Here is a 57,671-nt window from a genome sequence, read left to right as displayed (position 1 = left end):
CGAAGCCAAAGTGGCTGTTGTCCATGGGGAAGCCTTCGGTCTGTCACCCGCTTTCAGAATCAGCTATGCGACCTCAACAGAATTACTGAAAAAAGCGCTTGAACGCATTAGCGATGCTGTCGCCCGCTTAAAATAAAAGCGTCGATTCCATCCACAATAAAAAGCCCGATTGATAAAATCGGGCTTTTTTATTGGTGCTATTTCGGAGTTGCAGCAGAACCAGCCAATAACCCGCCATCAATATTGAATTCAGCCCCAGTCATGTAAGTAGCCTCATCCGAAGCAAGCATAACCGCAACAGCCGCCACCTCTTCTGGCAGTCCAAATCGTTTTAGAGGCGTATCGGCGACTAGAGCTTGCATTCTCTTTTCGCGGTCGTCCCCATCCCCCAGCATAGGCTCCCATATCGAAGTCAAAATAGCGGCCGGATTAATCGCATTACAGCGAATTTTCCAGCCTTGCTGGGCGCAATAAAGGGCGACGCTTTTACTGTGGTTACGAATAGCGGCTTTTGATGAAGCATAAGCGGCGGCTAGGGGAATTCCGACTAACCCCGAACGGGAAGAAATATTGATAATTGATCCCGTTCCCTTGTTCTTCATCGCCGCAATCGCATAACGGCAACCCAGAAAACATCCATCCAGATTAACCCGATGGACAGCTCTCCAATCTTCTAAAGTGGCATGTTCTGGATCATGGGCAACAGCTCCATTCTCAAAACCTGTTATTCCGGCGTTGTTGACCACGACATCGACAACAGGCACTATCTCTGCCAAATTTTGCCAGTCTTTTTCTTCGCGGACATCCAGCTTTTGAAATTGCCCGCCGATTTCAGCCGCTGTCTTTTTACCTGTGACTTCATCTATATCAGTCACAATAACTTTGGCACCCTCATGCTGAAAAGCAGCAGCAATAGCCCACCCGATACCACGCGCAGCACCCGTCACGACACATATTTTATTCTTCAAACGTGGCATGACATCTCTCCAGGCTCTTAGATTTTTCTGATCTCAATCTAACCCAAAATAAGACTGCATCAATTAAGAACAGCTCCCAAATATAGGCTATTTTCTAATTCTGAAAAAATTTGAGCAAGCTTAATCCCTTTATAAAAAAGGCAGCCAGATAAATGGCTGCCTCTTTCTTTTAGACATTCATCAAAATCAATGGGTCGTTGTGACCGGCTCAATCCCAGATTGTTTCAGCTGGTCATTCAGCTGGCTGACCAAACGATCCAAAGCCGCCTGATCGCGTCCTTCAGCACGAGCGACCAGAACATCTTGGGTATTGGAAGCCCGCAACAGCCACCAACCATCATCATTAGTAACGCGGACACCATCAATTGTGTTGATCTTGGCATCGGCAGCGGTCAAACGCCCCAGCACTTCGCCAATTACTTGGAATTTGCGGGTTTCAGAAGCCTGAAAGCGTAATTCCGGTGTATTGACCATTTTCGGCATATCTTTACGGATTTGAGTCAAAGAACCACCCATCTGATGGACAGCCCCGATCATCCGCACCGCGGCATAGATACCGTCATCAAAACCGAACCACTGATCGGCAAAGAAAATATGGCCGCTCATTTCACCAGCCAAAGGTGAATGGGTTTCTTTCATCAAAGTTTTAATCAAAGAATGACCCGTGCGTCCCATCAAGGGTTTACCACCCAATTCAGCTACCCGATCAAACAAAGCCTGACTGGCTTTCACATCGGCAATGATGGTGCCGCCGGGATGACGCTTCAGAACGGGCGCAGAAAGGATAGCCAAAATCTGGTCACCCCAGATCACATGTCCTTCACTATCGACGGCTCCGATGCGATCAGCATCGCCGTCAAAGGCAAAACCAAAATCAAGTTTTTCTTTTTTGACCAAGGCTTTCAGGTCAGCAAGGTTGGATTCAACCGTTGGGTCGGGATGATGGTTCGGGAAACGACCATCAACATCCGTATAAATAACGTGATGCTCACCCGGTAATTTTTTAATCAGCTTCTCAAGAACAGGGCCGCCGACACCATTACCGGCATCCCAACCAATGCGATATTCGCCGCCTTCATAGCCCTGTGCCAAACGGTCAACATAGGCATCCATAATATCGGCGGTTTCGACACTGCCCTTGCCTTCTTCCCAGTCACTTTTAGCGGCCAGCTCACCAATATCGCGGATATCTTTTCCAAAGAAAGAATTATGCTTCAAGACCATTTTGAAGCCATTATATTCTGCCGGATTATGGCTACCCGTAATCTGGATACCACCATCAACATCCAAGGTTGCTTCGGCAAAATACAGCATAGGGGTCGAAGCCAAACCGATATTGACGACATCAACACCCGCTTCGGTCAACCCTTTAATCAAGGCATCTTTTAAAGCCGGAGAAGAGGTGCGGCCATCATATCCCACCGCAATCCGACGACCACCAGCCCGCCGCAAACGGGTCGCGAATCCTCGACCAATGGCATAAGCATCATCAGGGGAAAGCGTTTCTCCGACAATACCGCGAATATCATATTCACGCAGTACGGTAGGATCAAATTTATGGGACATTAAAAGCTCCTATCAGGAAAATCCTATTGTATGATGGCTATAACGCAGCAAGAAAAGAAAAGCTGCCCGAAAAAGCCCAATAAATCAAAGGCATCCTTTTTTTATCAAAGAATTTCTTGTTTTTTTTAAAATGAATATCGTTAACCTGCATTGAATTTTAACAGGATATCGCGGGCAATATTGACATGCCGCGCCCATTCTTCGCTTCCTCCGGCATCGGGGTGAACCAAAGCAATCAACTGATGATAGGATTTTTTAATAGAAATTTTGTCAGCTTGTTCGTTCAAGCCCAATAATTTCAAAGCATCACTTCTATTTTGTGGGATACCGATTTTCTGAATACGATTGATGATATCGGCGCGTTTGTCCGCTTTAGAAGGTGGAGCCACTGTTGCCTTTTGTGCCGAAGGATAAGGCTTTCCCCTGCTGGTAGAATAAGCCGCTCCGCTTTTTGGGGAGGCGGTGTTCTGAAAACGGCTTGCGGTATCATTCTCCGGCTTTTTAGAAGGACTATAAGGCTTAAAGCTCTCTTTCTTCCGACGTGTGCTATAAGCAGATGCAAAAGAATCCCGAAAATTCTGATATTTTTTGGCGCGATCTTTTGCCACAGAAGCATGATTCTGCCGTTTTAAAAACCAGATCGAAGCGCCAAGGATGGCGATAACCGCAGGGATCACCTCCCCCTTTACCAGCAATGAAAAGCCCCCAAGACCAGCGATTAAGGCCGCTAAATCACCAATACGAAGAGCGGCTGCCACCGGACGGCACCAACTCCACAAGGCCAAGGCCAAAGCTAATAGCGTTAAAATCTGCATGAAATTAAAGCCATGCTCCCATCTGGCCAAAAAATATCTTTGTTATTCTTGATTACCATCCGATATCTTAAAATTATCTTTACCAACCCACACCCATCAGGCTTTTTTCGGATCTGGGATTGATAATTTCAAGCCTGCAATCAAGTCTCTTAATTCCTGTCTGGCTGCCACATGCCCCAATCCGGCACGACCCAAAGCCTTAACATCTAACAGCGTTAAACCTTTTAAGAACAGCTCACGATAAATAACTCGCTCGCTCAATCCTGAAATAATACGGAAACCAACGCGCTTCGATAATTCAGTCATAGCAGAAGCGACATGGCGCATATTCCGCGCTTCCAAATGCTGAAGCCGATTTCTTAACACAATCCAGTCAACCGTTTTGCCGTCGCGTTTTCCGCGAGCTTTCCGCGCTTCCCAAACCAATTCTGCATAAAAGCTGGGACGTTTGATATGATAACTTTCAGGATCAACCTGACCAATCAGATCAAGGTCGACAAAGCTATCATTGATAGGCGTTACCAAACTATCCGCTCTTTCAAGTGCCGAGCGGATATCGGAAGAATGACGTCCTGGCGTATCAACAATAACAAAATCATAATTCTGGGAAAGCTCATCCAGCAAAAGATTCAGGTCGTCCCCGCTGTCGGGATCAAAAACTTTCGTCTCAGGGGTCGGCAAATCCATGCCAATCCGCTTTACGCTTTCGACACGATTTTCCATATAACGGGCAAAAGTCCGCTGACGTGTATCAAGATCAACAGCCGCCACTTTCAGGCCTTTAGCGCTCAACGCCACCGCGACATGAACCGCTGTCGTTGACTTTCCCGAGCCCCCCTTCTCATTCGCAAAAACGATGAAATAAGCGTTTTTAGCTGACATTATATTTCGGCCTTTCCTCTTGCGCTTTTCCGGTTCGTGCTTTTCCTATCAGGACAGATAGCCCCCTCAAAACATATTCATTATTACGGCGAAACAGAAAATACCGATAATCAAAAGGGACAGGGTATAAAGTATTGTCCAGATAATAAAATTTCAAAAGTATTTAAACACTATCATCACGGTTATAATGCTCTTGTTTATAAGGCCTTATGACAAGGATTATAATCATTCCCGTAAATAGCTATGTCAGGCGGTATCGCAACCGCTAATTTGCAACAAAAGATAGAAGGTCGATAGCGAAATAATGCTTTAAATACTGCGCAACCGGTGATTATTTTGCTAAAAGCTATCATCAAGCAAGGCCGATATATGGCACAAAGGAAGCATAATGGCAGAAAATGAAATTTTGACCGATAATGATGAAGCACTGGATGCCTTCACTAATAATTATCAACGGCCATCTGAGAATCCCTGCGGCCTCTATCTTATTTCTCCGCCGGAAATAGATGAGCATTTCGTTGAAAGATTAAAAAAAGCCTTTGACGGAGGCGATGTTTCGGCCTTTCAACTCCGATTAAAAGGTCTAAATGAACATGCCATCGCCCGACTGGCTGAACCTCTACAAAAGGTATGTGCCGATAGAGATGTTGCCTTTATCGTCAATGATAGCGTTTCTCTCGCCAAAAGGCTGGGTGCCGACGGGGTTCATCTGGGGCAAGGTGACGGTGATGCCGCTGAAGCTCGTGTCATTCTGGGACCTTCGGCACAAATCGGGGTTACCTGTCACAATAGCCGTCATCTCGCGATGATTGCCGGTGAAAAAGGGGCAGATTATGTCGCTTTTGGGGCATTTTACCCGACGACCAGCAAAGATGTCCGCTACTATGCGCGTCCTGAAATTCTGTCATGGTGGGCAACTCTTTTTGAACTGCCTTCTGTCGCTATTGGAGGCATCACAACCGAGAATGTAGCGCCTATCGTCAAAGCTGGTGCTGATTTTGTCGCCGTCTGCGCCGGTATTTGGAAAGCGAAAGAAGGCGAAGACAAAGCGGTTGCCCATTTCAATACAGTGCTCGATCAGGCGGTCAAAGGCGAAATCGCTTAAAATGAAAAACAAAAAAAGCCTGAGTTTTTACACTCAGGCTTTATTATAGGCTATATTTCAGGAATTAGCCCATCCAACTCCGAACAGGTCCCGTATCAACATGGATAAAACCATCTTCGGGATAATAGCCGACACCCCCTTGCTGATCGAATTCGGCGGCCATACGCAGATGGTTCAAAGAAACCCCCGGCATAGCAATATCGGTCGCTTTACCCAATAAATGCTGACTATGGACAGCAACGCCGCTATGGCGTCCACGACGCTCATGCAAACGACGATTTGTGATGGGAGAACGATAACCGCAAATAAGATCAAAAGGCTGGTTAGCAGAGATGTCTAGACGGTCGCGAATTTTAACCAACAAATTTAAAAGATCGGTATCGACTTCGGTAATATCACCGGTTCGCCAATCTCTTAAAGCGTGATTGATTTCGGCCAGTCCTTCATCATCATAACCATGTTTACCAAAGAAACGGGCATCAATGCGTTCATTTGTATGAACATTCCGAAAAGCTAACCGCTTTTCTTTGACATTACCCCAATGAAGAAAATCAGATCCCGGCTGATGTAAAGAAGCCTGCGCCTTACCAGCTGTAATCGCCATACCGCCAAGGGCAACAAAGCCAGTTAATAACTGGCGACGACCAAGCTTTCTTTTCATTTCGCCACCTCAATCCTTACAATAACGCCAGTCCGGTTTCTCCTCCTGAAATTAGGCGGGAATAAACCGATACATTTTCCAAATTTGTCACAAAAATATTGACAAAGTGTTACGAAAATATGGGGAAAAACTTTTACCCGAAAAGCTCGAAAAAGATTTTCAGATGATAACTGGCATCATAAGATGATTTTAGTGATTTCGGGAATAACAAAAAAATGTCTTTTATCGTGTCGTCAGCACGTTTTATCTTTTGGACAGGAACCCGACTTCATAAATTTTGTTTTTCAGCAAGAAATGCCAAGGCTCAAGCAATGATAAAAAGCCAAAAACAAAGGCAACAGACGACTCGGCTTTATTTCTTAAAATAGATAAAAAAATAAAAAAACGGCAGCAAAGAACCTTCCCTGCTACCGTCTTTTCTCAAGATAAAGAGAATCCTTTACCTTTAGATATTTTTTAAAGCCGTTGCGACCAAACGATGCAGTTTAGAATGCAAACCGCTATTGGCTGCCAAAAATTCGCGCCGTTCAATTGGCTTATCACCGCCACGGAAATCGGTTACAAAACCGCCCGCTTCGCGAACCAACAACATACCAGCAGCGACATCCCAAGGATAAATCTCTGATTCCCAATAGGCGTCGAAACGACCGGCCGCGACCCATGCCAAATCAAGGGCGGCAGCACCAAAACGACGGGTGCCTGCGACTTCTGGTGAAATCTGGCGGAAAATAGCTTCCCACTGATCGAAATTACCATGACCGGCAAAGGGAATACCCGTTGCGATCAAAGCTTCATTCAAATTACGACGGGAAGAAACGCGAATACGGCTGTCATGCAACCATGCCCCACGGCCTTTTTCAGCCCAAAAACTTTCGTCGGTAATTGGCTGATAAACCAAGGCTTGGGTGATTTCACCCGTGCCATCGGGACGCGGTTCTTCAACCGCAATCGAAACAGCAAAATGCGGAATCGCATGAAGAAAGTTAGAGGTGCCATCCAAGGGATCAACAATCCAACGCGGTTTGGTCGGATCACCTGGGATAGCGCCGGTTTCTTCACCCAAGAAACCCCAATCGGGGCGGGCATGTTTCAGGATTTCATAAATGGTGTTCTCCGACCGCTTATCAGCGATCGAAACGAAATCAGCGGGGCCTTTACGGCTGACCTGCAAATGCTGAACTTCACCGAAATCACGTCTCAGAAGCGGCGCTGCCTTACGTGCAGCGCGCTCCATAATAGAAATAAGACCAGGTGCTGCCATTAGTCTGCCCGCTTCACATATTCTTGGGTGTTCACATCAACGATAATCCGCGTTCCAGCCGTGATATGAGGCGGAACCATCACGCGAACGCCGTTATCCAAAATGGCAGGCTTATAGGAAGAAGAAGCCGTCTGACCTTTAACCACCGCATCGGCTTCAACAATTTCGGCTTCTACCTGTTCAGGCAGCTGAACCGAAATCGGTTTTTCTTCATATAATTCCATGACGACATCCATGCCGTCCTGCAAGAAAGCGACGGCATCACCCAACAAATCTTTCGGCAAAGAAATCTGTTCATAGGTTTCTTTGTCCATAAAGGTCAGCATGTCACCATCGGCGAACAGATATTGAAAATCTTTGGTATCCAGACGTACCCGCTCTACGGTTTCAGCCGAACGGAAACGGACATTGGTTTTCCGTCCGTCAATCAGGTTTTTCATTTCAACCTGCATATAGGCCCCGCCCTTACCGGGCTGGGTGTGCTGGATTTTCGCAGCCCGCCACAGGCCACCTTCATATTCAAGAATATTGCCGGGCCGAATATCGACGCCACTGATTTTCATGTCGGTCTCGCGATTACTAAAAAGGAAAAAATTAAACCTAAAACAGGCTTTATTGCTTTTCTCTCTAACGATCCTGTCAGAGGTTGGAAAGCCTGTTTCCGGCTTGTTTTTAAAGAATAACAAGCCGGAAACTATATTTTAAGGGGAATTTTGGGCTAAAAGCCGGATTGATCTCTCGAAGCCTTAAAGCGTTTCAATCCAAAAGCCAGATCTTCAATCAGGTCATCGGGATCTTCCAAACCGATATGTAAACGGACAACAGGGCCAGCCGCCTGCCAACTGGCCGCCGTCCGTATTGGCTGCGGATCAACCGGCAAAGCTAAACTTTCATAGCCGCCCCATGAAAAACCGATACCAAAATGTTCAAGGCTATCAATCAAAGCCGTGCGGTCGCGGTCATCGCCCCCTTCAAGGACAAAGCTAAACAAACCGGATGAACCTTTAAAATCCCGATGCCAGAATTCATGCCCCGGACAAGAAGACAAGGCTGGGTGTAATACCCAAGCTACTTCCGGCTGTTCGCTCAACCATTTGGCGACTTTAAGGGCATTTTTCTCATGCGCTTTCAGCCTGACTTCCAAAGTCCTCAACCCCTTAAGGGCAGAATTGGCGTCATCTGGGCTGACATATTGCCCGAATAGATTGCTAATCCGCTTTAATTTATCAATATGACTAGGAATAGCTGTCACTGATCCCATCATCGTATCAGAATGACCCGTAATATATTTGGTGCAGGCCATCACTGATAGATCAATGCCCCGCTCAATCGCAGGAAAGAATAAAGGCGTAGCCCAAGTATTATCAAGAATGGTCGTAATAGAATAGCGATGGGCAACTTCGCAAATACCGGGGATGTCTTGCACTTCAAAGGTCAGACTTCCTGGGCTTTCCATAAAAATAGCCCGTGTCTGCGGGGTAAACAGCTGTTCAATGTCTTGCCCAATTAACGGATCATAATAAGTGACATTGATTCCCTGCGCTTTCAAAACGGTATCACAAAAAACGCGGGTTGGTTCATAACAACTATCAACCATCAATAACTCATCGCCGGCTTCCAAAGCACTTAATAAAGCCATGGATAAAGCGGCCACACCTGATGGATACAGCATCGTCGCTTCTGCGCCGGGATGCAATTCTGTCAAAGCCTCACTCAATGCCCATTGGGTCGGGGTGCCACGACGACCATAATAAAGCTGGTCATCAGGATGGCTTGAGGCTTCTCTTAAATCTTCAACAGAATCGAACAGAATAGTCGAAGCGCGCCAGACAGGTGGGTTAACAACTGACCCACCTTTCCCGCGCACCCATTCACGACGGCGACCCGCTGTTATCAGACGGGTCGATTCACGGAAGGCAGGCCCCGTTTCTTTGGGTGTATCAGGATCGCTGCCCCATTCTTCCCATGACCCATCATAAAGGGATACATCTCTTTTTCCTAAAAGACGGGCAGCAAATAACAAGGCTGGAGCCGTTCGCCCTGCACCACAGGTGAATAATAAAGGCTGCTCAAGATTTATCCGATTGCTGACAAAAGCCTTCTCGATTTTCGTCGGCGTTTTCCAGCAACCATTGGCATCCAGCATTTCTTCATAAGGCAAATTAAGACTATGCGGGATATGACCGGGGGCAAGTGCCGGATTGGCAACAGCTTCGCCACTAAAGACTTTGGGCGCACGGGCATCGACAACCACTTCATGCCCGGAAGCGATATTATGCATTACCTGATTACGGGTGCGAATGAGCGCTTCATTGCGAGAAAGCTGCAATATAATCGGAGAAGGCGCGATCGCCGCGCCGCTTTCAACGGGCAAACGCTCAGCTTTCCAACGGGCGAAGCCGCCATCCAAAATCATCACATGACGATATTCATGCAACATAAACAGCCACCATGCTCTGGCAGCCGAAGGTAAAGATAAATTATCGTAAATAACGATCATATCGTCGGGATCTAATCCCAACCGCCCGAATTCATATTCAACTTTTTCGAGGCTTGGCACCATGCGCGGTAAGGGTGCATTTTGATCTTTTAAAAGATGGTTATCAAGAAAAAGCGCCCCCGGAATATGCGCCTTACAATATTCATCATAAGCCTTGGTATCGACGTCTGGCGGATAGCTCCCTGCATCAATAACATGTAACCTTGGGTTAGCGAGGTTCCGATATAGCCACTCTGGCGTTACCAAAAGCTTCATAAGGCAATTCATCCTGACAGCAGTCTTTAAGCGAAATTTAACATTAAAAAATACCTGACCATATTCAACAATGTTTAATTTCACTCCTTGAAAGAAAAAAATAGCGACAATTTTCTAAAAAACTATCGGCAATACTGGATATCCTATTTTAATCTGGTGTTTTTATATCATACAAAACAGGGTAATATAAATAGATGCAAACCACTCATTTAGGTAAAAACAGCCCCATCCCCCAATCACCGGAAGAGGCTTCCCTCGATTATGTGCCCAATCCTCGGCAAGGTAAAAACTATCTTATTCGCTTTGCGATTCCAGAATTTACTTCGCTTTGCCCTGTCACGGGACAGCCGGATTTCGCGCATCTGGTTATCGACTATGTGCCGGACAAACTGATTGTCGAATCCAAATCACTTAAATTATTTTTGGGATCTTTCCGCAATCATCGAGCTTTTCACGAAGATTGCACCGTCGGCATTGGTGAAAAACTATTTACAGAAATGAAGGCACAATGGCTGCGTATTGGGGGATATTGGTATCCTCGCGGTGGCATCCCGATTGATGTTTTCTGGCAAAGTGGCGCCGCCCCGCAGGATGTTTGGTTGCCAGAACAAGGCGTGCCACCTTATCGGGGGCGTTAATCCCCCGATCTGAATTTTATTGCGGCATATTTTTATAGGTTACCGGTGGGACAGAAGGCGCTTCCTGTCCTCCGGCCTTCACCACGGCCAAATCATCCTGCTTGGCGGGCGATGCAACAAGATCACTTGTCAAACCACCTTTATTAACCGTCTCGGTCTGAGGATCGCCTACCGAACTCCGAATACCGGGTTGGGCGCGCTTGGCCGAGGCTTTTTCCAATAATCCTCTTTCTGCCGCGGCTTTAACCGCAGGCTGGCCAAACATCGCGGCCAAAGCCTGCGTTGAACTGTCGGTATCTTGAGGACGTGGCGCACCAGGTTTCGGCGGAGCCAAAGTAAATTCAGGCGGAATAACCAAAGGCTGCTGGCGGGTGGCTTCCATTTCTTTGGCATTCGGGTTGGCGAAAACCCCGGGTTTGGATTTATGTGTGGTGCAACCAGCCGTAATCGCTGCCGCCAATCCCATCATGATGATAGCTGATTTTTTCAACAAGGGGGCAACAGGATTATTCTTGGTCGTTTTTATCATCACATTAAAAGCTCCAGCAGATTCGGAAAGAAGGCTATGTCTCAATCCCGAAATTTCATAGATAGAAAGAAGCTCACCTCAAAATCAGGCAGCCTTGTTATCATCCTCGTTTTTCGACCATAATGACCGCAGGATAAGAAAGACAACCCCACAGCTTATGGCGGCATCTGCAACATTAAAAACCAAAAAAGGATGCCAGTTACCAAAATGTAAATCGAGAAAATCGACAACAGCCCCTGACCGTATCCGATCAGTGATATTACCGATAGCGCCCCCTAATACAAGCCCAAGCGCCATAGCCGAAGAAAAATGCTTTTCCCGTAGGATCAAAATAACAACAGCCAAAGCAATAGCCGCCGTCAAGGCCACCAAAAGCCACCGTCCTACATCACTTCCAGCGGTCAGAAAGCCCATAGAAATACCGTAATTCAAAACCCATTTTAACTGGAAAATAGGCAATATCTGAATTTCTATCCGTTCTGGCAGATGCAACGGATGAGCAACATAGTATTTACTAAACTGGTCACAAAATAAGGCGATAAGGGCAGCCAGAAAACCGGCCACCCTGATTTTATTTCTGGAATCAGACGCTATCGCTTTTTCTGTCACGCCTTATTCACCAACAACCGACTTACAACGATCACATAAAGCGCCATCTTCTTCCACTTCGGGAAGATGCTGCCAGCAACGACCACATTTATGATTTTGGGTGCGATCAACCGTTATTGCAGCATCCGAGGCATCAACCAGATTGATTTTAGCCGTGATACAGATTTCGGAAAAATCAACTGAAGAGAGAATCTTCGCAGTAGCCGCATCAACTGGCAAGGTGACTTCAGCTTCAAGGCTGGAACCCACGATTTTTTCACGCCGTAACGGTTCGATTTTTTCCGTTACGATCTGGCGTTGTTCGCGGATAACCGCCCATTTTTCACCCAGAACCGCATTTTTCCACTGGCCATCAACTTCTGGCCAGACGGAAAGATGAACTGATCCCGCGTCAGGGAAGCGATGCAACCAGACTTCTTCTGCCGTAAAGCATAAGATAGGCGCCGCATAGCGTACCAAAGCATGGAACAGAATATCCAAAACCGTGCGATAAGCGCGCCGCTCTTCGGTGCCTTGCGGTGCAGCTTCACCGACATCGCAATAAAGGCGGTCTTTTCTAATATCGAAGAAGAAAGCCGAAAGATCATTATTCACAAAATCAGACAGCAAGCGGAGATAACGGTTAAAGGCAAAGCCATTGACCGATTCATGCAATGCCTGATCCAGCTCGGCCAGAAGATGCAGGATGTATTTTTCCAATTCCGGCAAGTCAGCTAAATCGACTTTTTCTTCTTCTGAAAAGCCTTCCAAAGCCCCCAGCAAGTAACGGAAGCTATTCCGCAATTTGCGATAGCCATCCGATGTGCCGGACAAGACTTCCTTACTGATACGGACATCTTCATTATAATCTGTCGAAGCCACCCACATACGCAGAATATCGGCGCCGCTTTCATTGATAACCTTCAAAGGATCAATGACATTACCGACCGATTTCGACATTTTCCGGCCAGTGCCATCCAAGGTAAAGCCGTGGGTCAACACCGCTTCATAAGGAGCATGTCCCCGCGAACCACAGCTTTCCAGCAAGGATGACTGGAACCAACCGCGATGCTGATCCGATCCTTCTAAATAAAGCTGGGCGCGAGTGCCCTCACCATAACGCGCTTCAACGACAAAAGCATGGGTCGAACCGGAATCGAACCATACATCCAAAATATCATTAACGGGTTCATAATCCTCAAGGCGATATTTATCGCCAAGGAAAAGCTGATGATTGGCTTTAAACCAAGCATCGGCACCCTCTTTGCGGAAAGCCGCCAGAATACGGGCATTGACCTCTGGATCGCGCAAATAATCGCCGCTTTCGCGATTGACATAAAGGGTGATCGGAACGCCCCATGCCCGCTGACGGGAAATAACCCAATCAGGCCGGCCTTCAACCATGGTCTGAATCCGGTTCTTCCCTTTGGCAGGGAACCAACTCACTTCATCAATGGCTTTCAAAGCGGTTTCGCGCAGGGTTTTTCCGGCGATCGCTCCCTTTTCTACTGGACGATCAAGAGCGATAAACCATTGCGGGGTGCAACGATAAATCAGCTTGGCTTTTGAACGCCAGCTATGGGGGTAGCTATGGTGCAGAACCGAGGTCGCCAATAATGCCCCGACTTCTCTTAAATCAGAACAGATCGGGCCATCAGCCGCATTGATTTTCGGCGAGATAACCAGACCTTCACCGCCCATCCACAGCCAATCTTTCCGGTAACGACCATCATCTTCAACCGCAAAAACCGGATCAATGTTATGCGCCTTACAAAGAAGGAAATCGTCTTCACCATAATCAGGTGCCATATGGACGATACCGGTTCCGGCTTCGGTCGTAACATGGCTGCCACCCAAAAACGGACGAGGCTCTGCAAAAAAGCCGCCTTTTTCAAACATCGGATGCTGAGCAATGCTGCCATCTAATTCGGCACCCTTACCCCGCCATAAAACAGGCGCATCCCCTTCATGGCCAATCCGTTTCAGACTGTCTTCGAGCAAGACCTCTGCGAAAAGATAATGCTTGCCGTTCAAATCGACTAAAACATAATCAATGTCGGGGCCATAAGCCAAAGCACGGTTGGCTGGAATCGTCCAAGGCGTGGTCGTCCAGATAACGGCATAGCCACCGACTAATTCGGGGATTTTGCTGTCCGTGATTTTAAAGGCCAAATCAATCGTGGTAGAATCGACATCGGCATAATCAACTTCAGCTTCAGCCAAAGCGGTCTTTTCAACGACTGACCACAGAACCGGCTTGGCACCACGATAAATCTGACCGGTTTCAGAAAAGCGCATCAACTCACCGGCAATAATAGCCTCGGCTTCAAAATTCATGGTCAGATAGGGGTTATCCCATTCCCCTAAAACACCCAATCTTTTGAATTCCTGCCGCTGGGTATCGACCCAGTGAACGGCATATTTCCGACATTCCTGACGGAATTCGACCGCGTTAACGTCTTTATCGACATTCAGTTTCTTTTTACGAAACTGCTCTTCGACTTTCCACTCGATAGGCAGACCATGACAATCCCAACCGGGGATATAAGGCACATCCTTCCCCAACAGGGTTTGGCTGCGCATAATAATGTCTTTTAAAATCTTGTTCAGAGCATGACCGATATGAATGTCGCCATTGGCATAAGGCGGGCCATCATGCAGGATAAAGCGTTCCGCGCCTTTACGCTGTTCGCGCAACTGCTGATAAAGGTCTTCTTTTTGCCAACGCGCCAGAATTTCTGGTTCTTTTTTTGCCAATCCAGCCTTCATTGGGAAGGAAGTTTTTGGCAAAAAGACAGTCGGACGCCAGTCGCGCGCCTGGGTAGCATCGGCAGATTTTTGATCGGACATAATGAAGCTCTGATACGAAACGGGATAAGAAAGGAAAGATACCTTTAATGTAAAGCCTCCTTGGAAGAAACAGGATTGTTTACAGTAAAGCGATATCTATCCGATTATTGTTGTCTATTTTAGATAGGATCAATGACATATTCGCTTAAACAGGCGCGGGCAACCTTACAATCCTCGCCTATTTGCTGAATCAAGGCATCCATACCCTTAAATTTTTGCTCTGGCCGTAAAAAAGCAATCAAGGAAACGGCAATCGTCTGATCGTAGATATCGCCTTCCCAGTCAAAAAAACAAGGCTCCAGCCATTCTGTTGGCGGAGAAAAACTGGGACGTATCCCTAAATTAGCGGCGCCATCAAGATAACGTCCATCGGGCAACCGCCCCTTCACCGCATAGATACCATAAGCAGGTCGAACATAATCGCCCATCAATAGATTGGCCGTTGGGAATCCCAGTTGACGACCCACCTGATTTCCATGACGGACAACGCCTTCAACCGTAAAAGGCCGACTAAGAAGACGGGCTGCCGTTTCGGGATCGCCCTGCTTCAAAGCCTCTCGAATACGGGTAGAGGAAATAGCGCCCTGCTGATCACAAACAGGCATAATAGTATCGACAGAAATATTTAAACTCTGTCCCATCGCCTGCAACAAATCAACGCCGCCTTTTCGCCCTTTACCAAAGGTAAAATCACGTCCGGTGACAACGCCTGCCGCTTTCAAATGGTCGATAATTTGCTGTTGAATAAATTCTTCGGGGCTTAAATTCGCCATGGCCTCCGAAAAACGAATGACGAAAGTCGCATCAGCGCCCGCTTTTTCAAACAAACGCGCGCGTTGCGGGATAGTCGTCAAAGCAAAGGGCGGCAAATCGGGACAGAAAAAACGCACAGGATGCGGATCAAAAGTCGCGACAATAACGGGGCGACCTTCGGCATGGGCACGGGCTACCGCTGCCGCTACCACAGCCTGATGGCCTAAATGGAAGCCGTCAAAATTACCAAGCGCAACAATAGCGCCATATAAATGATCGGGTATCGGGGCGTCACTAAAAAGACAGGTCATAGTCTCGATTTACATAAGAACACAGGCGCTACCCATGAAAGACTGCTAAAAAAGGCAATCTTTAGGTGAAAAAGGCATAAGCAAAGTGACAAAAAAAGAAAAGCCCTGAAAATATCCTTTTTCTAAAATAGCGTATAAATTTCCACAATAAGAAAACGATTCAAGCGATTTTCAAAAAAAGAATAGGCCGATCAATATTACCTATAACCAGTGTTTTCCCCAGATAGCCTTTAATGATGACAAAAAATTATCTGTATATTTCTCGAATATATCAGAATTATATCACATTAAGGCAATGATTCACTAAAAGAATAAAACAACCTTCTTCTTTTGTAGTCTTATTTCCTTAGAAATGATTTGAAACTAAAAGCAGGGCATTCACCTTCTGCTTTAAAATCCTCTTGTCCTACCAAAGAAAAATGATTCATATCCGGCAAATCGACAAAGGTATCACCGGAATAATCGCGATAAATTTCGGTCAGTTCGATCCGATCCGCTTTATCCCAAAATTGTTGAAAAATATTGGCTCCACCAATCACCGCGATCTGGCTACTATATTTCCGAGCAGCTTTTATGGCCTCTTCCAAATCACAAACGGCTTCGGCACCCTCCGCCTGCCAATGATGATTATGGGTCAAAACAATATGTGGCCTTTTCGGCAGCAAGCCGGGCAAACTCTCAAAAGTCCGCCGCCCCATAATCATCGGATGACCAAGCGTTAAGGCCTTAAAATGTTTCAAATCAGCAGAAATATGCCAAGGCATGGTGTTATCCTTGCCAATTACGCCATTTTGAGCGCGGGCAAAAATAAGCATTATTTCAGATAAAGAAGGCATAAATTGATAGAGATCCAAACAGCAAAGACAAAAACCAACCAGAAAAAATTCCAAGAGGAACCGCCGATCAAGCCGAGGATATAGCCGATATCGACTTCTCAGCCAGCCCCAGTCTGGCCATATCCATAAAAATTTACAAAAGGCTGTTAAGAAAACACCATTTTTAAAACACAGTCTTTAAAAGATAGAAATTTTAACAAAAACGCGCTCTGGCCTATTTCCAACCCTAAAAAATCAAAATTTTCCTGTTTTTTGTATAATTCTGCTTGCCAGACGATCATGCAAGTTATATGAGAGCCGTCATCAGGCAATGATAGGCTTTTCAAGCTTATCTTTAAATCGTCGGGGAATAGCTCAGCCTGGTAGAGCACTGCCTTCGGGAGGCAGGGGCCGGAGGTTCGAATCCTCTTTCCCCGACCATTATTTCTTATCGCGAATTTCGCTTTATCCTTTATATAAATCCTTAAAAACAAACAGATTTATGTCTTGAGACTAGAAATCTGAAGCCTCGTTCTCTGCGTAAAAAGAATTTTATTCTTTTCCTATAATTGTAAAATTACTTTTATTTTATTATTTTAAAACGATCGTCTAATAGACATCAAAGGCTATGGCTGATGATCGTTCATCTTGAGCATATTGATCCCGCTAAAAATATGTATCGCTATTATCAGCTTTACTTGTCGCCTAGCTTGTTCAACGACTGGATCATCAAGAAAGATTGGGGACGCATCGGCCAAAAATGCCGCCATAATTTTCGAGAGGCCCTCTCTTTTTCTTCTCTTTCCGAAGCCCAAAGCGCCCTAGAAAAATATATCCAAGCCAAAACACAGCACGGCTACAAAATAATCTAAACAATCGCTTAAAAAATGGCGAAGCCTTGTTCCCAAAGCCTCGCCATTTTCAGACTTACCAAGAAAATAGGGAGAGCGCGGTTATCATCCCAAATGCGGCTGACCATCTGAAGCCGTTGCTCCACCATCAACCGGCAAATTTACACCCGTGATAAAGCGGGCATCATCGCTGGCAAGGAAAGCCATAACCGACGCAATTTCTTCAGCTTCAGGAATACGCCCCAAAGAAACGCGATTTTTAAATTGGGCTTGGGCAGATTCCGGCCAATTAGCCGCCATTTTGGTTTTAACGAGGCAAGGGCAAACCGAATTGACGCGAACACCATTCACGCCTGAATCCAAGGCCAAAGCACGGGTAAAGTTCACAACCGCACCTTTGGTGGTGCAATAATAAACCATACCCCAATCGCCACCCAGACCAGAAACCGAGGCCGTATTAACAATACAACCCTTGGATTTTATGAGATAAGGCATCGCGAATTTGGCACAGTAGATAACACCATCAATATTGACCGATGAAATCTTTTTCCAATCCTCGACCGAAGCATCCATAATCTTACCGGGGATTAAAATACCGGCATTATTCACCAAAACATCAATCTTGCCGTATTTTGCCGCAATATCATCCATCATTTTTTTGACGGCATCGGGATCTGAAACATCAATCTTGTAAGGCCATGCCCGATCCTTCGGCAAGGAAGCCGCTACTTCTTCAGCATCTTTGATCTGCCAATCAGCCAGAACAACGATCGCCCCTTCCGAAGAAAAACGCTCTGCTGCGGCTTTTCCCATACCATTACCACCGCCGGTAATAACGACAATTTTATCTTGGAAACGCATGATCTTCTCCTAACGTGTTCTTTGAAGGTTAGAACAAAGATTATTTATTTTTGTTTCAAAAAAAATGATTCATTTTTTAGAAAAAATAATACAACTCTAACAAATTTTGAAAATCAATATCACTATCCAAGAATAACACGCCGCTATGCCAACAATAAAAAACATAAAGAACAAGGGATAAAGGCAAAAACCCAATAGAAATAAGATCAAATAAAATATGTCAAAATATTAAAAACAAGGCCTAAAAAACAATATAATCACACTTGTCTATTTTGATTTTTAAAAGGTAAACTACCCATGAAAAAACAATGGCTTAATCGAATAACGGCGCTCTAAAATTATGCGTATCAAAAAAAATACAGTCCTTATAACTTGTCTCTGCCTTCTCTTGGGCGGCTGCGCCCTCGCCGATGAAAGCAAGGTAATGGCCAGCCATCATCGGGTTTATTATCGTTGTGATGATGGTCTAGGCATGGATACTCTGTTCAGGGATCTTAACCATGATGTCCAGCTGACATTCCGGCATGGATCTTCCATGACATTGCAACAGGTTAAAACTAGCGAAGACGTTCGCTATGGCGATATGAGTCACAGCTTAATTATCAAAGATAAATATATCATCTGGAAAAATGGCCGAAACGCGCCTGCCATTAACTGTTACCCTGATAACACGATGTTGATAGATCAGTCGGTAGATCGGCTATCATCTCATCTTTCAAAACCCTAAACTTGCCCTTTCTCTTATTTTTAATGATACATTATTTTCCCTTTTTCTGTTCAGATGTCCGGCAATGACCTTAATGACGCTTGGAAGTTTTTATGAAGTAGTCGCGTGGCTGATACGCTTGACGATGCTCGTCATCGTTCCCATGCGCCGGACACCACAAGCCGCCAGTAGCTGGCTGTTGCTGATTTTTTTTCAACCGGCTCTGGGCTTGCTTCTTTATTTGATGATTGGTCAGGCACGTTTTCCGTCATGGCGCGCAGAACGTTTTGCCAATCTCAAATCTTTTCTGGAAGAACAAAGGCAAAAATTACAAAATTCGGTAGCCTCTCTCCCTGCCGAAGCGGCCTTGGCTGCCGATCTTGCTGAAAACCTTGGTCATATGCCCGCCTTATCGGGTAACCGGATGCTTTATATTTCTGATTATCAGGCGCTTTTTGATCATCTCGCCGCCGATATTGATAAAGCCGAACAACATGTTCATCTCGTTATCTATATTTTTGATAGCGACCGCTCCGGCCAACAGATTATTGCTGCCTTGGGACGCGCCGCGAAAAGAGGCGTTAATTGCCAGATATTGATTGATGCCTTGGGATCACGCCGCTCCGGTAAACAGGTTATCCAGCAATTAAAAAGCCTTGGAGTTGATGCAAGGGAAGCCCTGCCCTTTCGCCTGTTAAGAGGGCGGACACGCGGGGATATGAGAAATCATCGAAAATTATTCATTATAGACGGCAAGATTGGCTATGCTGGATCACAAAATATTATCAATCGCGACTGGCGGCCGGGCGTTGTTAATCAGGAACTAACAGTCAGGGTCGAAGGGCCCATCGTTTTTGAAATGGAAACGCTCTTCGCGATAAACTGGTATCTCGAAAGCGGGGCATTACCTGATAGAATGAGGGACACACCTCATTTGGTGCCCCCCAAAGAAGGTAGCCATATTTTACAGCTGTTACCCAGCGGGGCAGATTACCGTTTGGCCGGTTTCGAAACGATGCTGGTTACCGGCATTTACGCCGCAAAAAAACAGATAGTGCTCGTTACACCCTATCTTATCCCTGATAGCGATTTACTGGCGGCTTTAAAAACGGCGGCCTTACGCGGGGTCAGGATAGACATTATTGTCTCGAAAATTGCCGACCAAATCTTGGTTAGCATGGCACAAAAAAGCTATTATCAAGAATTGCTAAGCGCCGGTATTCATATCCATCGCTACAGAGACAAGCTCCTCCATGCCAAGCATATCAGTGTTGATAACAAATTGGCGATGGTTGGCTCCAGTAATGTCGATATTCGCTCTTTCTTGCTCAATGAAGAAGTCAGCCTAATCATTTACGATAAAGAAGCTATTGCCCAGCTTCAAAATATCGAAATGGATTATCTAAAAAATGCCGATGAAGTCAGTAAGGCGGCATGGCGCCTGCGCCCCTGCTATTGTAAAGTCATGGAAAATCTGGCGCGATTAGTCAGTCCGCTGTTATAAACCGCGCCATTCCCAAAACTGCAAATATTGAGGCCAGACTATTCTTTCGCTTTCAAGCGATAGCGAAAATCACAAAAATCAGCGCCCTTCATAATCGTCTGGCTTCGGCTCATTTCGATATCGGGATTATAACCTTCAATAAAAGAAGCATCCCTCGTGCAAGACAGAATTGAGCCGATCTCTCCTAATCCCATTTCACGATACATTTCTGCATAACGGCATCGGGTAACATTATAGTCCAAATGCTGATGATCGCTTGCCAATATATCGACTTTCAAAGCATCATCCTGTTCCCAAAGATATTGCATCGCCGCAAAATTGCTAAGCGTTGCCCCGCCTTTATCTTGTTGCTTTTCGGCCATTTCTTTTCCGGCACGAATGGCATCTGCTGCAATCGCTTCTTTTAAAACAGCCTGCGCTTTTTCTTTTCCGAAATGACGCGACATAGCATCATAAATTGGCTTGATAATCTCAGCTTCAATCCGCCGCCGTTTCAAAATACCCATTTCACTTTGGGACATAAAAGACGCTCCTTCTTTTCTCTCCCTTATCAAGCAGAGGCTTGCGTGTTTTTCAGGTCTTTCAAGGCTTCCTCAGCTAACAAAGCATAATATTCAGCCGCTGGGAAAATAGCCTTCTCATCAATATTAAAACCGGGATGATGGAGCGATTGTGGACTACCCGTGCCAATATGAAAAAAGACACCGGGGCGATGATGCAGATAATGGGCAAAATCCTCGCCACCATTCTGCGGGGTAACATTATGGGTCACATAGCCGAATTGGCGGGCTATTTTTGCCGAAAAATCAGACCAATAAGGCGTATTGATAACCGCCGGAGGGCCTTCATGCCACAGGAATTGCGCTCCGACATCCATGGCTTTGGCAAGATAATACACAAGGTCTCTCATCCGGCGCTGAATTTCTTTTCTGATTGAGGCATCAAAAGTCCGAACCGTGCCTTCCAGCTCGGCTTTTTCAGGCAAAATATTCCAGCCGCTCCCTGCATTAATGCGGGTCACACTGACAATAGCAGAATCATGACTAGAGATATTCCGGCTCACAATCGTTTGCAGACTGTTGATAATTTCGGAGGCTGCCACAATCACATCGGTACCATTTTCGGGATAAGCCGCATGCGCCCCTACCCCGGCCAGATTGATTTCAAAACGATCAACATTGGCCATAATCGCACCGTGGCAGGTTCCAAACTCACCCACCGGCATTTTGGGAGCGTTATGAAAACCGAAAACGACATCAACATCTTTTAGAACACCGGCTTTAATCAATTGCAAAGCACCGGAATAATTCTCTTCGGCAGGCTGGAAGAACAGACGAACGGTTCCAACCAAACGGGATTCATTCTGTTTTAAAAGAAGGGCGGCACCCAATAAAACCGTGGCATGAAAATCATGCCCACAAGCATGCATTTTTCCCTTTTCCAAAGAAGGGCAAACCGCCTCGGAATTTTCCTCTATTGGCAAAGCATCAATATCCGCCCGCAATGCAATAACAGGCGCACCATGACCAATTTCGGCAACAACCCCTGTTTTTAAATCATAGGGCAAAATACGAATACCGGCTTCTTTCAGCCATGCGGTCAATTTTTGAGTTGTCTGGAATTCTTCGCCTGACAATTCGGGATGCTGATGTAATTCCCGACGTAAAGAGATCAGCTTTTCTTCCAAATTCATTCTTGACCTCACAATCTGAAACAAGCCCGACAAACCAAAAGAATCTCGGTTCTAAAAGGCCATTCTATAAAGACCGACTGCTTTCGACCATAAAAGAAATAGTTTTTTGCAATAAAACAAACAGGGCATATGATCGGAATCTCAAACTGGGTTACGATCACAGTTTCTTTGCGATATTCTTGGCAACAGAAGAGTAAACGTCATGAGCCATATTCATTTCATCGGCAGCGGCCAAATGTCCGAAGCCATGATCCGAGCCATTATCAAGCATAAAACCGCTTCGGCCAGTGACATCACCGCCTATGACATCCGGCCGGAACGGGAAAAAGAACTGCATGACAATTATGGCATCACGGCTTTTGCCAAACCGAAAAAAAATATTGAAACCCTCCAAAAAGCCGACATTGTTGTTATCGGGGTCAGACCACAAGACGACCTGAAAGCGGTGACAGCCGATATTGCTCAAAATGCCAAAGAAAAGGCCTTGATTGTTTCGATTGTCGCTGGTGTCACTCTTGCCCAATTTGAAGACCTACTTGGCAAAAAAAGAGCTATCGCAAGAATTATCCCGAACACACTCACCGACACCGGATTGGGCTATAGCGGGGTGGTCATCAACAATCAGGCAGACAAAGCCCTAACCGAAAAATTTGTTTCCGGTTTTGGGAAATGCCTCTTCTTAGAAGAAAGCCTGATCGACATTTTTACGGGTTTTGGCGTCTGCGGGCCCAATTACGTCTATTATTTTATCGAAGCCTTGGTTGATGCCGGCGTGCTAGCTGGCCTGCCTCGTGATATTGCATGGAAAACCACGATGGAAAATCTGGTAGGCTCGGTAAAAATGCTGGAAATATCAGGTAAGCATCCACGCCAATTACTGGACATCAACAATTCACCTGCCGGTGTCGGCATGAATAGCCTCTTCGCCTTGAACCAAAGCGACTTCACCGCAGGCCTACAAAAAAGCGTCCTCGCGGCTGTCAAAAGAACAACCGAACTAGGCCAGAAAAAAGATTAATGGCATTATAACCTTATCCGAAAAGGCGGTGCCAATAGGCCGTCTTTTCGGATAAGAATCCTGATCTAAAAAATCTGGGCGCATCCGGTTTCGCCATAGACTTCACCCGTCACATAGCTATTTTCGGCACAAGCCAAAAAGACATAGACCGGTGCGATTTCAACCGGCTGACCGGGACGTTTAACCGGCGTATTGGCACCAAATTGACTATAAGCAGAGGCAGGCTGACCGCCCGATACCTGAAGCGGTGTCCAAAACGGGCCCGGTGCCACGGCATTCACTCGAATACCTCTAGGTGCCAGTTGGATAGCCAAAGCGCGGGTAAAATTGGCAATAGCCGCTTTGCTGGTGGCATAATCCAATAAAATAGCCGAAGGTCGATAGCCCTGTGTTGAGCTGGTATTCACAATTGCCGAACCGGCAGGCATGATTTTCAAGGCTTCCTTGCACAACCAAAACATCGCATAAACATTGGTTTTCAAGGTATCATCAAAATCAGCCGTCGAAAGCGTCAGGATAGATTCATTATAATGCTGATGTCCGGCAATATTCGCCAAAATATCTAGTCCGCCCAAACGCTTGGAGGCTTCCTGAACGAGCTGGACACAGAAATTTTCATTTCTCAAATCACCGGGCAAGGCAAAAACCTTATGACCTTCTCCCTGTAACAAAGCGACCACTTCGCGGGCATCCGGCTCTTCTTGCGGCAAATAATTGATAACAATATCCGCGCCTTCACGGGCATAGGCGATCGCTGTTGCCCGACCGATGCCGGAATCACCACCCGTAATCAAAGCCTTCCGGCCTTGTAATTTGCCGGAACCGCGATAGCTTTTTTCACCGTGATCGGGGCGCGGTACCATTTTACTGGCTAGACCGGGCCAAGGCTGATCTTGACCGGCAAAAGGCGCACGCGGATAGGCATCACGGGGATCATAAAATGTTTTGCCCCCTGTCACTGCCGGTTCTTTATCGCGATTGGCGGCCGAAGCCACTCCATCCAACCCTGATACCAGCCCCGCTGTCGCGAGAACTGCCATCATGTTACGTCGTCCTTCAGAAATATTGGATTTATTGGCCATCAGATATCGCTCCTTCTTTTTCTGAAAAAATTTTCAGAAAATACAGGTCGTAAAAGTCCCATTAGGCCGAAAGCCGCCAGAAACCGGCATTCTGTCTATTACTCATAATAACAGGTCGGATGCTATATAGTTGCAACCACGCCCATTTCGGAGAAAAGAACATCTGCCTTATACGGCTTTTCTGATTTAGACTATCCAATAAAATAAAGCCTGCTACTTGGGATTTACTGTTTATTATTTCTCAATAAAAACATAGCTTAACCGGTAAATAGAGTTCGGCTCGATCAACTAGACGTCTCTTCTGTCACGGGACTGTCTTTTTCGGAAAAAAAATGTCGCTGTCTTTTCCTTTTCTACGCCCTCCCCCTTTCCCGAAAGCGAATATTTCGCTTATCGATTTTGTCCGGCCTATATCTCGTCCAGAAAAAATACTGACTGATAATGACATCCAAAATCTTATAGAAAAATTGCTACAGAGGCGGGTCGGCGGCAATTTCTGGGCAGCACCACTGCCGAAAAACCCGCAAAAGCAGAGCGTTCTGCTGATCGAAGATTTAACGGATGAAGCCTTCTTCTTGGCTATCGCCAAACAGGGCGATCTTGTTATTCTGCCCGATCACCAAGATTATGCCGAATTGGCCGAAAGTTTCAAAAAACAAGGCTGCGTGATTTATTCCGGCCTGTTTGATCCGTGGAGTTTGCTCGACCAAGCCACAGAAATCATTGCTAGTGGCAAGACAGCCTTAACTATCGACATTGGATTGATTGCGAGATTAGGCCATATCCCTCTGTCTTTTTCACCGACTGCTCGAAAATTTTTCAGCGATATTTTTACCTCGCCAGAGGTCATCATTTTGGCATTGGTCAGACAACAGCTTACATCTTTCCAGTATAATGATATTTTTACAGGACAGCCGATCTCCCTCGATCAGGCGATAACGCAATTATCAGAATGGCGCAGTCTGATAGACAGCAATCGCGCCATCAAGGCGGCTTGTGGTATAGCTTGGTGGAAAAAAGAGGCTATTCGTCGTTTCTTGTGGTCAGGCGAAAAAAAACGGCTACCCATGCCGCAAAAAACAGAAACAGCGCTCTCTTTTCTAAAACAAAAACAAGAGGCTATCGCACTCTGGCCATCCCGTGAGCCGAAAGGTCTCCGCAAAGCTATCGCTCAAAAAGAAGCACAGCTTTACGAAGTAGAAGATGGTTTCATCCGTTCCGTGGGGCTTGGCAGCGGCCTTCACCCGCCGCTTTCAATCGTGGTCGATAAACAAGGCATTTATTACGACCCCAACCAGCCTTCTGATATTGAGACTTTATTCAACGAAACTGTTTTTTCTCAAGAATTATTGGAACGGGCGCAAAAGCTAATCGCCCGTATTCAGTCGGCTCATATCAGTAAATATATGGGAACAGGCGCAGACAAAGCGCTCAATTTTCCCAAAAACAAACGGATTATACTCGTCACCGGTCAGGTGGAAGATGATCGATCGGTCAGGCTGGGCGGTGGTGCCGTTAAAGGCAATCTCGATCTTTTGAAACGGGCAAGAGAAAATGAAGCTGATAGCTACATCATTTTCAAACCGCATCCCGATGTCGAGGCAGGCCATAGAAAAGGCTTTGTGCCACAAGAATCCGCTGAAAAATACGCCGACATCATCATTCGCGATTATCCCATCACACGCTTGTTCGATCAGGTGGATGCCGTCCATGTCTGGACATCACTTGCAGGTTTTGAAGCCCTGCTTCGCCATCGTGAAGTGATCTGCCACGGCACCCCCTTTTATGCGGGCTGGGGCTTAACCCGTGATCTTGGGGCTATTCCCGCCAGACGAAAAAGAAAACTCGATATAACAGAGCTTGCAGCGGTGACACTTATTCTCTATCCGCGCTATCTCGATCCGGTAACAGGTATGCCCTGTTCACCGGAAGTTCTGATAGAAAGACTTATCCAAAGTCCAAAAGCAAAAATGACGCCCGTCACATGGATACGCCATTTTCAAGGCAAAATTTGCGCTGCTTTTCGACAGGTAATGATAAACAACCCCTTATCCGGTAAATCGTAATAGCCTGCACAGGGCATAGGAGGATTGATGACAGGTTCTTCAAATCAGGCTCTGAACGACAGCTCGGAAGCCCGCGATGGCGAAATTATCCTTGATGTCTCATGGCTGACGGAACGTGCAGGCAAGGCGGTCATGACCGACGGGGTCAGCCGTATCGAAATGGCATGGATAAAATTACTTCTCGGTTGGTTTTCCGACCGGATTGCTTTTGCCCGCCTCAATCGCTGGGGGCGCTATGGACGTTTGTCACAAAGCGCTGTCTTGACGATGATCGAACAGACGGAAAAAGTCTGGCAAGAAAGTGAACCGAACCAGCTCACTCAAAACTTCCGGCAAAAATTCTATCAGGCCAAGGCTTTAATTGAATTATGGCCGCATCTTTTCACGCCCCAACGGGGCATCAAAATATTATTGCAGGCCTCGCCGCATCATCTTGATAATGAAGCCGCTTTAAAAGACATCCTGAACAAAGAACAGGCCAGCTTCATCTGTCTGCTTTACGATACTGAAATGCTGGAATATCCTGAATATGTTCCAACGCCCGAATGGCAGAATTTAAAAAAACGGCTCGATATTATCGCCCGATATGCGGATTGCGTTATTACGGATAGTGAAGCGACCCGAAACCGCTTTTTGCCCTTCATGGCCGAAGCTGGTCGCCCGATTCCAGTTGTCACTATCCCGCTCGGTGCTGATGCGTTACCGCATCTGAAAAAAGCTGATCCTAGACCTAAAAGCGAACAAATTTCAGATCATCCCTATTTCTTGGCGATAGAATCCGATCATGCGGGAAATAACACCGAAATGTTGGTCACTGTCTGGAAAAGGCTGATCCTCCAGCTAGGCACAAAAGCACCTGATCTATTGATTTTAGGACAGCGCCATCCCGAAAACTCAAAATTGGGAAAGATGCTGGCACGCAATCCCGATTTGCAACGGCATATCCGTTTTCGTGAAAGCTGCAACGATCAGCAATTAAGCCATATGATGCAGGAAGCGCGGGCTTTGCTAAAGCCGGCTTTTTTCGCAAGACGAGGCATGGTCATTGCCGAAGCCTTGCGTCACGGATTGCCTGTGCTTGCCAGCGATATTGCTGTTTATCGGGAAATCAGCAGCAATATGGCTGATTATATCGACCCCCTTAACGGCAGCGCATGGGAAGAAGCGATCAGCGAATATATGAATCCTTTTTCAACACGTCGCCAAACGCAGGTTATGCGGTTGAAAGGCTGGCATCCCATGTTATGGCAAGATCATATGCGGAAAGTGTTGGCCGTTATTGCGGCGCAATCATAGACCGCAATCACCCTGCTATTCTTATAAAAAGACAAAAAGGATAAAATAGGCTTTTGTGATGCCGTTTTTTTATCCCTATACAGCCGGAATTTTACGATGACTTCATCCTCGATTGAAATAAATAATCTTCTCGATAATGCGACCATAGCCGCACGCGCACTTTTAAAAGAAGTGGGTGTCGAAAAATTCACTTCGCCTGATTTTCATTCAGGCAAATTGCAGCATATCGTGCTGTTTCGTTTCAAAAAAAATGTCACAGAAGCCGAACGCCGCGAAGTAACAAAGCAGTTTTTAGAATTAGCAAAAACCTCCAAAAGACCAGACGGCCAATCCGTTATTGTCTCTATTGAAACTGGCTCTCAAAATAGCGGCGAAAATGCGGGTATGGATATGGATCAAGGCTATATCGTAACCTTCAATTCCGAAGGCGACCGTAATTATTATGTTGGCCGTCCTTTGGTTAATGATCCTGCTTTTTTCGATGCCGCCCATGAACAGTTCAAATCCTTTGCAGGGACGTTCTTAGAAAAAGCGATTGTGTTCGATTTTAAAGTTGCCAATGAATAGCCTGATTTTTCAAATCAAGGCCATAATCTTATCGAACTGAAAAAGGCAAAATGGACGAGGTCATTCTTTTCTTTCCCAAAAAAGCAGCGAATAGATATCTCAACCGCCTCACCGTAAAAATATCTTTCTCGAAAAGACTGACTCTCTATGACAGAATCGAATAACCCGCTGCCTATTTCTGAAAAAATCGGGGTTTTGCTTGTCAATCTAGGCACACCCGATGCCCCTAATGCCAAGGCTTTACGGCGTTATCTTGGGCAATTTCTCTCGGATCAGCGGGTTATCGAACTTCCTGCTGTTTTCTGGCAGATTATTCTACGCGGTATCATTCTTCCTTTTCGCGCCCCCCGCTCTGCCCGCGCTTATCAAAAAATCTGGACGAATGAAGGATCACCTCTTGCTGCCATTACAAAAAAACAGGCGCAAGGCTTACAAAAAAGAATGCCGAATATAACGGTCGATTATGCCATGCGTTATGGGACACCATCCATCCCATCCCGTCTTGAAAAATTAATAGCTTCCGGCTGTCGCCGTATTTTACTTGCGCCGCTTTATCCTCAATATTCAGCGGCCAGCACCGCTACCGTTCAGGATGAAGCCTATCGGTATCTCCAAAAAATTCGCTGGCAGCCGAACTTGCGGAGCTTGGAACCCTATTATACTCATCCGGCTTATATTCAGACCTTAAAAAAGAATATCGAAGACCAGATCAAGGCGCTTGATTTTAAACCGGATAGCCTGCTGCTTAGCTATCATGGCATGCCTGTCAAAACACGAGAACTCGGCGATCCCTATTATTTCCAATGTCAGGCCACCAGTCAGGCTTTATCGTCTCTTTTGGATATACCTGTCATCACCAGCTTCCAATCCCGTTTTGGTTCGCAAAAATGGTTCACGCCAGCAACGGATATGACCTTAAAAGAACTCCCGTCAAAAAATATTCGGAATCTCGCCGTGGCTATGCCCGGATTCTCAGCGGATTGTCTGGAAACACTGGAAGAAATTGCCCTTCAAGGAAAAAGCACTTTTCTAGAAGCAGGGGGTGAAAATTTTGCGGCTCTTCGCTGCATTAACGATAGTGAAGAAAGCCTCGCCATGCTTGAAATTCTGGTCAATCAAGGCCTGTCCGGCTGGCTCAAAAGCGGGGAATAAAAGCCATGTCCCCTTCTACTGAATATGGAGCGCCCTATCATGGCCTTGTTAAACGCTCGGTGATGATCGCCGGTCACTCAACCTCTATCAGTCTTGAACCCCTTTTTTGGCAAGCCCTAGAGCAAGCCGCCTCCAAACGCGCTCTGCCCCTTAATGCCTTGATTGCCCGCATTGATGCGGAAAGGGTGAAAGCCGCCGATATGCCGAATTTAGCAAGCGCCCTTCGACTATGGCTTCTCTTCACCCTCTCCAATGGAAGAAATATTTTTAAGCTCAATGGGAATGGAGCGCGACCAAAATAATCACAATAGGAACAGCTAATCCTAAAGCCACGAGTGGCCATGTCGAAGGCCGTTTTCTGGCATGAATCTGTAACAACCAGATACCGCTTATAGAAAAAATAATGCAGGCGATCGCAAACACATCAATGAATAACGGCCATCCTGTCCCGACATGCCCCCCGCGATGCAAATCATCAATAAATCCAATCCAACCCCGTGACGTATGCTCGTAATGGACATGACCATTATCGCGTTCAATCAATAACCTGTCACGCATCCCTAATTTAGGCGTGACGAAATAAACAAATTTATCCGTCCAAAAGGCCTGTTTTTTTGCTGGCAAATGCTGGCTCTTTAACCATTGCACAACATTTTCAGGTAACGGCTGACTGACTTCCTGCGAAGCTAATTGCCCCCAATCAAAGCCGCCCTCTTTCACTTTAACCGACTTTTCTTCCGCTTTTTTCAAAGGCTGTTGCAACGCCGGAAGCAAATCTTGTGGCAATTCAAATTGTTTTTCTGTGGTCGTCAAATGCGGCGCAAAAATATCATGACCATGATTCATCATGAATCCGGTCACTGAAAAAAGCAGCATTGTCACACAAAAGATTGCAGCACTGACCCAATGCCATAAGCGTACCTGCTTTTTCACAATCGTATGAAAAGAGGTCACATTCTTCCGACTATTAGCGGACTGCGGCGCTGGTTCAGGCACAGAATTGTTCACCGAAGAGAATGGATGCATCAAAAAAAACCCTTAATAAGAATAAAATGACCAATTATGAAAGGCTATGACAGCCTTTTAAAGTTTTTTAGTCAAGTCTATTGTTATAATATTTCATTTACCTTCGGTGAATTTGAATAATTTTAATATCCTTAAGCCCCTTATTTTATAAAAAACTGGTTTGCTCTGGGGGTTCCGGTGGATTATCTGCTTTCCTGCTTTTGGGAGGTGTCTCGGGTGCGACCCATACCGATCCGTCATGGAAAATCAGATTTAACCGCTTATGCGTTTTGGCATCATGGGCGTTGCTAACAACATGGCTATGGCTATCTTCGACACGGGCATAGCCTTTAGCTAGAATTTTATCAGGATGGGCTTGCTCAGCGACACGCCATAACTGGTCAATATTCTTCTGCCAAATATTCAAACGGGCAGTCACCAGCTCTGGCTTTAAAGAACAAGCCGCTAATAACTCGGCTTTCTGCTGCCATCTCTGCTCTAATAACAGGGGTTGCAGCTTCTCAGCCAAAAATTTGAAACGTAAATCCGCATGGGACAAGCGCTGTTGATAGGCCTGTTTCAATCGCCGCGTCACATTATCGAGTTTTTGCTGTTCCTGTATGACTAAACGCTGTCCAGTGGGTAAACGACAAGCTGACAACCGCGCCTGTTCGCGGGCAATTCTTGCCTTTAACAAGGCAGGCCGCAAAGTAGCCGCATAAAAATTCAGCTTATGACGGGCATGGGTCATCCGTTCGGAGATATCGCGTTCCAACTGCGATGCTCGATCATCAAATAATTGGATAAAAGGCGCTAACAGCCGTTCACCATCCGGCAAGCGCTGCCGAACCGCGTCCAGCCTTTCTTCTGATAATTTAGCATGGCGCGCTATGGCATTATTCATCCGCAGATGGAGATTATTCAGGCCATTCACCAACTCACTTCTGACTGGCACGGCTAATTCAGCAGCAGCCGTCGGGGTCGGGGCGCGTAAATCAGCGGCATAGTCGCATAAGGTGGTATCGGTTTCATGACCCACCGCCGAAATCACCGGAATCGAGGATTCAGCGACAGCTCGAACCAATATTTCTTCATTAAACGGCCACAGATCTTCCAGCGACCCACCACCACGGGCAACAATCAACAAATCCGGCCTAGGGATAGCATCCCCCGCTTTCAAAGCTGAAAAACCTCTGACAGCTGCCGCCACTTTTGCTGCCGCCTGATCGCCCTGAACCGGCACCGGCCATAAAATCACATGGGTCGGACAACGATCAGCCAAACGATGCAAAATATCGCGGATAACCGCTCCAGAAGGTGAACTGACAACCCCGATAATTTTGGGCATGAAAGGCAAAGCCCGCTTACGATCGGCATTAAACAAGCCTTCTTCTGCCAACATCCGCCGCCGCCGATCAAGCAAGGCCATCAAAGCCCCCTGTCCGGCGATTTCTAATTGTTCAATAACCAATTGATAACGGGAACGACCGGCATAGGTAGTCAACCGTCCGGTAGCAATAACTTCCATCCCATTTTCAGGCCAGAAAGAAATCCGTGACACCACACCACGCCAGATAACGGAATCAAGAACGGCTTTGTCATCCTTCAAGGCTAGATAGCAATGCCCTGACCCCGCTTGCGTAAAACCGGATATTTCCCCTCTTACCCGAATATGGCTAAAAGCATCTTCAACAGTCCGTTTCAAAGCACCAGAAATTTCGGATACAGAAAAGGCACGCACATTGTCTGTTGCATCAGATTTCGCTAACAGATCAGAGCCATCAAAAGAGAAAGAATTCATGAACGTCCTGCTTATCGGAACCGGCGGCCGCGAACATGCCTTGGCATGGAAAATTGCTCAGTCGCCATCACTTGATACCTTTTATGCCACAACAGGCAACCCCGGTATAGCAAAACTGGCTAAACCGGCAGATATCACAGTAACAGATCATGCCGCGGTTGTCCGCTTTTGTCAGGACAATGCCATTGATCTGGTCGTGATTGGGCCCGAAGCCCCGCTTGTTGATGGTTTAGGAAATAGCCTGCGCGCAGCCTCTATTGCGGTTTTTGGGCCCGACAAAGCGGCTGCCCAGTTAGAAGGCTCAAAAGGTTTCACAAAAGATCTTTGCGCCCGCTACAATATTCCGACTGCCCGCTATCAACGCTGCCGTAGTGCAGAAGAAGCCAAGGCCGCGCTTGATAATTTCAGCACTCCCGTTGTGATCAAAGCCGATGGTCTCGCTGGCGGTAAAGGCGTCATCATCGCTGAAAGCCAATTGGAAGCCGAACAGGCTATTCAGGATATGACGGCAGGCGCTTTTGGGAAAGCCGGTCTTGAAATCGTGGTCGAAGAATTCATGCAGGGCGAAGAAGCTAGCTTCTTTGCCATTAGTGACGGCGAAACGGTTCGTCCCTTTGGGACAGCACGCGACCATAAACGGGTCGGTGATGGCGATACGGGACCCAATACCGGCGGCATGGGTGCTTATAGTCCGGCAACTCGCCTGACGGCTGATCTCGAAAAGCGGGTGATGCAGGAAATTGTCACTCCCACCGTTCAGGCGATGAAAGAACAAGGCATGCCTTTTGTGGGTATCCTTTACGCCGGATTGATGCTGACCAGCGAAGGACCCAAGCTCATCGAATATAATGCCCGTCTTGGTGATCCTGAATGTCAGGTGCTGATGATGCGGCTTGAAAGTGATATTCTGCCGTTGCTCTATGCAGCAGCTACTGGAAAATTGCAGGCACAACCCGAACCGACTTTCTCAAAGGATTACGCCGTAACCGTGGTCATTGCGGCACAAGGTTATCCGGCCAGCCCGAAAAAAGGCGGTATTATCACCCGACTGAACGAAGCCGAAGCCAATGGAGCGGTTGTTTTTCAAGCAGGCACCACACTCGATAACCAGACCTTAAAGGCCAATGGCGGTCGGGTATTGAATGTCACGGCCAAGGCCGCCGATTTCAATGCTGCCCGCGACCTCGCCTACCAAGCCGTCAATGTCATTGACTATCCCGATGGATTCTGGCGCGGCGATATCGGCCTCTAAAATTAAAATGGAAAGGCCGCCTGCAAAAACGGCATAGAAGGCCTATTTACAACAGGTATCTTTCAGACGGGGAGGATCTTCTCCGTCTGAAGCCTATAAGCCCCGATAAACAGCTTTATTCGGAGAAATCGGCCTCGATATTGTAAGGAGTAAAAAAGATGACGCCAACGGAAATAATCGCCGTTGCGGCTGGCATAGTCGTTGTTGCTATAGCCGTCGTGATTATGTTTTTGGTCAAACGCCGCCAAAAACCAATAAAAACGACCGAAGAAACACAGAATGAAGCTCAGCCGCCCAAGCTTCAGCGGACTTTCGAGCCAGTCGCGCCTCCGCCCGCTTATCAGGATTTAAAATCGGAGAAAAAAGCCGAAGCTATTCCTGTTCGCGATATTCCGATTGTCACCAAAACATCGCCTGCTCCGCAAGAGGCCAAAACAGACAAAACAAAGATAACAGAAGAAAAGAGTGACAAGGCCAATACGCTCTCTCCGGTTGAAAGGCAGGAAAGCGTAGACACGGCTTCAGCAAAAGCACCAGAATCCGTGCCTCAACCGGAATATGTCAAAAATGATATTCCCTCTCCGGCCAATGATGTTTCTTCTAGTGAAGGATCCGCCGACAAATTAACCCAGATCAAGGGATTAGGGCCCAAGGCCAATAAAATTCTGGCGGGTCTAGGTATTACCCGTTTTTCACAAATTGCGGCATGGACAGATGCCGACATCGCTGAGATTGATCCCAAAATGGGTGCGTTCAGCGGCAGAATCGCCCGTGAACATTGGGTAGAACAGGCCAAATTACTGGATGCCGGTGATATCGAAACTTTTGAAAGTAAATTCGGGGCGCTCCATCGGTAGAGAAATCCCCGATTTTGGAAACAACGCTATAAAAAAGCCCCAAAGACCATTAACGGTTTTCGGGGCTTTTCTTTTTTAAACGAAACAGCTTAGGCGGCTAGTTTTCTTCGCGGTTTTCACCGTCAGCTTTAGAGACACCGACTTTTTCGATTTTATGGCCGGTAATATCCAAAATCTCAAATAGCCAACCATTCGAGGTGAAATACTCACCGATTTTCGGCAAATGTCGCAGAACAGAAAGAGCAAAACCGGCGACCGTCGCATAATCGCGATCTTCATCCAGCTCAAATCCCAGTTTATCAGCCATCTGGTCAGCCGATAAGGAACCAGAAAGGATATAATGTCCTTCTTTATCTTCAATGATGGAAGGATCATTTCGACCTTCCACATCGGACACAAAATGGCCACTCATGGCCGCCAATAAATCGGCGGGGGCAACAACCCCTTCAAAATGACCATATTCGTCATGAACCAGCCCTAAAGGCACTTCGGCCAAACGCAGGCTATCAAGAGCAGCCATCACCGTGGTCTGATCTGGCACAATAGGCGCAGGCCGCATCAAGCGTTTAATATCCAGCTTTTCGCCTCGCATCAAAACGCGGACAATATCGCGGGAATGAACAACGCCAATAATGTTATCGACTGAACCGATAGCAACAGGCATCCGGCTATGAGGCATAGAGGCCAGATTTTTGGACAAGGTCGGAATATCCGCTTCCATATCCAACCATCCGACTTCGGTTCTCGGGGTCATGATTTCACGCACAGGCCGATCCGCCAGACGGATAACACCAGAAATAATCTGTCGCTCGTTTTCTTCGATAACCCCTGCCTGAAAGGCTTCGGTAATCGTCAAACGGACTTCTTCCGCAGTTACCTGATTATGAGCTTCGCGGGTCATTCCGGCCAGATGGAACACAAGCGCGCTGGATTTATCCAGTAACCAGACCGCCGGAGCCGTCAGGCGCGACAGCCATAAAACGGGGATAGCGGTAAAAGCCGCGATCTGTTCCGGCGCTTTTAAAGCGATCTGTTTCGGAACCAGCTCACCGGCAATAAGAGAAAAATAGGTGGTAACAACGATAGCGACCGTAAATCCCCATGCCATCGCATTGGGAACGTCCATCGCGGCCAATCTTTCACCGATTGGCCCCCCAAGGGTTTCGCCAGAAACAGCACCGGCCAAGGTGCTGATACCTGTAATACCGACCTGCATTGTTGATAGGAAGCGACCCGGATGCGCACTTAACGCCAAAGCCGCGCTTGCTCCCTTTCTCGTTTTTGCCATAGCCTCAAGCTTTGGACGACGAGAAGAGATGATCGCCAGCTCGGACATCGCAAACAAGCCATTAAAGGCGATCAATGCGATCAAAAGCAGACAATCATGCCAAGGGAAAGGTGTTAAAGGAGGATGTGGTGTCACGATTCTAAAAATATATAAATGATATTTATCATGCGCCTGATTTTATATCAAAACAATAGAAAATAAATGGCAAATAGTAAAAAAATAAATAGGGAATTTTTCAAATTCTTAAAATATCATTTTTTTCCAAAGAAAAGACATTTATCCTATTTCAAATAGACGCATCCTATTCAAGAATAGAGAATATCCAAAAACCATAAATCACACAGGAAAAAACTAAAGAAAATAGTTTTTCAAATGCCCTTCTATTACTTTCTTTTTTGTTTGAAAAACTGCCGCAATAATTCACTCGCCTTCCGGCTGCCTAAATCATTATAGATTTCCGGCTGGTGATGACAGCTCGGCTGAAAAAACAAGCGCACTCCTGAAAGAACGGCACCCCCCTTTGGGTCGTCTGCACCATAATAAAGACGACGAATACGCGCTGTCGCAATGGCTCCTGCACACATCGCACAAGGCTCCAAAGTCACCCAAAGATCACATTGGTCAAGCCGACTACTACCCAAAACAGAAGCTGCCTGCCGTAATGCCCTGACCTCGGCATGGCCTGTTGGATCAATAAAAGGTGGCTGCATCGCATTACCAGCAACCGCAATGATTTTACCTTTAAAAGTCACCACGGCACCAACCGGCACCTCGCCTTGATGAGCGGCGCTTTCCGCTTGTAACAAAGCGTGCCGCATCGGTTCAGGTAATGGGAAAGGCGAAAAGGTGGAAATAACACTCACCATACAGATTCTGACAATGACACGGATAATGCCTGCCTAAGGCATTTTGATTATAACTGTCCACTCAACGACAAGAAAAATGCCTAGAGACTCCGAAAAAATCTTCTTCTTTTTAACAGACGTAAATATATGGTATTTGTAACATAAATAGGGTATAAAGGCAGTATTACTGGGCGAAATGGCTTCTTTGCTTGACGAATCTGGCAAGGCAGGCTATCCGCCATTGCTTTCCATAAGGGGAATGATCACGGGCTTAGGGCTATGTCTGTCCGTCTGTCGATCCTCCCGGCCATTCAGGATGAGAGAAAATGTCGCGCATTTGCGAACTGACCGGCAAAGGCCGCCAGGTAGGCAATAACGTATCCCACGCCAATAACCGGACGAAGCGGACCTTTCTGCCTAACCTTCAGAATGTTACGTTGATTTCCGATGCTTTGGGCAAAGGTGTTACGCTTCGGGTTTCCACCCACGGCCTGCGTTCCGTCGAACATGTCGGTGGTCTGGACAACTGGCTGTTGAAGACCAAAAACGAAAAGCTTTCTACACGAGCTCTTAAGGTAAAACGTGAAGTTGCCAAAAAGCTCGCTGCAGCCTAAGCCAGTTCTGGAAATGTCAGGGCAGTAAAAGGCGAAAGCGCTCTTTACGGCTCTGACACCAGAAAACCAATTTCCTAAAAAAGACCGCGTATAGCTCCCAGCTATGCGCTTTTTTTATGCCTAAATTTCATCGACCCGCATCCATTTTCCTAAAAACAGACTTCAAAATAAAATCCGAATAGCCCCTGCATAGAGGCAATTTTTTCATGATCTGAAAACAACTCCAAAACAGATATAAAAATATCGGAACAAGCTATTTATCATCATCGTTCAGAAACATTCTGACGCTCTCTTTTTGAAGGATAAAAGCGACCTCAATATTAGCGATAATCCTTTAAAATCTTTCTATAAAAAAAAGATATTTTATGGCTGTAAAATGGCATAAATTTTAAGGTTAATGGAGTGGATTTGATTTTTTAAAATTTTTATGTATAATCCAAGGGAAATGGAAGGATGAACCTTCATTTTCTTTCCTGTCCTTTTATCTAAAATATACGCCATTTTTACATATCGCGTATATTCTAATAAATAATAGTTTAAACATTATTTTAGTTTACTTTTATTTATTCTGAATATTTTTGTTTATAAAATATTTATTACTATAAATAGAGTATAATAGTAATTTTTATTGTTATGAAACAGTATTTTCATGAAGGGACGCTAAAAAAAGGGATAAATTTCTAGATGAATAACAATTCAGAAATAGAAAATGATACCCAAACTAACGTTCGAAATACCGTATCAGATTTTATTGGTTCACAATTATATTTGCTCGGTACCGTTCTGGTAACGGCTATTGCTGGATTTCTTTATGGGTATGACACGGGTATTATTTCAGGCGCATTGATGAATATTGCGCATGACTTCAAACTGGATGCCCATCAACAAGAAATTATTACTAGTATTCTCTTATTTGGTGCCGTGATCGGCTCTCTGGTCTGTGGTCGACTGTCTGCTTTTGTTGGCCGCCGTCATATGATTATGATTGTGACCGCTATTTTCGGTTTCAGTGTGATTGCCGCAGGCTACGCCCCCACGGCTTTCTGGTTAGGTGCAGCCCGCTTGGTTCTCGGCTTTGCCGTTGGCGGATCATCACAAATTGTGCCTGTCTATATCGCCGAATTGGCACCAGCTGACCAACGTGGTCGCATGGTAACCTTCTATAATATTTCGATTGGTCTTGGTATTCTGGCGGCGGGTATTGTCGGCGCTTTCCTTCAAGAAGAATGGACATGGCGGACAATGTTCAGCGTCGCGGCTATTCCGGCGGCTGTCTTATTCTGCTCAATGATGATGCTTCCCGAAAGTCCCCGCTGGTTGGTGCGGCAGGAACGCGTTGAAGAAGCGCGTGATATGCTAGATACCGTCCGCGAAACAGATCACGAAGTCACCAAAGAACTTCGCTCTATCAAGAAAATCAGCAACCGGACGAAGGAAGCAGCTCAAGATGGCTGGAAAGCCTTGGCACAGCCTTGGGTGCGCCCTGCCCTGATCGCAGGTCTAGGCGTCGCTGCTTTTACCCAGCTTTCCGGCATTGAAATGATGATCTATTATACCCCGACCTTCTTGCGGGATTCCGGCTTCACTGAAAAAATGGCCTATTATTCGGCTTTGGGTGTCGCCCTTATTTATGTCATCATGACAACCATCGGGAAATTGTTGGTCGATCATGTCGGTCGTCGTAAATTAGCTTTATGCATGATGCCGCTGGCCGCTCTCAGCCTTTTTGCATTGGGTATTGCCTTTAACCTGCCGGGGGGTGCTTCGGAACATCGCTGGCTTATTCTTGCCTGTCTGTTTGCCTTTATGGTTTTCAATGCAGGTGGTATTCAGGTTATCGGCTGGCTTATTGGTTCAGAAGTCTATCCGCTCTGTATTCGCGCTCGTGCCACCAGCCTTCACGCTGCGACTTTGTGGGGTTCCAACCTCATTTTAACGTCAACTGCGTTAACGATGACCAGCTTATTGGGTATCGGTGGTTCCATGTGGTTCTATGGCGGTCTGAATGCTTTGGGTTTTGTTTTCGTCTATTTCATGGTGCCGGAAACTAAAGGCCGCAGTTTGGAAGAAATCGAATCCAGTCTGAAAGATGGCAGCTTCTTACCCAGTAAAAAAGCCTCCGCCTAATTCAGCATAATCCATTTTTTATAAAATCCGGTCTTTCTCAAAAAGGCCGGATTTTTTGTATTCAATAGATATAACAAAAACAGAATGCCGATTTTTCTTTGTCTTTTTCAGTCGCGCTTTATATGGCAACTATAAAATCACTCATTTATCCGCGATAAATCGGTTACAATGGCTAAATTCCCTTTAAAAATCGACTTTCCGGCCATCTATTATTTATCATTTCAGCGGATATCTTGCTGTTAGCCTTGAAAGGATTTTCTGTGCCATTCGCTTTTATCGAACAGATGAAAAGCGTTATCCATTTTGATGCCTTGGGTTTATCTCCGATCGCTTTTGATTTCGGGGTATGGCATCTTTTTGGATTAACCCTTCATCCCCTGATCCACTGGTATGCTCTGGCCTATATCACCGGCATTCTTTTGGCATGGCGTTATGTGCTATTCCTTTTAAAACAGCCCGGTGCACCCATGAAACCGGAACAAACGGATGATCTGGTTTTCTGGTCAACCTTGGGCATACTTGTCGGCGGCAGGCTCGCCTATGTCCTTTTTTATCAACCCGCCATTCTCGAAAATCCTCTGGAAATTTTCAAATTATGGGAAGGCGGTATGTCCTATCATGGCGGTATGATAGGCGTTTTTCTGGCAATCTGGTGGGTCAAAACCACAAACCACCTCAGCTGGCTTAGAATAGCTGATTATATCGGCTGCGCAGCCCCCATCGGTCTTTTCCTTGGTCGGCTGGCTAATTTCGTCAATGGGGAATTATGGGGACGACCCAGCACAATGCCTTGGGCGGTTATTTTTCCCCAAGCCGGCGCGCTGCCCCGCCATCCCAGCCAACTTTACGAGGCAGGATTAGAAGGTATTTTGCTTTTCGCTTTTCTAAATTACCAATTTTTTGCCACAAAAGCCCGCCTACATCCGGGAAAACTCGCTGGATTTTTTCTGGTTGGTTACGGGTTATCCCGCTTTATTGTTGAATGGTTCAGAGAACCCGATGTCCAGCTAGGCACCTTATCTTGGGGACTAACCATGGGACAAACACTCACCATTCCGATGGTTATTGCTGGTCTCTTGCTCATCATCACGTCAAAAAAACGGGAAATCAGCCTATAATCAAACTGGCGGCATGTAATAGCAACCCAATCGCGCCGCCGACAAAGGTGCCGGATAAACGGATATAATGAAGCTCACCCCCTACCGCTTTTTCAATCCGTCCGGCGACCTCATCACCATCCCATTTTTCAACAGTATCCGTAATCAATCGAGTAATCTGATGGCTATGCGGTACAATCACACCGATAATAATACGCCGGAACAAACGGTTAAGAGCCGCCTTAGTCTGGCGATCCTCGGTAACCGCCTGTCCCCATTCCGCCCATAAAACAGGAAAACGACGGTTAGAAGAGACAGGCAAAATCTCTGTAGCATCGCTCTTTAAGAGAAATCCCTGTAACCCGTTTTCGATCTTGGACTGCAATTGTAGACGGGCAGCCGGATTATCCAAAAGCGCATTTTTGATACGGTTAAAACGTTTTTGAAAGGCCGGATCATGCCCTAATTTTTCAGCCCAATTCCATAAAGTCTTATCAAAGCGCAAACGTAACGGATGATCTGGCGCAACCATCATTTCATTCACCAAACGATTAACCGCATCATAAATGCTGTCTGCCAAATGATGATCCAATCCCGTCCATCTTAAAAAGCTACCGGAACGCTCGCTCACCATATCGCGGATCATATCTTCATGATGCGCCAACCAATTCGCAAAAGCCTGCAAAACAGATGTAATAAGAGCAACCTGCTTTTTCTTTTCCAAAGCGTCTTTAAAAACATCACCCAGGGCAAGCGTAGGATCAGATTTTCTGACCATGCCCAAAAGACTGTTCGCTATTTCATCGCTGACCGCCGGATAATCAATATGCTGCCATAATTGAGGCCAAAAGCGCCGTAACCTGTGTCTCAAGGCCTGATCTGCGGTTATCTTATTATCCGTCAAACGGAGCAGAAAAAGACCAGCATCCACAGGTTTTAGACGGCGCGCTAAAACAATCGACTGCAGAAAATGGGTTTCGATAAAATCGGCGAGATTAACCGCAATACGATCCTTCGCATGGGGGATCAGCGCAGTATGAGGAAAAGGTAACCCTAAAGGATGCCGAAACAAAGCCGTCACCGCGAACCAGTCAGCCAGACCACCGACCATAGCCGCTTCAGAAAAGGCGATTAAAAATCCCCAAGCCCAATGATGGGGAAAAAAATGGTTTAATTCCCGCCCGATTAGAAACAGAGCCACCATCAAAAACAGCAGTAAAGTCGCGGCTGTTTTAACGGTTATCCGATGTGTCATAGCTTTGAACATAGCCGATATATGGGCATCATCGGATTATTTGCTAGAAAAGATCATCCCATCAAAAGAACCATTTTGCGAAAAAGCCGCCCGATCAAAAGAACGGACGGCTTCTAAAACGCTTTTTTCAGACGGAGAAACTACTTCTTATCAACAATAACCCGATCACCGGGGCTGACCATTGAACCCGATGAAGCCACAATATTATCCTGTTTTTGTAAACCGGATAAGACTTCCCACTGTCCATCTGATGTTTTCTGCCCCAAAGTCACTTGATGACGGGCAATCGCATTGCCATCATCCAGACTATAAACATAATGACCGGTATCATCACTCATAATGGCGGATTCCGGTAAAAGCAGTGCCTGAACAGGCATCGTATGAATATGGGCTTCTGCGGATACACCCGCTTTCAACGCTGGGTTATCATCCAACAGAATATGCACCGTTGCCGAATGGGTTACATTATCAACCACCGGCGAAATCGAGGCTATCCGACCCGAAAAATTATTATCTGATCCGGCAATTTTCACATCCGCCGAGGCTCCAACCGAAATACTGGGCAGGTCTTTTTCAGCAACATTTGCCTGCATTTCGATTTCACCTTTTTCCGCAATACGGAATAGCTCGGTAGAATTGGAAATAACAGCCATCCCCTTTTCAGCCGTGCAGGATAAAACCAAACCACTGACAGGTGCCGTTATAGGGTTAAGAGTTACGGCTTTTTGACGGGCTTTTTTCCCGCTTTTATGGCGGAGATGTCTGGCCGCAGCATCATAATCTTTTTTCAAAATTTCAGCCAAGGTCGTATCCCCAGCCGCTTCAGCTCGCTTATATTCACTTTCGGCAATAGTCATATCCGCTTGCTGGGATTCAGCCAAGGCCAATTGCTCAAAATTATTCTGGTCAGAAGAACTATGCCCAACCAAAGCCAAAGGCTGACCGGCCTGAACTTTATCTCCTACAGCGACAAGGACTTTTACAATTTTGCCATCAATATTTGGGGCGTTAACAACCACCTCTCTTGCTGGTGCCAAATGACCTTCGGCTGAAACCATTCCCGTTACAGATCGTTGAACCGGTGCTACCGTCGATACATGAACAGGTTCGGCAATAATCCGCACCGGAGCCGTCACTTTGGCGCGCCAAGCAATAAAGATAATCAATAAAGCTGTCGCCAATATGCCTAGAATAATAATGACCAGACGATGCCTTTTTGCTTGGGCGAGTTCTTCCGCCGTTAAGCCAAAATGGTCGGCTTCGCTGTTTTGATCGTGGTCATGTGTCATCGTCCCCCACTTCCTGTTTTTTGGAGCTGCGCTGTAACCAATAAGGCTTTTAGCAAAAGTATTTGTCGATAAAAATATATTTTCCTTTAGCCAAAAAAAGGCAAAGTAATATAGCTGAAGAAAGGCTCCATTTCACAAAAGGCTAAAAAGGCTCTTCAAGCCACCAATAGAGAAATAAAAATGAACAAAATTTTAATATAAATAATCAAAATAAATTTTCTTGTCCCCATTTCTTAACAAGAATGGGCGCAATATAGACACAGGATAAAGAAAATTATTTACTGTATAGTGAAACCTTTCATCACAAATGGCGTTTTTTATTTATGTTATTTCACTATCAGGCCAATAGAATGTCAAAATTAAAATCTCTTTGGAAAATACCTTCGGTCTCCTTGAAAACAATCGCTCTCGGTGGCTTGCTGGCAGCTATCCCTGCCATATCCTTACAGGCAGCCCACCCGTCGGATATCGAAGCCAATACACAGCTATCCGGTACGAAGTTGGTTATTTCTACAACAGGTGAAGTAAAGGCCACGCCCGATCTGGCAACAATCACCGCGATGACCAGTGCCGACAGCGCGACCGCAGCAACGGCAACCGCTGAAAATGCTAAAAAAATGACGAATTTGCTGGCTAGCCTTCGTGAAAGCGGCCTTAGCAATGACGATATTGAAACGCGGAACATCAATATAAGCCCACGCTATCGTTACGACCAAAACAAGCCGCCTCAGCGTATCGGCTATCAGGCACGTAGTTCGATACAAATTCGCATCCGAGATTTGAATCGAATTGGGGCGATTGTCGACAAAATGGTGCAGGCCAATGTTGAAGACCTCGAAGGGCCCAACTTCTCGCTGTCCAATTCCGATCAAGCACAGGATCAGGCGAGAGTGAAAGCTATTGCCGCTGCAAAAAGCCGAGCGGATCTCTATGCCCGCTCGCTTGGTATGCGAGTTAAACGGATTGTGCTTATTTCAGAAGGGCAGCAAGACACTCCCTCAGGTATCCGCCCAATGATGCTGGCTGTCAGCACCCGTTCAGCCGATGCCGCTCCAGCAACGCCCGTTATTTCGGGACAGCAAACCGTCTCGGTAACAATCAAAGCTGTTTTTGAACTGGAATAGAAAACACTTTCAGGATCAGCCAGGGGCTGATCCTGAATGATAATTATCAATGGGCAGAATGGGTGGCTTTATCAGTTTTATCCAAAGATACCGCTTTTTCTTTCACCCCACCGCCCAAAGCGGAATAGAGCGTCACCAAATTTTGATAACGCGCAACCCTATTCTGTATCGCCTGATATTCCGCTTGGTAATAAGTCTGCTCGTAATTAAGCATAGTGATGGCGGAATCACTGCCTTGAGTCTGACGCAAACGCGCTAAATTCCAGTTATTTTCAGCCTTCGCCGCCGCTTGAGTCAAGGCGACTTCCTCACGACGATAAGTATCGCGTCCGACTAAAGCATTCGACACATCACGAAAAGCACTTTGGATTGCTTTTTGATAGGCCGTGATCTTCATATCGCGCTCGGCCTTGGAAATTCTCAAATTGGCGCGATTTTGCCCCCAGTTAAAAATAGGCACGGTCAATTCCGGTTGGAATCCCCATGTATTCGCCGCTGTAGTGAAAATCTGGGAAGGCTTAAGGCTTGAGTTACCAACCGAAGAGGTCAAAGACAACCTTGGGAAAAAAGCCGCTCTCGCTGCCCCAATATCCGCATTAGCGGCCTTTAAATCATGTTCTGCTGCTCGAATATCAGGCCGGTTTTCCAAAAGGTCGGAAGGCAAACCGGGCGATAAATCTTCGATGATATTTTGCTCACCAAAGGGCAAAGGCGGCGGCAAATTATCGGGCAAAGGCTGCCCGATCAGCAAGACAAGATTATTTTCTTCCCATGCCATCTGACGCTTTGCCTGCTCCCGCAAATCTGCTTTTTGCTGGAACAAGGTTTCTGCTTGATTGACCGTCAAAAGGCTCGCCTCACCATGATCAAGCAAAGCCTGCGTCAAATCCAAATTCCGCTTGGCAGCCTGATAGCTTTCTTCGGCAAGATTCAAAGTTTCTCGATCTGCCAACCAAGCAATATAGCTATTTGCCACCTGCGAAATCAGCGTGATCAAGGTGCCTCTAGCAGTCTCTTCCTGCATCAAGGCTCTTTCAGCCGCCTCCTTGCTTAAACTGCGGATGCGGCCAAAAATATCAATTTCATAAGAAGAAAAACCGATACCCATCGAATAATAATGGAAACGCGGAATATCTTCACCGACACCTGGGGCAAAACTCAAACCGGATTTACCCGAAGGCTGTTGATACATCACTTCGCCAGTGCCACCGATTGCGGGCAATAAAGACGCGCGTTGCACTCGATATCTGGCTTGCGCTTCACCGATTGCCTGAATAGCTGACCGCAAATCGCGGTTTTCGCGGATCGCAATTGTAATCAGGGCTTTCAGACGCGCATCTTTGAAAAAATCCTGCCACCCCAAATCGGCTGCCATAGGATGGGGCTTCATTGAAGTGTTATCAGCGGCAGGCAATGCCGCCGATTTCGGCCATTGCGGTGCCACAGACGCTGCCGGACGATGATATTTCGGTGCCATCGTGCATCCAGCCAACAGAATATTGGTCGATAAGAATAGCGTTACAGGATAACGCCATCCTTTTTTACTCCGCTTAATCAGAGCCGAAGAAGCCGAAAATAAAGTCATCAGGCTGCTTCCTCCGCATTCAGCTTGTTCGGTTTCACCCGAAACAGCTTCAAAACCACCACAAAGAAAAGAGGCACAAAGAAAATCGTCAACAAGGTAGCCGTCACCATCCCGCCGACAACAGCCGTTCCGATAGCGATACGTGCTGCCGAAGAAGCCCCTGTTGCGATGCTCAATGGAATAACCCCCAACACAAAAGCAATAGAGGTCATCAAAATAGGCCGTAACCGCTCACGGCCTGCTTGAACCACCGACTGCAAAAGTGGCACGCCATTATCGAAAAAGGCTTTTGCAAATTCGACAATCAAAATAGCGTTTTTAACCGTCAAACCAACGGTCGTCAGCAAACCGATCTGGAAATAGACGTCATTCGACAATCCACGCATCAAGGTTGCTACAACGGCACCCAAGACACCCAAAGGCAGAACCAAAATAACCGATAACGGCACGGCCCAGCTTTCATAAAGTGCGGCAAGACAGAACAGAACCACAATCGCGGAAATCGCATAAAGAGACATGGTGGACGAACCAGCCGCCTGCTCCTCAAAGGATAACCCTGTCCATTCATGCCCAACACCAGCTGGCAATTTATGAACGATCTCGGTCATCGCCTGAATGGCTTCACCCGAACTATGTCCCGGTGCAGGCGCACCCATAATTTCGAAAGAATTATAGCCGTTATAATTTTCGACTTTCTGAGGGCCCGTTTGCCATGTTCCTGTCATAAAGGCGCTAAAGGGAACCATCGTGCCGACATTATTCCGCAGATACCATTTGGAAAAATCGGAAGGCAGCATACGCGCTTCCGGTGCCCCCATTAAATAGACCTGCTTCACACGGTCATCCCGCATAAACTGATTGACGTAAATCGACCCCAAAGACCCCTGCAAGGCCACATTCACATCATTTGGGGTCAATCCCATCATAACAGCTTTGCCGTAATCAACGGTCAAATGATATTGAGGGGCATCTTCCATACCATTCGGACGGACACCACTTAAGCGGGGATCTTTCGAGGCCAAAGCCAATAACATGTTACGGGCTTCAAGGAATTTTGCATGACCGATATGACCGCGATCTTCCAGTTCAAGGTCAAAACCGGTAGCATTACCCAAGTCGCGGACAGCAGGCATATTAAAGGCAAAAGTCATCGATGACGGATCACCCCAAAAATGCATCATCGTCCGCATTGCCAAGGCCGAAGCACTTTGCGAGGCTTTCGGACGCTGATCCCAAGGTTTCAAACGAACGAAGAAAGAACCGGCATTTTGTCCCTGACCACCAAAGTTAAAACCGCTAACCGTCATCACAGAGATGACACTGTCTTTCTCTGCGGACAGAAGATAATCATTAACCTTGCGCACCGCTTCCGACGTTTGTTCTTGGGTCGCTCCCGGGGGTAAGGTCACCTGACCAATAAATTCACCCTGATCTTCATCCGGCAAAAATCCGGTTGGCAAGCGGGTGAATAAATAACCAACGGCGAAAACAATGATCAAAAAGGCAATGCCGCCTTTGACGGAACGTCCTAACAACCAAGACACACCACCCAAATAACCATTATTCAATCGGTCAAAAGCGCGGTTAAAGCCATTAGCCAAGCGACCAAAGATACCCGGCTTCTTATCGGCTTGGTCATGGTCAATCGGCTTTAACATCGTTGCGCAAAGGGCTGGCGTCATAATCATCGCCACAAGGACAGACAGCCCCATCGCCACCACAATCGTAATCGAGAATTGGCGATAGATAACGCCCGTTGACCCTGAAAAGGCCGCCATAGGCAAGAACACGGCCGACAAGACCAAGACGATACCGATCAAAGCACCAGAAATTTCATCCATCGAGCGCTTCGCTGCCTCTTTCGGGGGCAGCTTTTCATCTCGCATCAAACGTTCGACATTTTCAACAACGACGATGGCATCATCGACCAACAAGCCAACAGCCAAGACCATTGCCAACATCGTCAGAGTATTGATTGAAAAACCAAGGACAGAAAGCACACCAAAGGTGCCTAACAACACCACCGGCACAGCAATCGTCGGGATCAAGGTAGCACGGAAATTCTGCAAGAAGATCAGCATCACCAAGAAAACAAGCGCAATAGCTTCCACCAAGGTTTCAATAACCTCATGGATAGAAGCCGTCACAAATGGCTTGGTATCAACCGGATATTCGACCTTCAAACCATGAGGGAAGAAAGGTTCCAAATCGGCCAAACGCTGACGGATCAACTTTTCAGTTTGAAGCTGGTTCGCCCCCGGTGCCAATTTGATCGCAATACCCGAAGCCGGCTGGTTATTATAGCGCACGTCAAAGTTATAGCTTTGCGCGCCCAACTCTACTTTAGCGATGTCACCCAATTTGATTTGGGCGCCATCCGGCAAAGCCTTGACCAGAATATTTTTAAATTCTTCAGGCGAGGTCAAACGGGTCGGGCCAATAATGGTCGCATCCAAACGAATACCCTGAACCGCAGGCAATCCGCCCAATTCACCGGATGAAAGCTGAATATTCTGGGTAGAAATAGCTGATTGGACATCCGCTACAGTCAAATTATATTTGTAGAGCTTTGCTGGATCTAACCAGACCCGCATTGCATATTCAAAACCGAACAGAGTGTAATCGCCGACACCGGAAACACGGCTCAACGGATCAGCAATATTCGATGCCACATAATCGTTGATGTCCTGATAGGACATACTGCCATCGGTCGAGATGAAGGACATAATCATCATAAAACTTTTGGCAGAACGGTTAACCGTAATACCCTGATTGACCACATCCGACGGCAAACGAGGCTGTGCTAATTGTAATTTATTCTGGACTTGCACCTGTGCGATATCGGCATCGGTACCTTGTGCAAAGGTCAAATCAATCGTCATCTGACCCGAGGCAAAGGAAGAAGCCGAAATATATTCCAGATTATCGATGCCATGCATCTGCTGTAAGATAGGCCGAACAACGGTATTATTGATCGTTTCTGCCGACGCCCCCGGATAAGACACACTGATCTCAATCTGCGGAGGGGCAACATTCGGATATTGGGCAATAGGCATTTTAACAATTGCCAAGGCACCCAATAACATGATGATAAGACCGATAACCCAAGCAAAAACAGGGCGGTCAATAAAATAGCGAGCCATAATTTACGCCTTGCCGCCCTTCTTTTCTGGCGAGGCGTCTTTGGTAAGAGAAGCCTCTGTCGGATGAACTTTGTCGCCGATATTCACTTTTTGAAGACCGGAGACCAAAACGCGTTCGCCTTTTTGCAAACCGGATGTCACAGCCCATTGCGTTCCGATAGCTTCACCGGTTTTTATCGGGCGTGCTTCAATAACGTCGTCTTTATTGACGACATATAACATCGGATCACCGTGATTATTTCGGAAAACGGATTCTTGCGGAACCAACAAGGCGTTCGGATCAATACCCTCTTCTATCCGACCATAAACAAACATTCCGGGCAGCAACAAATGTTCAGGATTTGGGAAAACCGCACGAACAACAATGGTCGATGTCTGGGTGTCGGCACTGACTTCGCTTAAAGCCAGCCGCCCTTTTTGATTATAGGTCGAATTATCGTCGAGAATAAGGGAGACTTCGGCATCATTGCCGTTCCGTTTCAAAGTTCCCGCTTTTAACTCGCGCCGCAACCGTAAAAAATCGACGGTTGGCAAATTCACATCGACATAAATCGGGTCAAGGCGGGTCACAATCGCCATATTCGAACTTTGCCCCGACGTTACCAAGGCACCGACCGTTGTCAAAACGCGCCCGATCCGGCCAGTAATAGGCGCGGTCACACGGGTGTATCCCAAATTAACAGCCGATAATTCAATATTCGCTTTGGCTTGGGCAATATCTGCCTTGGCCGCGCGATCGGTGGCCAAAGCATCATCATAATCCTGACGACTAATCGCCTGCGCCGGAGCCAAAGCCTTATAGCGTTCTAATTTAGCAGCAGCCGTTTTCTCTTGCGCTTCAGCATGAGCTAATTGCGCTTTATTAACGTCATAAGTCGCTTGATAAGGAGCCGGATTGATAAGGAATAGCGGCTGCCCTTTTTTAACATCCGTGCCTTCGTTAAAATAGCGCGCCAAAACGACCCCATTTACCTGAGGTCTTACTTCCGCCACCTCATAAGCCGAAGTGCGACCGGGTAAGGTGCTATGAACGGTCAAAGGCTGCGTTTTTACGGTAACAAAACTAACATCTTGCAATGCCGGTTCGGCTTCTTGGGATTGATGGTGACAGGCCGTCAGCATCATCAAGACTGATCCGGCAAAAACAGATATTGGAGCAATTTTTCGTTTCAACCGGAAACCCCTATCCTGATCTTGTGCTATTGGATTAAAACGTTTTGAAAATTTTTTTAAAAAGACTACATCGAATCTGGTAATAAGAAACTCTTAAGTTTCTTATTTGAAAAGTATCTGGCTCCTATAAAGAGGTCAAGACCCAAAATTCTTTCATTTGATGAAAAGAATTTTCCTGCATGATTTGAACCATCATCCTATTAAAAGGACATTATTCAAATACTATGACACCCGATCAATCCGATAAAAGCGCCTCAAAACGCCATGTAGGGCGGCCTCCACAGCTTGATGAAAAAAAACGCTGTGCTCTTATCTTAAAAGCCGCCGCAACGGTGCTGCAAACGCATGGCTATGATGGTTCCAGTATGGATCGGGTTGCCAGTCAGGCAGGCATGTCAAAAAAGACGGTGTATCAAATGTTCCCGTCAAAAAAGATATTATTCACCAAATTACTCGAAGATCGGCTTTTCTCGATTGAATGGCCAGAAGAAAAAATCTGCGAAGACCCCGAAGAACATCTCTACTCTCTATTGATCGCCATTGCTCAAACTATTCTAAGGCCGGATCGGGTCTGCCTGCTTCGCATTTTAACCGTCGAACATAAATCAGAAGAAATGCGGCATATTTTTAGTGATATTTTACAAGGACATACTGAAGACAATTTGACGCGCTGGTTCTCCGAACAACAAGACAAAGGTCGCTACCATATATCCGACCCCATAAAATATGCGGATATCATTTTTAATATGACCGTAGGCAGCCTGTTGCTCGATCGACTTTTCGGTTTAGAAAAACGCCCTGTTGAAGACAATTTTCGAGATGCCATTTCAATTTTTTTACGGGGTATCCGTATCAATCCTGAAAATGAATAAAACTGATTTTTATCAGGGGATTAAAAAGTTATTATCTTGATGCAGGCGAGTCCTCAGGCGTTTTTCGTCCTATTTCTAATAATAGTGCATTTTATAAAAACAGCTCGCTTCTGCTTTTGAAAAAGCAAACATCAAGCAGGCGTTATGCCCCTAAACAAAAATGATTCATCTCCCAAAAATTAAAATCTGACTTTAGCAACAGCGATCAATTCTGGCTGTTCAGCGATAATGGGATAGGCAATATATTCTTATCGCTATTTCTTCTGCTCTTATTGCCAAGGATGAAGCGATCTTTTTCAGGCGCTATCAAACAGATAACAAAAAATGAAACAGGACAAAAAAAGACCGGCTGGAGAAACCAACCGGTCTTTTTGTTAGAAAGTCAGAAAGACTTAGTCGTCCAACTGAGCAAGATTAACGGCAGCATATTTACCACGGCGATCTACTTCGAGTTCAAAGGAGAGACGATCCCCTTCGTTCAAGCTCGGCAGACCTGCACGTTCAACGGCGGAAATATGAACAAAAGCGTCGGGCTGACCATCATCACGCTGGATGAAGCCAAAGCCTTTCATTGCATTGAAAAATTTAACGGTGCCGCTGGATTTTTCACCCGTCAACTGACGCTGCGGGCCACCACGGCTACCACCGAATTCACCACCGCGCGGAGCAGGGGCAGATTCTGTAATGGGCAAAGGTTCACCTTCGATACCGAGGTTGGTAGCAGAAACGCGACCACCACGATCGACCAAGGTAAAGCTTAAAGGCTGACCTTCAGCAAGACCGGTCAATCCTGCCTGTTCAACGGCAGAAATGTGAACAAAAACATCTTCACCGCCATCATCGCGAACGACGAAGCCGAACCCTTTTTGGGAATTAAAGAATTTTACAACGCCGGTGCCTTCACCGACAACCTGGGGAGGCATACCGCCACCGCCACCGCCGCCGCGGCCACCGCGGAAACCGCCGCCGCCGTTGCCGCCACCGAAGCGGTCACCACCGCCGAAGCGATCGCCGCCACCGAAACGATCATTACCACCAAAGCGGTCACCACCGCCAAAACCACCACCGAAACGATCACCGCCGCCAAAACTATAGTCGTCGCCGCCAAAACCATCACGTTTATCTCGGCCGCCACGCTGGCCACGTCTGCCTCTATCGAAACTCATGCCCTTAAATACTTTCTTGGTTCGTCCAACTTCAAATTCTGGGTATACATCGAACGAGAGACATATACCCTGCTGCGCCGACCGCTCGGCACAACACATATCTTCTTTACCGTTAAAACGCGATAACTGCGAGTAGTTTCCACACCAAACTAACAAATATATTAATAATTCAGATGAAATGAGTTATTAAACAGGTGAAAATAGGCCGAATGATAGTCGAAAACAGTCTAAAAACGGCGGATATGGCTTGAGACAAGCGCCGCTTAGTTCTATGCCGCTTGCCATGACTGTTTATTTTCACGAAGAAGATTTACCCAAAGATGCGCTTTCTGAGGGGGCTGTAGCCGTTGATACCGAAACAATGGGACTAATTACCCATCGTGATCGGCTGTGTGTTGTTCAAATTTCTGACGGTAAAGGCGATCAACATCTGGTGCGATTCGCACCGGATAGCGATTACAGCGCGCCCAATTTGAAAGCGGTGCTGTCCGACCCGAATCGACTCAAGATTTATCACTTTGGCCGCTTCGATATTGCAGCGATTCTCTATTATCTCGGGGTCATGGCGGCACCTGTCTATTGCACCAAGATCGCCTCAAAACTCGTCAGAACCTATACCGACCGCCACGGTCTGAAAGAACTGGTTCGCGAATTGCTGGGACAAGACATCTCGAAACAACAGCAATGCTCTGACTGGGGCGGAGAAAAATTATCCGATGCACAGCGGGAATATGCGGCTTCTGATGTTCGCTTCTTGCATGGCTTGAAAGAAAAACTGGATATCCGTCTTAAACGTGAAAAACGGGAAGAATTGGCACAGGCTTGCTTTGACTTTCTCCCGACGCGCGCCAAATTGGATATCGCGGGTTGGTCTGAAACCGATATTTTCGCCCATATGTAAAATATAACGCCGTTTTCAGGATTGATTCTCTCATGCCGGTCATGGCTCCTTCTAATGCATTTATCCAACGCCGCTGGGCACTGGCTGGAGGTAGCCATGACAGAATAATCCACATTCTTCGGATTATTCTTCCTGTCGCTATTATTATTGTCGTTGCCATGATGGCGATTACGCCCCTCATCGGGCGGCGTGATCTCAGCTTTATGCTGTCACGCGACCATATATCGACATCCAAAGAACGCATGAATCTGAAAAAGGCTATTTATCGCGGTCATGACGATCATGGCCGCGTTTTTGAACTCAAAGCAGAATCGGCGACACAACCGGACTCTAGTGATCCGCAACTTTGGTTGACCGATCTTGTTGCCGAAATCACATTAGACAGCGGGCCCGCTACCGTAACGGCGCCACATGGGCGTTATAATATGGACAATAATATATTGACCATCGACGGGGCAGCCCAACTGGTTATGGCTAACGGTTATCGTGTTAATGGACAGGATGTTGTCCTTGATCTTGATAAACGACTAATTACCAGCCAACGTCCTGTTTCGGGGCAATCACCGAATGGCCATTTTCAAGGCCAAAGTCTCAATGTAGACCTTATCAATGGCAAGGCCGTTATGGATGGCCGCACCCATACCCATTTTGATCGCCGGTCAGGAGATTAAAGCCAATGTATTCCGGCCTGAAAAAATATAAGCCCCTTCCCTTCTTAAAAGCAGCGGCATTGTCACTCTGCGGATTTACTCTGATCCTGACTCCTTTATCTGCTTTGTCGGCACAGGGCTTCCGCCATCACGATACCAATGCCCCTATTGATATTGATGCCGATCACAGCGAAGTGCTTTATAACGACAATCGAGCCATTTATTCCGGCCATGTCCGCGCAAGACAGGCCGATATGACCATCACGGCGGCTTATGTCCGCATTGCCTATACCATGCCGAAAAACTCGAAAACCGGTGAAGCCTCTCCCCAGATGCAAAGACTGGATGCCTCTGGTGGGGTTACCATTCAAACACCGGATGAAATGGCCAAAGGCGAAATTGCTATTTATGACGTGCCCAAAAGATTGGTCACCTTGGTCGGTCATGTCGAAATGGTGCGCGGCGATTCTGTCGTGCATGGGGCAAGGTTAATTATCGATCTTAACACCGGAAAAGGCACGATGGATGGCAGCCTTGTCGGCTCCGATGGCAGCCAAGGCAAAGGACGAGTAACCGGCCATTTCGTGGTTCCGCCCTCCAATCAGGATAACAAAAAACAATAAAATTTTGATAAAATAGCCTGATAAAAAGCCTATCTTGTTACCAATCCAACGGCCAAAATAAAAATATATCGGGGAAAATATGTTGTTATTTATTTTCCCCATTCATATTTTCTTTATGAATACGCTAAGATAACATCCAAAAGGTTGCCTGTTTTTCAATCGGTTAAACGAGCTGCCTCTTTTTTTCTGCCTTTTCCCCGATATGGATTTGAGAATGACTTCTGCCCGGAAAACCAAGGACAGCCTTTCTACGGAAGCCTATGATTCAGGTGTATCGCAAGGGTTATCCATTATTTCTATCGCGAAATCCTACGATCACCGGCAAGTATTGGAAGATGTTTCCTTAAATGTTGGGCGTGGTGAAGTCGTTGGCCTATTGGGGCCCAACGGGGCAGGTAAAACGACCTGTTTTTATTCAGTCATGGGATTGGTCAAACCGGATGCAGGCCGAATATTGCTCGACGGCCATGATATTACCGGCCTGCCGATGTATCGCCGTGCTATTCTGGGACTAGGTTATCTTCCGCAGGAAACCTCTATTTTCCGCGGCTTATCGGTAGCACAAAATATCGATTCCGTCCTTGAACTTCATTACCCCGACAAAAAAGCCCGTAAAGAAAGACTGGATCAGCTTCTTTCCGAATTTCATCTGACCAGACTGTATGATTCTCCGGCAATGGCGCTTTCCGGTGGTGAAAGACGCCGTTGCGAAATTGCGCGGGCTTTGGCCGCCAATCCGTCCATCATGCTGCTCGATGAGCCTTTTGCCGGTATTGATCCGATTTCGATATCCGATATCCGCGATTTGATCGAAGACCTCTCCAACCGTGGAATCGGGGTGCTAATTACCGATCATAACGTCAGGGAAATGCTTGATATCGTTAATCGGGCTTGTATTATCTATGGGGGTCGGGTGCTTTTCCAAGGCACGCCAGAGGCCTTGGTTGCCGATGAAAATGTCCGACGGCTCTATCTCGGAGAGGATTTCACCCTTTAAAATCCGGCGACGCCTGACTGACTGATAAGCAGGAGTGATAAGACAGGTTGCTAAGTCCAAGACTAGATATACGACAAAGCCAGTCTTTGGTTATGACGCCGCAACTTCAGCAGGCGATTCGTCTTCTTGCGCTTTCCAATCTTGAAATCGAAAGTTTCATCGCCGAGGAACTCAACAGCAACCCCCTTCTCGAAGCCAGTCATAATGATGATAACGGGACAGAAAATCACTCCGATTCAACCGAAGACCTAAAAAGTGATGAGAACAATCCGGCAGAGTATAACGATCCGGCGGACAGCCTTGATGCCGATTATGCACAGGAAGTTTTTCATCACGATAGTCCGGCCGATAACCCAAGTAGCTTTTCAGAAAGCGGATTGGACGGCAGCCTAGGCTTAAACAGTATTCAACTCTCAGGCTATGACGGCCTTGATCGGGAATTAACGGATCGGAATCAGGAAAGTCTAGCCGATCATCTGGAACATCAGGCCAGATTATGCCTAACGGGTGAAAAGCTGGCGATTGCCTGTCATCTGATCGACCTGATTGACGAAGCCGGATATCTGACCGAGCCTTTATCTTCCATCGCCTCGCATCTTAATATTACAGAAGACGAAACGTTGGAGGTTTTAAAGGTCATTCAGGGCTTTGACCCGACCGGTGTTGGCGCTCGCAATCTGGCAGAATGTCTGATGCTTCAAGCGGAAGAAGCCGACAGGCTTGATCCGGCGATGCGAAAACTGATTACCAATCTCGAATGGTTGTCACGCGGAGCATTGCCCCGTTTAAAAAAGCTCTGTCAGGTCGATGACGAAGACTTCGCCGACATGATTCAGGAATTACGAAATTACAACCCTAAACCGGGGCTAAAATTTGGTTCCGCGCCGATCCAGTCGGTTACACCGGATATTTATATTAAACGGATGAAAGACGGCTGGGCGATCGAACTCAATAATGCCACACTTCCGAAATTGCTGGTCAATCGTGCTTATTATTCCGAATTAAAAGCCCAGAAAACCGACAAAGCAGAACAAAAAAGCTGGCTAGATGAAAAATTGGCGAGCGCCAACTGGCTGGTAAGGGCATTGGATCAACGCGCCCGCACGATCATCAAGGTAACAGAAGCCATTGTCCAATATCAGGAAGGCTTTTTTCTAAAAGGTATCGAACAGCTCAAACCGCTGACGCTACGGCAGGTAGCCGAAACCATCAACATGCATGAATCAACGGTCAGTCGGGTTACCAACAACAAATATTTTTCCTGCGAACAGGGGATATTCGAATTAAAATATCTCTTCTCCAGCGGGATACAATCCAGCGGTTCCGAAGAAGGTGCCGCAGCCGAAGCCGTTAAAAGCCATATTGCCCGCTTCATCGCTCAAGAAGGCGCAGAAATCCTATCCGATGACAAGCTGGTTGAACTTCTAAAAGCCAAAGGCTTCGCCATCGCCCGCCGAACAGTCGCCAAATATCGAGAAGCTATCGGCCTAGGCTCCTCGGTGCAACGCCGCCGCCAAAAAGCGATCAGCGCTTCACAAAAAGCCTAACCTGCAAAAAAGCCTGCCTCCTTTTTTAGGAAACAGGCTTTTTCAAAGGATAATGTCAAAAGACAATTCCAAGATCAGGCAAAAGCCGCTTTCAGCTTATCAACCAGATCGAGTTTTTCCCACGGGAAGAAATCACCATCGGCTTTACGACCGAAATGACCATAAGCGGCAGAAGGCTTATAGATCGGCTTGTTCAACTTCAGATGGGTGCGAATACCCTTCGGGGTCAAACGGATCAGCTTCGGCAAGACTTCTTCAATCTTGGCTTCATCAACCGTGCCGGTGCCATGGGTATCGACATAAAGCGACAAAGGTTCAGAAACACCAATGGCATAAGAAAGCTGGATCGTCACTTTCTTGGCCAAACCGGCGGCCACGATGTTCTTGGCAAGATAGCGGGCAACATAAGCGGCAGAACGATCGACCTTGGTCGGATCTTTACCGGAGAAAGCACCACCACCATGAGGCGCTGCACCGCCATAGGTATCAACGATAATCTTACGACCCGTTAAACCGGCATCACCATCAGGGCCCCCGATTTCAAACAAGCCGGTCGGATTAACGAAAATGGCTTTGTCATCCGGCATCCAGCCTTTAGGCAGAACATCTTCATAAACCGATTTGACATAGTCGCGCAGCTTAGCCTGACCTTCTTTCGAGCTCAAAGCTGGGCTATGCTGGGTGGACAGAACCAAAGCAGAAGCTCTGACCGGCACACCATTTTCATAAACCAAAGTCACCTGACTTTTGGCATCAGGTTCCAGAAAATCGACTTTTTTCTGGTGACGGTCTTCAGCCAGACGTTCCAGAATACGATGGGCATAATAAAGGGTCGCTGGCATATAGTCAGGCGTTTCATCGGTAGCAAAACCGAACATAATGCCCTGATCTCCCGCGCCTTCGTCTTTATCTTCACCGGCATCGACACCTTGGGCGATATCGGCAGACTGCGCATGCAGATGGTTAGCGAATTCAGCCGTTCTCCAATCAAATCCGGTCTGCTCGTAACCAATTTCACGTACGGTTTCACGAACCGTCTTTTCGATTTCTTCTTCACTGACCGGAACAGCCGAACGGACTTCACCGCCGATAATGATGCGCTGCGTGGTAACCAGCGTTTCACAGGCGACGCGGGCTTCCGGGTCACGGGAAAGATAC

The 57,671-nt window shown here is 46.6% G+C and carries 52 protein-coding genes, 1 tRNA gene and 1 pseudogene (2 of these 54 only partly in view); 25 read left to right on the top strand and 29 right to left on the bottom strand.

Annotated features, from left to right (window positions below; translation table 11 throughout):
• On the top strand, positions 1 to 136 hold the 3' end of the coding sequence (locus ZMOB_RS04585; protein ID WP_011240265.1) for a pyridoxal phosphate-dependent aminotransferase. 1,067 nt of this gene lie to the left of the window's left edge; 136 of the gene's 1,203 nt are visible here — the last part of the coding sequence; its start codon lies beyond the left edge, outside the window; its stop codon occupies positions 134 to 136.
• 61 nt (positions 137 to 197) lie between these two features.
• Here the strand turns inward: ZMOB_RS04585 and ZMOB_RS04580 are convergent, their stop codons facing one another.
• From ZMOB_RS04580 to ZMOB_RS04565, 4 genes are all read right to left on the bottom strand, one after another.
• Positions 198 to 977 (bottom strand): SDR family oxidoreductase, encoded by a 780-nt coding sequence (locus tag ZMOB_RS04580; RefSeq protein ID WP_014500765.1) that lies wholly within the window; start codon positions 975 to 977, stop codon positions 198 to 200.
• Between the two features lie 186 nt (positions 978 to 1,163).
• Entirely contained in the window at positions 1,164 to 2,543 is a 1,380-nt protein-coding gene (gene pgmG, locus ZMOB_RS04575) for a phosphoglucomutase/phosphomannomutase PgmG (RefSeq protein ID WP_014500764.1), read from the bottom strand.
• A gap of 140 nt (positions 2,544 to 2,683) precedes the next feature.
• Entirely contained in the window at positions 2,684 to 3,358 is a 675-nt protein-coding gene (locus tag ZMOB_RS04570; RefSeq protein WP_014500763.1) for a J domain-containing protein, read from the bottom strand.
• Positions 3,359 to 3,454: 96 nt separating this feature from the next.
• Entirely contained in the window at positions 3,455 to 4,240 is a 786-nt protein-coding gene (locus tag ZMOB_RS04565) for a division plane positioning ATPase MipZ (RefSeq protein WP_011240261.1), read from the bottom strand.
• A gap of 388 nt (positions 4,241 to 4,628) precedes the next feature.
• Here ZMOB_RS04565 and thiE point away from each other — a divergent pair, with 388 nt between their 5' ends.
• A complete protein-coding gene (gene thiE / locus ZMOB_RS04560) occupies positions 4,629 to 5,345 on the top strand; it encodes a thiamine phosphate synthase (protein ID WP_011240260.1) in 717 nt (238 codons plus the stop codon).
• Between the two features lie 64 nt (positions 5,346 to 5,409).
• On the opposite strand, the gene ZMOB_RS04555 is transcribed toward thiE, so the two are convergent.
• The 5 genes and pseudogenes from ZMOB_RS04555 to ZMOB_RS10365 form a co-directional block, all read right to left on the bottom strand.
• Complete coding sequence (locus tag ZMOB_RS04555; RefSeq protein WP_011240259.1) at positions 5,410 to 6,006, bottom strand: YcbK family protein; 597 nt, start codon at positions 6,004 to 6,006, stop codon at positions 5,410 to 5,412.
• Positions 6,007 to 6,451: 445 nt separating this feature from the next.
• Complete coding sequence (locus ZMOB_RS04545; RefSeq protein WP_011240258.1) at positions 6,452 to 7,267, bottom strand: inositol monophosphatase family protein; 816 nt, start codon at positions 7,265 to 7,267, stop codon at positions 6,452 to 6,454.
• Complete coding sequence (gene efp, locus ZMOB_RS04540; protein WP_011240257.1) at positions 7,267 to 7,830, bottom strand: elongation factor P; 564 nt, start codon at positions 7,828 to 7,830, stop codon at positions 7,267 to 7,269. Before efp ends, ZMOB_RS04545 begins: the two co-directional genes overlap by 1 nt.
• A gap of 155 nt (positions 7,831 to 7,985) precedes the next feature.
• On the bottom strand, positions 7,986 to 9,164 hold the full coding sequence (gene metC / locus ZMOB_RS10370; RefSeq protein ID WP_237331529.1) for a cystathionine beta-lyase: 1,179 nt from the start codon (positions 9,162 to 9,164) through the stop codon (positions 7,986 to 7,988).
• Between the two features lie 63 nt (positions 9,165 to 9,227).
• Positions 9,228 to 10,022 (bottom strand): annotated as a pseudogene (locus ZMOB_RS10365) (sulfurtransferase); the annotation flags it as partial.
• A 194-nt stretch (positions 10,023 to 10,216) separates the two neighbouring features.
• Between ZMOB_RS10365 and queF the strand changes: the two are divergent.
• Complete coding sequence (queF, locus tag ZMOB_RS04530) at positions 10,217 to 10,660, top strand: preQ(1) synthase (protein ID WP_011240255.1); 444 nt, start codon at positions 10,217 to 10,219, stop codon at positions 10,658 to 10,660.
• Between the two features lie 16 nt (positions 10,661 to 10,676).
• On the opposite strand, the gene ZMOB_RS04525 is transcribed toward queF, so the two are convergent.
• The 5 genes from ZMOB_RS04525 to ZMOB_RS04505 form a co-directional block, all read right to left on the bottom strand.
• On the bottom strand, positions 10,677 to 11,189 hold the full coding sequence (locus tag ZMOB_RS04525) for a DUF3035 domain-containing protein (protein WP_011240254.1): 513 nt from the start codon (positions 11,187 to 11,189) through the stop codon (positions 10,677 to 10,679).
• An 84-nt stretch (positions 11,190 to 11,273) separates the two neighbouring features.
• A complete protein-coding gene (gene lspA, locus ZMOB_RS04520; RefSeq protein ID WP_014500761.1) occupies positions 11,274 to 11,798 on the bottom strand; it encodes a signal peptidase II in 525 nt (174 codons plus the stop codon).
• A gap of 3 nt (positions 11,799 to 11,801) precedes the next feature.
• The gene (ileS, locus tag ZMOB_RS04515) at positions 11,802 to 14,627 is read right to left on the bottom strand and encodes an isoleucine--tRNA ligase (RefSeq protein WP_014500760.1); all 2,826 of its coding nucleotides are present in this window, start codon (positions 14,625 to 14,627) and stop codon (positions 11,802 to 11,804) included.
• A 119-nt stretch (positions 14,628 to 14,746) separates the two neighbouring features.
• The gene (locus ZMOB_RS04510; protein WP_014500759.1) at positions 14,747 to 15,691 is read right to left on the bottom strand and encodes a bifunctional riboflavin kinase/FAD synthetase; all 945 of its coding nucleotides are present in this window, start codon (positions 15,689 to 15,691) and stop codon (positions 14,747 to 14,749) included.
• A 338-nt stretch (positions 15,692 to 16,029) separates the two neighbouring features.
• The gene (locus ZMOB_RS04505; RefSeq protein WP_014500758.1) at positions 16,030 to 16,527 is read right to left on the bottom strand and encodes a dihydrofolate reductase; all 498 of its coding nucleotides are present in this window, start codon (positions 16,525 to 16,527) and stop codon (positions 16,030 to 16,032) included.
• Positions 16,528 to 16,870: 343 nt separating this feature from the next.
• On the opposite strand from ZMOB_RS04505, the gene ZMOB_RS04500 reads away from it, so the two are divergent.
• Positions 16,871 to 16,947 (top strand) — tRNA-Pro (locus tag ZMOB_RS04500).
• Between the two features lie 194 nt (positions 16,948 to 17,141).
• Positions 17,142 to 17,378: a WGR domain-containing protein gene (locus tag ZMOB_RS04495; protein ID WP_014500757.1), complete on the top strand. Its 237-nt coding sequence runs from the start codon at positions 17,142 to 17,144 to the stop codon at positions 17,376 to 17,378.
• An 84-nt stretch (positions 17,379 to 17,462) separates the two neighbouring features.
• On the opposite strand, the gene budC is transcribed toward ZMOB_RS04495, so the two are convergent.
• Positions 17,463 to 18,218 carry a meso-2,3-butanediol dehydrogenase gene (gene budC, locus ZMOB_RS04490; RefSeq protein ID WP_012817384.1) on the bottom strand — a complete coding sequence of 252 codons (756 nt, stop codon included), beginning with the start codon at positions 18,216 to 18,218 and terminating at the stop codon, positions 17,463 to 17,465.
• Between the two features lie 340 nt (positions 18,219 to 18,558).
• Between budC and ZMOB_RS04485 the strand changes: the two genes are divergently transcribed.
• Together ZMOB_RS04485 and cls are read left to right on the top strand one after the other, a co-directional pair.
• A complete protein-coding gene (locus ZMOB_RS04485; RefSeq protein ID WP_011240247.1) occupies positions 18,559 to 18,945 on the top strand; it encodes a hypothetical protein in 387 nt (128 codons plus the stop codon).
• Positions 18,946 to 19,009: 64 nt separating this feature from the next.
• Positions 19,010 to 20,428 (top strand): cardiolipin synthase, encoded by a 1,419-nt coding sequence (gene cls, locus ZMOB_RS04480; protein ID WP_014500756.1) that lies wholly within the window; start codon positions 19,010 to 19,012, stop codon positions 20,426 to 20,428.
• A gap of 38 nt (positions 20,429 to 20,466) precedes the next feature.
• Here the strand turns inward: cls and ZMOB_RS04475 are convergent, their stop codons facing one another.
• Positions 20,467 to 20,949, bottom strand: coding sequence for an L-2-amino-thiazoline-4-carboxylic acid hydrolase (locus tag ZMOB_RS04475; protein WP_014500755.1), 483 nt, complete (start codon positions 20,947 to 20,949; stop codon positions 20,467 to 20,469).
• A 29-nt stretch (positions 20,950 to 20,978) separates the two neighbouring features.
• Positions 20,979 to 22,121 carry a M20 peptidase aminoacylase family protein gene (locus tag ZMOB_RS04470; protein ID WP_014500754.1) on the bottom strand — a complete coding sequence of 381 codons (1,143 nt, stop codon included), beginning with the start codon at positions 22,119 to 22,121 and terminating at the stop codon, positions 20,979 to 20,981.
• Between the two features lie 202 nt (positions 22,122 to 22,323).
• On the opposite strand from ZMOB_RS04470, the gene ZMOB_RS04465 reads away from it, so the two are divergent.
• Positions 22,324 to 23,139, top strand: coding sequence for a pyrroline-5-carboxylate reductase family protein (locus ZMOB_RS04465; RefSeq protein WP_014500753.1), 816 nt, complete (start codon positions 22,324 to 22,326; stop codon positions 23,137 to 23,139).
• Positions 23,140 to 23,204: 65 nt separating this feature from the next.
• Here ZMOB_RS04465 and ZMOB_RS04460 read toward each other — a convergent pair whose 3' ends face one another.
• Positions 23,205 to 24,221 (bottom strand): SDR family oxidoreductase, encoded by a 1,017-nt coding sequence (locus tag ZMOB_RS04460; protein ID WP_014500752.1) that lies wholly within the window; start codon positions 24,219 to 24,221, stop codon positions 23,205 to 23,207.
• A 332-nt stretch (positions 24,222 to 24,553) separates the two neighbouring features.
• On the opposite strand from ZMOB_RS04460, the gene ZMOB_RS04455 reads away from it, so the two are divergent.
• From ZMOB_RS04455 to ZMOB_RS04435, 5 genes are all read left to right on the top strand, one after another.
• Positions 24,554 to 26,287 (top strand): capsular polysaccharide export protein, LipB/KpsS family, encoded by a 1,734-nt coding sequence (locus tag ZMOB_RS04455; RefSeq protein ID WP_014500751.1) that lies wholly within the window; start codon positions 24,554 to 24,556, stop codon positions 26,285 to 26,287.
• Positions 26,288 to 26,314: 27 nt separating this feature from the next.
• Positions 26,315 to 27,583, top strand: coding sequence for a glycosyltransferase family 4 protein (locus tag ZMOB_RS04450; protein ID WP_011240240.1), 1,269 nt, complete (start codon positions 26,315 to 26,317; stop codon positions 27,581 to 27,583).
• A gap of 96 nt (positions 27,584 to 27,679) precedes the next feature.
• Positions 27,680 to 28,150: a Dabb family protein gene (locus tag ZMOB_RS04445; RefSeq protein ID WP_014500750.1), complete on the top strand. Its 471-nt coding sequence runs from the start codon at positions 27,680 to 27,682 to the stop codon at positions 28,148 to 28,150.
• 147 nt (positions 28,151 to 28,297) lie between these two features.
• Entirely contained in the window at positions 28,298 to 29,302 is a 1,005-nt protein-coding gene (hemH, locus tag ZMOB_RS04440; RefSeq protein WP_014500749.1) for a ferrochelatase, read from the top strand.
• Between the two features lie 5 nt (positions 29,303 to 29,307).
• Positions 29,308 to 29,604: a ribbon-helix-helix domain-containing protein gene (locus tag ZMOB_RS04435; RefSeq protein WP_011240237.1), complete on the top strand. Its 297-nt coding sequence runs from the start codon at positions 29,308 to 29,310 to the stop codon at positions 29,602 to 29,604.
• On the opposite strand, the gene ZMOB_RS04430 is transcribed toward ZMOB_RS04435, so the two are convergent.
• Both ZMOB_RS04430 and xseA read right to left on the bottom strand, forming a co-directional pair.
• Positions 29,576 to 30,328, bottom strand: a complete 753-nt coding sequence (locus ZMOB_RS04430; RefSeq protein WP_014500748.1) for a PepSY-associated TM helix domain-containing protein — start codon at positions 30,326 to 30,328, stop codon at positions 29,576 to 29,578. The genes ZMOB_RS04435 and ZMOB_RS04430 overlap by 29 nt on opposite strands.
• Before the next feature lie 145 nt (positions 30,329 to 30,473).
• Positions 30,474 to 32,108, bottom strand: coding sequence for an exodeoxyribonuclease VII large subunit (gene xseA / locus ZMOB_RS04425; protein ID WP_014500747.1), 1,635 nt, complete (start codon positions 32,106 to 32,108; stop codon positions 30,474 to 30,476).
• On the opposite strand from xseA, the gene purD reads away from it, so the two are divergent.
• Positions 32,107 to 33,360 (top strand): phosphoribosylamine--glycine ligase, encoded by a 1,254-nt coding sequence (purD, locus tag ZMOB_RS04420; protein WP_014500746.1) that lies wholly within the window; start codon positions 32,107 to 32,109, stop codon positions 33,358 to 33,360. The two genes, xseA and purD, sit on opposite strands and share 2 nt — an antisense overlap.
• Before the next feature lie 158 nt (positions 33,361 to 33,518).
• Positions 33,519 to 34,217, top strand: a complete 699-nt coding sequence (locus tag ZMOB_RS04415) for a hypothetical protein (protein WP_014500745.1) — start codon at positions 33,519 to 33,521, stop codon at positions 34,215 to 34,217.
• 97 nt (positions 34,218 to 34,314) lie between these two features.
• Here ZMOB_RS04415 and ZMOB_RS04410 read toward each other — a convergent pair whose 3' ends face one another.
• On the bottom strand, positions 34,315 to 35,640 hold the full coding sequence (locus tag ZMOB_RS04410) for a hemolysin family protein (RefSeq protein WP_011240232.1): 1,326 nt from the start codon (positions 35,638 to 35,640) through the stop codon (positions 34,315 to 34,317).
• A gap of 248 nt (positions 35,641 to 35,888) precedes the next feature.
• Positions 35,889 to 36,371 (bottom strand): nucleoside deaminase, encoded by a 483-nt coding sequence (locus ZMOB_RS04405; RefSeq protein WP_014500744.1) that lies wholly within the window; start codon positions 36,369 to 36,371, stop codon positions 35,889 to 35,891.
• Between the two features lie 305 nt (positions 36,372 to 36,676).
• Here ZMOB_RS04405 and rpmB point away from each other — a divergent pair, with 305 nt between their 5' ends.
• The 3 genes from rpmB (at position 36,677) to lgt (ending at position 40,209) form a co-directional block, all read left to right on the top strand.
• Positions 36,677 to 36,964: a 50S ribosomal protein L28 gene (rpmB, locus tag ZMOB_RS04400; protein WP_011240230.1), complete on the top strand. Its 288-nt coding sequence runs from the start codon at positions 36,677 to 36,679 to the stop codon at positions 36,962 to 36,964.
• Between the two features lie 684 nt (positions 36,965 to 37,648).
• Positions 37,649 to 39,091 carry a sugar porter family MFS transporter gene (locus ZMOB_RS04395; RefSeq protein ID WP_011240229.1) on the top strand — a complete coding sequence of 481 codons (1,443 nt, stop codon included), beginning with the start codon at positions 37,649 to 37,651 and terminating at the stop codon, positions 39,089 to 39,091.
• A gap of 260 nt (positions 39,092 to 39,351) precedes the next feature.
• The gene (gene lgt, locus ZMOB_RS04390) at positions 39,352 to 40,209 is read left to right on the top strand and encodes a prolipoprotein diacylglyceryl transferase (RefSeq protein ID WP_014500742.1); all 858 of its coding nucleotides are present in this window, start codon (positions 39,352 to 39,354) and stop codon (positions 40,207 to 40,209) included.
• Here lgt and ZMOB_RS04385 read toward each other — a convergent pair.
• Complete coding sequence (locus tag ZMOB_RS04385) at positions 40,199 to 41,443, bottom strand: DUF445 domain-containing protein (protein WP_252507323.1); 1,245 nt, start codon at positions 41,441 to 41,443, stop codon at positions 40,199 to 40,201. The genes lgt and ZMOB_RS04385 overlap by 11 nt on opposite strands.
• Positions 41,444 to 41,583: 140 nt before the next feature.
• Complete coding sequence (locus ZMOB_RS04380; RefSeq protein WP_014500740.1) at positions 41,584 to 42,732, bottom strand: efflux RND transporter periplasmic adaptor subunit; 1,149 nt, start codon at positions 42,730 to 42,732, stop codon at positions 41,584 to 41,586.
• Positions 42,733 to 43,082: 350 nt separating this feature from the next.
• Here ZMOB_RS04380 and ZMOB_RS04375 point away from each other — a divergent pair, with 350 nt between their 5' ends.
• Positions 43,083 to 43,856, top strand: coding sequence for an SIMPL domain-containing protein (locus tag ZMOB_RS04375; RefSeq protein WP_014500739.1), 774 nt, complete (start codon positions 43,083 to 43,085; stop codon positions 43,854 to 43,856).
• 46 nt (positions 43,857 to 43,902) lie between these two features.
• Here the strand turns inward: ZMOB_RS04375 and ZMOB_RS04370 are convergent, their stop codons facing one another.
• Genes ZMOB_RS04370 through ZMOB_RS04360 form a run of 3 tightly spaced genes read right to left on the bottom strand, consistent with a single transcriptional unit; the run spans position 43,903 to position 49,709 of the window.
• A complete protein-coding gene (locus ZMOB_RS04370; RefSeq protein ID WP_014500738.1) occupies positions 43,903 to 45,441 on the bottom strand; it encodes an efflux transporter outer membrane subunit in 1,539 nt (512 codons plus the stop codon).
• The gene (locus tag ZMOB_RS04365) at positions 45,441 to 48,584 is read right to left on the bottom strand and encodes an efflux RND transporter permease subunit (protein WP_011240223.1); all 3,144 of its coding nucleotides are present in this window, start codon (positions 48,582 to 48,584) and stop codon (positions 45,441 to 45,443) included. The genes ZMOB_RS04370 and ZMOB_RS04365 overlap by 1 nt, the downstream gene beginning before the upstream one ends.
• 3 nt (positions 48,585 to 48,587) lie before the next feature.
• Complete coding sequence (locus ZMOB_RS04360) at positions 48,588 to 49,709, bottom strand: efflux RND transporter periplasmic adaptor subunit (protein ID WP_252507322.1); 1,122 nt, start codon at positions 49,707 to 49,709, stop codon at positions 48,588 to 48,590.
• 272 nt (positions 49,710 to 49,981) lie between these two features.
• Here ZMOB_RS04360 and ZMOB_RS04355 point away from each other — a divergent pair, with 272 nt between their 5' ends.
• Positions 49,982 to 50,629, top strand: a complete 648-nt coding sequence (locus ZMOB_RS04355) for a TetR/AcrR family transcriptional regulator (RefSeq protein ID WP_011240221.1) — start codon at positions 49,982 to 49,984, stop codon at positions 50,627 to 50,629.
• Between the two features lie 392 nt (positions 50,630 to 51,021).
• Here ZMOB_RS04355 and ZMOB_RS10485 read toward each other — a convergent pair whose 3' ends face one another.
• On the bottom strand, positions 51,022 to 51,795 hold the full coding sequence (locus ZMOB_RS10485) for a cold-shock protein (protein ID WP_041573373.1): 774 nt from the start codon (positions 51,793 to 51,795) through the stop codon (positions 51,022 to 51,024).
• A 283-nt stretch (positions 51,796 to 52,078) separates the two neighbouring features.
• On the opposite strand from ZMOB_RS10485, the gene ZMOB_RS04345 reads away from it, so the two are divergent.
• The 5 genes from ZMOB_RS04345 to rpoN all read left to right on the top strand — a co-directional run bounded on the left by ZMOB_RS04345 (position 52,079) and on the right by rpoN (position 56,513).
• Positions 52,079 to 52,696 (top strand): ribonuclease D, encoded by a 618-nt coding sequence (locus ZMOB_RS04345; RefSeq protein WP_025420180.1) that lies wholly within the window; start codon positions 52,079 to 52,081, stop codon positions 52,694 to 52,696.
• 32 nt (positions 52,697 to 52,728) lie between these two features.
• Entirely contained in the window at positions 52,729 to 53,367 is a 639-nt protein-coding gene (gene lptC, locus ZMOB_RS04340; protein WP_012817403.1) for an LPS export ABC transporter periplasmic protein LptC, read from the top strand.
• A gap of 5 nt (positions 53,368 to 53,372) precedes the next feature.
• On the top strand, positions 53,373 to 53,969 hold the full coding sequence (locus ZMOB_RS04335; RefSeq protein WP_011240217.1) for an LptA/OstA family protein: 597 nt from the start codon (positions 53,373 to 53,375) through the stop codon (positions 53,967 to 53,969).
• Positions 53,970 to 54,183: 214 nt separating this feature from the next.
• Complete coding sequence (gene lptB, locus ZMOB_RS04330) at positions 54,184 to 54,966, top strand: LPS export ABC transporter ATP-binding protein (protein WP_011240216.1); 783 nt, start codon at positions 54,184 to 54,186, stop codon at positions 54,964 to 54,966.
• A gap of 47 nt (positions 54,967 to 55,013) precedes the next feature.
• Positions 55,014 to 56,513 carry an RNA polymerase factor sigma-54 gene (gene rpoN / locus ZMOB_RS04325; RefSeq protein ID WP_012817405.1) on the top strand — a complete coding sequence of 500 codons (1,500 nt, stop codon included), beginning with the start codon at positions 55,014 to 55,016 and terminating at the stop codon, positions 56,511 to 56,513.
• 74 nt (positions 56,514 to 56,587) lie between these two features.
• On the opposite strand, the gene metK is transcribed toward rpoN, so the two are convergent.
• Positions 56,588 to 57,671, bottom strand: partial view of a methionine adenosyltransferase gene (gene metK / locus ZMOB_RS04320; RefSeq protein ID WP_011240214.1) — the 3' portion only. 92 nt of this gene lie beyond the right edge of the window; the window shows 1,084 of its 1,176 coding nt (coding positions 93-1,176); the start codon falls outside the window, past its right edge; the stop codon is at positions 56,588 to 56,590.

It is taken from the genome of Zymomonas mobilis subsp. mobilis ATCC 10988 (assembly GCF_000175255.2).
Taxonomy (GTDB): domain Bacteria; phylum Pseudomonadota; class Alphaproteobacteria; order Sphingomonadales; family Sphingomonadaceae; genus Zymomonas; species Zymomonas mobilis.
Note: the sequence above shows the minus strand (reverse complement) of the source record. Positions and strands in the feature narration are given on the sequence as shown.

Excerpts from the sequence above, each read along its gene's own strand:
- ZMOB_RS04580 (WP_014500765.1), bottom strand. The coding sequence starts at position 977 with ATGCCACGTTTGAAGAATAAAATATGTGTCGTGACGGGTGCTGCGCGT.
- pgmG (WP_014500764.1), bottom strand. The coding sequence starts at position 2,543 with ATGTCCCATAAATTTGATCCTACCGTACTGCGTGAATATGATATTCGC.
- ZMOB_RS04570 (WP_014500763.1), bottom strand. The coding sequence starts at position 3,358 with ATGCAGATTTTAACGCTATTAGCTTTGGCCTTGGCCTTGTGGAGTTGG.
- ZMOB_RS04565 (WP_011240261.1), bottom strand. The coding sequence starts at position 4,240 with ATGTCAGCTAAAAACGCTTATTTCATCGTTTTTGCGAATGAGAAGGGG.
- thiE (WP_011240260.1), top strand. The coding sequence starts at position 4,629 with ATGGCAGAAAATGAAATTTTGACCGATAATGATGAAGCACTGGATGCC.
- ZMOB_RS04555 (WP_011240259.1), bottom strand. The coding sequence starts at position 6,006 with ATGAAAAGAAAGCTTGGTCGTCGCCAGTTATTAACTGGCTTTGTTGCC.
- ZMOB_RS04545 (WP_011240258.1), bottom strand. The coding sequence starts at position 7,267 with ATGGCAGCACCTGGTCTTATTTCTATTATGGAGCGCGCTGCACGTAAG.
- efp (WP_011240257.1), bottom strand. The coding sequence starts at position 7,830 with ATGAAAATCAGTGGCGTCGATATTCGGCCCGGCAATATTCTTGAATAT.
- queF (WP_011240255.1), top strand. The coding sequence starts at position 10,217 with ATGCAAACCACTCATTTAGGTAAAAACAGCCCCATCCCCCAATCACCG.
- ZMOB_RS04525 (WP_011240254.1), bottom strand. The coding sequence starts at position 11,189 with ATGATAAAAACGACCAAGAATAATCCTGTTGCCCCCTTGTTGAAAAAA.
- ileS (WP_014500760.1), bottom strand. The coding sequence starts at position 14,627 with ATGTCCGATCAAAAATCTGCCGATGCTACCCAGGCGCGCGACTGGCGT.
- ZMOB_RS04510 (WP_014500759.1), bottom strand. The coding sequence starts at position 15,691 with ATGACCTGTCTTTTTAGTGACGCCCCGATACCCGATCATTTATATGGC.
- ZMOB_RS04505 (WP_014500758.1), bottom strand. The coding sequence starts at position 16,527 with ATGCCTTCTTTATCTGAAATAATGCTTATTTTTGCCCGCGCTCAAAAT.
- ZMOB_RS04495 (WP_014500757.1), top strand. The coding sequence starts at position 17,142 with ATGATCGTTCATCTTGAGCATATTGATCCCGCTAAAAATATGTATCGC.
- budC (WP_012817384.1), bottom strand. The coding sequence starts at position 18,218 with ATGCGTTTCCAAGATAAAATTGTCGTTATTACCGGCGGTGGTAATGGT.
- ZMOB_RS04485 (WP_011240247.1), top strand. The coding sequence starts at position 18,559 with ATGCGTATCAAAAAAAATACAGTCCTTATAACTTGTCTCTGCCTTCTC.
- cls (WP_014500756.1), top strand. The coding sequence starts at position 19,010 with ATGACCTTAATGACGCTTGGAAGTTTTTATGAAGTAGTCGCGTGGCTG.
- ZMOB_RS04475 (WP_014500755.1), bottom strand. The coding sequence starts at position 20,949 with ATGTCCCAAAGTGAAATGGGTATTTTGAAACGGCGGCGGATTGAAGCT.
- ZMOB_RS04470 (WP_014500754.1), bottom strand. The coding sequence starts at position 22,121 with ATGAATTTGGAAGAAAAGCTGATCTCTTTACGTCGGGAATTACATCAG.
- ZMOB_RS04465 (WP_014500753.1), top strand. The coding sequence starts at position 22,324 with ATGAGCCATATTCATTTCATCGGCAGCGGCCAAATGTCCGAAGCCATG.
- ZMOB_RS04460 (WP_014500752.1), bottom strand. The coding sequence starts at position 24,221 with ATGGCCAATAAATCCAATATTTCTGAAGGACGACGTAACATGATGGCA.
- ZMOB_RS04455 (WP_014500751.1), top strand. The coding sequence starts at position 24,554 with ATGTCGCTGTCTTTTCCTTTTCTACGCCCTCCCCCTTTCCCGAAAGCG.
- ZMOB_RS04450 (WP_011240240.1), top strand. The coding sequence starts at position 26,315 with ATGACAGGTTCTTCAAATCAGGCTCTGAACGACAGCTCGGAAGCCCGC.
- ZMOB_RS04445 (WP_014500750.1), top strand. The coding sequence starts at position 27,680 with ATGACTTCATCCTCGATTGAAATAAATAATCTTCTCGATAATGCGACC.
- hemH (WP_014500749.1), top strand. The coding sequence starts at position 28,298 with ATGACAGAATCGAATAACCCGCTGCCTATTTCTGAAAAAATCGGGGTT.
- ZMOB_RS04435 (WP_011240237.1), top strand. The coding sequence starts at position 29,308 with ATGTCCCCTTCTACTGAATATGGAGCGCCCTATCATGGCCTTGTTAAA.
- ZMOB_RS04430 (WP_014500748.1), bottom strand. The coding sequence starts at position 30,328 with ATGCATCCATTCTCTTCGGTGAACAATTCTGTGCCTGAACCAGCGCCG.
- purD (WP_014500746.1), top strand. The coding sequence starts at position 32,107 with ATGAACGTCCTGCTTATCGGAACCGGCGGCCGCGAACATGCCTTGGCA.
- xseA (WP_014500747.1), bottom strand. The coding sequence starts at position 32,108 with ATGAATTCTTTCTCTTTTGATGGCTCTGATCTGTTAGCGAAATCTGAT.
- ZMOB_RS04415 (WP_014500745.1), top strand. The coding sequence starts at position 33,519 with ATGACGCCAACGGAAATAATCGCCGTTGCGGCTGGCATAGTCGTTGTT.
- ZMOB_RS04405 (WP_014500744.1), bottom strand. The coding sequence starts at position 36,371 with ATGGTGAGTGTTATTTCCACCTTTTCGCCTTTCCCATTACCTGAACCG.
- rpmB (WP_011240230.1), top strand. The coding sequence starts at position 36,677 with ATGTCGCGCATTTGCGAACTGACCGGCAAAGGCCGCCAGGTAGGCAAT.
- ZMOB_RS04395 (WP_011240229.1), top strand. The coding sequence starts at position 37,649 with ATGAATAACAATTCAGAAATAGAAAATGATACCCAAACTAACGTTCGA.
- ZMOB_RS04385 (WP_252507323.1), bottom strand. The coding sequence starts at position 41,443 with ATGACACATCGGATAACCGTTAAAACAGCCGCGACTTTACTGCTGTTT.
- ZMOB_RS04380 (WP_014500740.1), bottom strand. The coding sequence starts at position 42,732 with ATGACACATGACCACGATCAAAACAGCGAAGCCGACCATTTTGGCTTA.
- ZMOB_RS04375 (WP_014500739.1), top strand. The coding sequence starts at position 43,083 with ATGTCAAAATTAAAATCTCTTTGGAAAATACCTTCGGTCTCCTTGAAA.
- ZMOB_RS04370 (WP_014500738.1), bottom strand. The coding sequence starts at position 45,441 with ATGACTTTATTTTCGGCTTCTTCGGCTCTGATTAAGCGGAGTAAAAAA.
- ZMOB_RS04365 (WP_011240223.1), bottom strand. The coding sequence starts at position 48,584 with ATGGCTCGCTATTTTATTGACCGCCCTGTTTTTGCTTGGGTTATCGGT.
- ZMOB_RS04360 (WP_252507322.1), bottom strand. The coding sequence starts at position 49,709 with ATGATGCTGACGGCCTGTCACCATCAATCCCAAGAAGCCGAACCGGCA.
- ZMOB_RS04355 (WP_011240221.1), top strand. The coding sequence starts at position 49,982 with ATGACACCCGATCAATCCGATAAAAGCGCCTCAAAACGCCATGTAGGG.
- ZMOB_RS10485 (WP_041573373.1), bottom strand. The coding sequence starts at position 51,795 with ATGAGTTTCGATAGAGGCAGACGTGGCCAGCGTGGCGGCCGAGATAAA.
- ZMOB_RS04345 (WP_025420180.1), top strand. The coding sequence starts at position 52,079 with ATGACTGTTTATTTTCACGAAGAAGATTTACCCAAAGATGCGCTTTCT.
- lptC (WP_012817403.1), top strand. The coding sequence starts at position 52,729 with ATGCCGGTCATGGCTCCTTCTAATGCATTTATCCAACGCCGCTGGGCA.
- ZMOB_RS04335 (WP_011240217.1), top strand. The coding sequence starts at position 53,373 with ATGTATTCCGGCCTGAAAAAATATAAGCCCCTTCCCTTCTTAAAAGCA.
- lptB (WP_011240216.1), top strand. The coding sequence starts at position 54,184 with ATGACTTCTGCCCGGAAAACCAAGGACAGCCTTTCTACGGAAGCCTAT.